The following is a 57,671-nucleotide window of genomic DNA, read 5'->3' on the forward strand; positions in this document are numbered from 1 at the left end:
CGATAGCGGTGGGCCAGTCAAATATCGGTTAACTGACCCACCGCTATCGCAGGCAAGCCAGCTCCCACACAAGCCACCTACATTTGGATTGCGGTGATATTTCGCTTTTCTATAGGCAAAAAAAACGGCGCACCGACCAAGTGCACCGTAAACATGCCGTGAAGCACAGCAACAACGATTCGGTAAATCAGATCAATCCAGCAGCGCCAGCGCCTGGGCGGTGACGTCCTGGATGCGCGCCCAGTCGCCGTTCCTGATCCACTCGGGGTCAAGCATCCAGCTACCGCCCACGCACATCACGTTTTTCAACGCCATGTAGTGTTTGATGTTGGCCGGGCCAACGCCGCCAGTGGGGCAGAATTTCACTTCGCCAAACGGGCCACCCAGGGCCTTGATGGCCGCCACGCCGCCGCTGACTTCCGCCGGGAACAGCTTGAAGCGGCGATAGCCCAGGCCATAGCCTTCCATGATGCCGGAGGCATTGCTGATGCCAGGCAACAGCGGGATCGGGCTGTCGACACTGGCTTGAAGCAGGTCGCGGGTAATGCCCGGGGTGACGATAAACTGCGAACCCGCCGCCTCGGCAGCCGCCAGCATGGTGCGATCGAGCACCGTGCCTGCACCGGTGACCAGCTCCGGGCGCTGCTCGCGCAAGACCTGGATGGCCTTGAGACCGAACGGCGAACGCAGGGTCACCTCCAACGCGGTCAAGCCCCCCGCCGCCAAGGCATCGGCCAGGGGCAGAATGTCCTGTTCGCGGGCAATGGTGATCACCGGCAGGATCCGCGCCTTGGCGCAGAGGCTGTCGATCAGGGCAACTTTATCCGCCATGGACACGGTCGGGTGAGGGCTTTTCATAGCGGCTGATCCTTGGCTCATGGGCACCAGTAAATCTCTAGAGTAGGTTGCAAAAACGCGCGAATCGGCATGCCGGCAACATCGTCGCCAGCCAGCGCTTCGCTCAGGGTGTGGAGTTTTGAATCGCCGGCAATCGACAACACGGTGTAGCGGGCACTGGCCAACAGCGCACGGCTCATAGTCAGGCGTTGATGGGGCACGCTGGGCGCCAGCATCGGCCAGCAACGGCGGGTGCCATCGGGCTGCAGCGCTTGGGCCAGGTTCGGGCTGTTGGGGAACAGCGATGCGGTGTGCCCGTCATCGCCCATGCCCAACACCAGCACATCGATCGCCGGCAGTTCGGCCAACAGGCGATCCGCCTGCTCGGCAGCACCGTCCAGGTTCGCGGCGGCACTGTAGAGGCTCAAGAATCTGGCCTTGGCCGCCGGGCCTTGCAGCAGGTATTTCTTCAACAGGCCGGCGTTGCTGTCGGCATGCTCCACCGGCACCCAGCGCTCGTCGGCCAGGGTGATGGTGACCTTGGACCAGTCCAGGCCCTGCCTGGCCAGGTTCTGGAAAAACGCCACGGGGCTGCGGCCACCGGACACCACCAGGGTCGCCTCGCCACGGGCACTGATGGCCGCGCGCAGTTGTTCGGCCACGTCGTTGGCCAAGCCTTCGGCCAGCAGTACCGGCGTGCGGTACTCATGGGGTGTTACACCCTGGGGCAGTTTCAAATCAGATATCGCCATACCACGACCTCCCATCCCGCGTGATCAGTGCAATGGAGCTCATCGGCCCCCAGGAACCCGCCGCGTACGGCTTGGGTGCATCGCCGGACTTCTTCCACCCGGCAATCAACTGGTCACACCACTTCCACGCGGCTTCGATTTCATCTTTACGGACAAACAGGTTCTGATTGCCGCGCATCACTTCCAGCAACAACCGCTCGTAGGCATCGGGAATCCGCGCGCTACGGTAGGTGTCGGAAAAATTCAATTGCAGTGGCCCGCTACGCAGTTGCATGCCCTTGTCCAGGCCCTGCTCCTTGGTCATCACGCGCAAGGAAATACCTTCGTCCGGTTGCAGGCGGATGATCAGCTTGTTGCTGATCTGCAGGCGCTGCTCGGGGGCGAAGATATAGTGGGACGGTTCCTTGAAATGGATGACGATCTGCGACAGCTTTTGCGGCATGCGCTTGCCGGTGCGCAAATAGAACGGCACCCCGGCCCAACGCCAGTTGCGGATATCGGCCCGCAGGGCGACGAAGGTTTCGGTGTCGCTCTGGGTGTTGGAGTTGTCTTCTTCCAGGTAACCCGGCACCGGCTTGCCGGCGCTGTAGCCAGCAATGTACTGGCCACGCACCACCTGGGTGGTCAGGCCTTCCGGGCTGATCGGCGCCAGGGCCCTGAGCACCTTGACCTTCTCGTCGCGGATGCTGTCGGCGGACAGGTCGGCCGGCGGGTCCATGGCGATCAGGCACAGCAGCTGCAACAGGTGATTCTGGATCATGTCCCGCAGTTGCCCGGCCTTGTCGAAATAACCCCAGCGGCCTTCGATCCCCACCTGCTCGGCCACGGTGATTTCCACGTGGGAGATGTAGTGCTGGTTCCACTGGGTTTCAAACAGGCTGTTGGCAAAGCGCAGGGCGATCAGGTTCTGCACCGTCTCCTTGCCCAGGTAGTGGTCGATGCGGTAGGTGCGGTTTTCCGGGAAAAACCGGGCCACGGCGTCGTTGACCTTGCGCGAGGACTCCAGGTCCGAGCCGATGGGTTTTTCCAGGACCACCCGGGTATTTTCCGCCAGGCCGACCTTGGACAGGTTCTCGCAAATCGCGCCATACACCGCCGCCGGGGTGGCGAAGTAGGCGATCAGGCGTTGTTCGGTGCCGGCCTTGGCGGCCAGGGCCACATAGTCATCGGCCTTCATGAAATCGACATGCACATAGGCCAGGCGCGCCAGGAAGCGCTCCGCCACGGCTTCATCCAGTTCCTGGCCGACGTATTTGCGCAGTTCGTGTTCGATGTGGTCCAGGTGCTGCTGCTCGGAACCGGCTTCGCGGGCCAGGGCCAGGATGCGCGTGTCGGCGTGCAAGAGCCCGGCGCCATCGAGTTGGTAGAGGGCAGGAAATAACTTGCGCAGCGCCAGATCACCCAAGGCGCCAAACAGGGCAAAGGTGCAGGGTTCCACGGTTATCGAAGGCATGATGTTTGTTCTTTTATCAAGTTAAGCTACAAATACCTTTTTTCAAGGCATCACTCAAGGAAAAATGTAGTAATAACCACAACATTTTCCCAAAATACGCATTGCGAGTGGTGGTGTTCAACTACCCTCAGTAGGATAGGCCACCGCCAAGGGCCGCTCGCCGACCTTTTACTGGCTTTTACTTGCATCGTCGCCCGAAGGAAAGACTGAATGGACCGCGTGCGAAATCTTCTGGAACAGATCCGGAACCGCCTCGAAGAATTGAACAAGGCCGAGAAAAAAGTCGCCGAGGTCATCCTGCTCAACCCGCAGCAGGCGACCCGCTTCTCGATCGCCGCCCTCGCCCAGGCCGCCTCGGTCAGTGAACCGACGGTCAACCGTTTCTGCCGTTCGTTCGGCGTCAGCGGTTACCCTGAACTGAAATTGCAACTGGCGCAAAGCCTGGCCAGTGGCGCCGCTTATGTCAGCCGCGCCGTGGAGGCCGATGATAACCCCGAGGCCTACACGCAAAAGATTTTTGGCAGCGCCATCGCCTCCCTGGACAGCGCCTGCCAGGCCCTGGACCCGGCCCTTATCAGCAAGGCCGTGGACCTGTTGATCCAGGCGCGGCAGATCCACTTCTTTGGCCTTGGCGCCTCGGCCCCGGTGGCCATGGATGCCTTGCACAAGTTCTTCCGCTTCAACCTGTCGGTCACGGCCCATGCCGATGTGCTGATGCAGCGCATGATCGCCTCGGTGGCGCATACCGGCGAGCTGTTCGTGATCATTTCCTACACCGGCCGCACCCGCGAACTGGTGGAAGTGGCGCGCATCGCCCGGGAAAACGGCGCCTCTGTGCTGGGTGTGACCGCCGAAAACTCGCCACTGGCCAAGGTCAGCACGGTGAGCCTGAACATCCCGCTGCCGGAAGACACCGACATCTATATGCCGATGACCTCGCGGATCATTCAGTTGACGGTGCTGGATGTGCTGGCGACCGGCATGACCTTGCGCCGTGGTGTGGATTTCCAGCCGCATTTGCGCAAGATCAAGGAGAGCTTGAATGACAGCCGGTATCCGGTGGGGGATGAGTTCAACTAAAGCTGGAATCGCCCCCATCAGGGCCGGCCCTATCGCAGGCAAGCCAGTTCCCACAGGCTGACCGAGTTCTACCTTGTGGGAGCGGGCTTGCCCGCGATGAGGCCCTGGGCAACACCACTAAACCCCCGCCCGGGCCTGCAAACTCAAATACGCCCGCTCCCCCGGCGCCAGGCTGGCCCCGGCCATGGCCGACTCGACACACACAAACCCCGCCGCCTCGTTGAAGCTCACCCCCAGCAACGGCCGGCTCCCCGGGTGCCAGACCACCGTATCGGCACTGTCGCCGGTATCAATGCACAGTTCGCGCTGCCAGGCGTGGTCCTTGAGCTGCAATTCGCCCTCATGCTGGAACACGCGCTGGCAGCCGCCATCGACACGCAGTTCACCTTCCTGCTGGCAAACCTGGCGACTCAATTGGTCGTAACCCTGCGCCCCATCGAGCCCAGACAGCGCTATCTCACCCACGTTGCCAATCCGCCAGTAGGCGTGCAAAGCATGGCTCAATTGGCACGGCAGCTCATCCTGATGCTCGGTGCTCAAGCGCAGTTCGAGGGTTTCGCCCAAGTGTGCGTGCAAGTCCACCTGCCAGTCGCACAGTTGCAATTGCCAGTGCAGGCGCACGCCGTCATCGGCGGTGCTGCTGCCCAGCAGCTTCCAGTCAATCAAGCGCGCCCAACCATGGGATGGCCAGGCGTTTTCGCTGGGATGGCGGCCATACCACGGCCAGCATACGGGCACGCCGCCACGGATCGTCCCGACTTGCGGCCACCTGGCCGCGCACCACAACCAGGGTTTCTGGCCACGGGGCTGAAAATGCAGTAACTGCGCGCCCTGGCGACTGAACACCGCCTGGCACAGCGGGTGGTCGATCACCAATACGTCGCGCATCTGGAAGCGCTCCCAGGCAAACACCGGTCGCTCGCGCAGGGATTTGAAAAAGCGTTGCAGCGGTTGCTCATGCATGTGCCACGGTCCTGAATATCTTTACAGCGCAACCCAAAAAAAAGCGGATAGCCATGGCTACCCGCAAATGCGCACAGAGAGAAGGAGCTTATCGCAACAGCCTTAGAACACCGACTGAATTTTCAGGCCGGCCACCAGCGCGTTATCGACTTTATCCACGCCGCCCGGTTGCACGACGTATTGCAGGTTGGGACGCACGGTCAACCAGTTGGTGACGTGGAAGCCGTAGTTGATTTCAAAGTTGTACTCGGTTTCGCGGATCGGCGAGAACAACGCGTTGTCGTAGTCGCTCACGCCATTGGCAATGTTGCGCAGCTCGGCGTTTTTCTTCACGTCTTCGTTGACGTGCAGGCGAGCGGCACCAATGCCCACGTCATCTTTTGGACGCGCATTGAATGGGCCTTTGTATACCAACATGATCGACTGGTAGTTATCGACGGTGTTGGTTTCTTTGTCGTGGAACGTGGCGTTGGCCGCGATGTTCAGGCCGCGGGAAGCGTCGCCGTTATGGGTGGTGAGTTGCTGCTGGGCAACGAACCAGTAGCCCTTCTTGCTGCTGCGGGTACGGTAGTCGGCGCCAGTGGTGGCCGCGTCATTGCCGTTGACGTCTTCACGCACATCAGGAGCATCGGCTGCGCTCTTGTAGTAGCCCACACGGTATTCGCCCGGCAGGTTATTGACCTTCGGCGACCAGACCAACTCCACCGGGATCACGGTGCCCTTGGTGCCACTGCCGCTGAGCTTGAAGCCGTTGCCGTGCTCCAGCTGCGAGGGGTTCTGGTTGTACGCACCGATCTGCGCATACAGTTCCGGTGTGATGTGGTACTTCACGCGGATCGCGGCCTGGCTGACCGGCCAGTTGTACCAGGTGTTGACGTAGTTACCCACCTGAGAGCCGCAGAACGACAGGTTCTGGAAGTCGCACGGGAAGGTGTTGAAGTCTTCGCCTTCACCGAAGTAACCGAGTTTCACATCCAGCTTGTTGTCGAACATCTGGTGCTGGATCCAGAACTGGGTCAGGCGCACCATATGGCCACGGCCATACACTTCCTGAGACGAACTCAGGGTGCCGGCACGCGGGTCGCCGATACGGTCATTGGAAATGTTGCGGCCATTACGGCTGGTCATCTGGATCTTGGCCTGGGTGTTGTCCCAGCCCCAGAGCTTTTGCAGGTCCAGCGCAACGCCCAGACCGAACTGGTCGGCGTAACGCCCGGTCTTGTCATCGTTGTAGCCGCCACGGGCGTTGTAACCCGCTTCCCCCACGTAGTCGGCCTTGATGTCGATACCCTGCTCGATCAGCTTGGTCCGCTCGCCGCCCCAGTCGCCGGTCATCCACTTGGAATCGGCACTGAAGGCTTCGTCCGCCATCGCATTGGCAGACAAAACCAGCGCTGCCACTGCTGACAACTGGCAGATCAAGCGAGTGTTGTTGTGTTGCTTTTTCATCCCTACATCCTCGTCTTTATTGTTATTAACTGTTTTTATCTAACGCGGTTTACATCTAGTTGCGAAACACCAACATCGAATGTGGGAGCGGGCTTGTTCGCGATAGCCTCACTGCGGTGTGCCTGGTAGACCGCGTCGCCTGTATCGCGGGCAAGCCCGCTCCCACATTTTGATTTTCAGCGGCCCTTGAATTGGGTGACGTTGTCGGCGTGTTGCACTGGCACTGACGCGGCGGTACCCAGGCGTTCGCCGGTCTTGGCGTCGAACAGCAGCACCTTGGCCGGATCGAACTGCAAGGTCAGGCTCTCGCCCACTTGCGGCGCCACGTCCGGGGCCAGGCGGCAGCAGACCTTGGTGTCATTGAGCTGGACAAACACCAGGGTGTCCGGCCCCGTGGGCTCGGTCACCTGGACTTCGGCACGAATGCTCGGCAGGCCATTGCCCTCGGGGCTGGCCAGGACAATCTGCTCCGGGCGCAGGCCAAGGATCACGTCGCGGTCTTCCAGGCCGGCGTCGCTCATGCCCAATGGCAATTCGCAGCGCGCCTGGCCGCTGTCGAGCAGGGCCAGCAGGCGGCCCTCCTTGCGTTGCAGGCGCAAGGGGATGAAGTTCATCGGCGGCGAACCGATAAAGCTCGCCACGAACAGGTTGGCCGGATCGTTGTAGATCTCTTTCGGCGTGCCGAACTGCTGGATGATGCCGTCCTTCATCACTGCCACTTTGTCGCCCAGGGTCATCGCTTCGATCTGGTCGTGGGTCACGTAGACCGTGGTGGTTTTCAGGCGCTGGTGCATCAGTTTCATTTCGGTACGCATCTCGACCCGCAGCTTGGCGTCGAGGTTGGACAGCGGTTCGTCGAACAAGTAGATCTTCGGCCGCCGCGCCAGCGCCCGCCCCATGGCCACGCGCTGTTGCTGGCCACCGGAGAGCTGGCCCGGCTTGCGGTTGAGCAGGTGTTCGATCTGCAACAGCTTGGCCACCCGCGCCACTTCCTCGTCGATGGCCGCCTGGCTCATCTTGCGGATTTTCAGGCCGAATTCGATGTTCTCGCGCACGCTCATGGTTGGGTACAGCGCGTAGGACTGGAACACCATGGCGATGTCCCGGTCCTTGGGGCTCATGCCGCTGACGTCCTGGTCACCGATCATGATCGCGCCGCCGCTGATGTTTTCCAGGCCGGCGATGCAGTTCATCAAGGTCGATTTGCCGCAGCCCGAAGGCCCGACAAGAATCAGGAACTCGCCATCCTGGATCGACAGTTCGATGTTCTTCAGGGTGTCCGGCAGGCCGGCACCATAGGTCTTGTTCACGTTGCGAAGTTCGAGCGTAGCCATGATTACCCCTTGACCGCGCCGGCCGTGAGGCCGCGCACGAAATACTTGCCTGCGACCACATAGACCAGCAGGGTCGGCAGCCCGGCGATCATCGCCGCCGCCATATCCACGTTATATTCCTTGGCCCCGGTGCTGGTGTTGACCAGGTTGTTCAGCGCCACCGTGATGGGCTGCGAATCACCACTGGAGAACACTACGCCAAACAGGAAGTCGTTCCAGATCTGGGTGAACTGCCAGATCAGGCAGACCATGATGATCGGCGTGGACATCGGCAGAATGATCCGACGAAAGATGGTGAAAAACCCTGCACCATCCAGGCGTGCCGCCTTGACCAGCGCATCGGGAATGCTCACGTAGTAGTTACGGAAGAACAGCGTGGTAAACGCCAGGCCGTAGACCACATGCACAAACACCAGGCCAGTGGTGGTGCTGGCCAGGCCCATCTTGCCGAGGGTAAACGAGGCCGGCAGCAAGACGGTCTGGAACGGCAGGAAGCAGCCGAACAGCAACAGGCCGAAGAACAACTGCGAACCGCGAAAACGCCACATCGACAGCACGTAGCCATTCAATGCGCCGATGGTGGTGGAGATCAGCACCGCCGGGATGGTGATCATGAACGAGTTCCAGAAGTACCCGTTGACTGTGGCCCAGGCCTTGACCCAGCCGATCCCGGTGATCACCGTCGGCCAGCTCAGCAGGTTGCCGGTGCTGATATCTTCCGGGGTCTTGAAGCTGGTCAGCAGCATCACCACCAGCGGCACCAGGTACAGCACCACGGCCAGGATCAGCACCCCATGGATCGCCAGGCGGCTAAAGCTGATGGCAGGTTTGGCGAGACTAGTCATGGCGCTTGGTCCTCAGCTCGGAGTACAGGTAAGGCACGATGATTGCGAGGATCGCGCCGAGCATCAGGATCGCACTGGCCGAGCCCATGCCCATCTGGCCGCGACTGAAGGTGAAGGAATACATGAACATCGCCGGCAGGTCGGACGAGTAGCCAGGGCCACCGGCCGTCATTGCCGCCACCAGGTCGAAGCTCTTGATGGCGATGTGCGCGAGGATCATCACTGCGCTGAAGAACACCGGGCGCAGGCTGGGCAGCACCACGCTCCAGTAGATACGCGGCAGGCTCGCGCCGTCGATCTGCGCGGCACGGATGATCGACTGATCAACCCCACGCAGGCCGGCGAGGAACATCGCCATGATAAAACCCGAGGCTTGCCATACCGCCGCGATCACCAGGCAATACACCACGCGGTCCGGGTCGATCAGCCAGTCCAGGCGAAAGCCTTCCCAGCCCCAGTCGCGCAGCAGTTTGTCCAGGCCCATGCCGGGGTTGAGCAGCCATTTCCAGGCGGTACCGGTGACGATCATCGAGAGCGCCATCGGGTACAGGTAGATGGTGCGGATAAAGCCTTCGCGACGGATGCGCTGGTCGAGGAAAACCGCCAGCAGCACGCCAATCACCAGGGTGATGCCAATAAACATGCCGCCGAACAGCGCCAGGTTTTTGCTCGCCACCCACCAGCGATCGTTATCGAACAACCGCGCGTATTGCGCCAGGCCCACCCATTTGTAGGTGGGCAGGAAGGTGGAGTTGGTGAACGACAGCACGAACGTCCACAGGATGTAGCCATAGAAGCCCACCAGGACGATGAACATGCTCGGCGCCAGCACCAGTTTGGGGAGCCAGCGCTGCAATGCATCGAACGGCGAGACCTTGCTGAACACAGCAACAGAACTCATGGGAAAATCCAGGGCAGGGAGTAAGGGGCTAACGGATAACCTTGAGGGGGCCGGCTTCATGTGGGAGCTGGCTTGCCTGCGATGGCATCACCTGGGTGTCATTGATACACCGAGGCGCCTGCATCGCGGGCAAGCCCGCTCCCACACTCAAGCCCAGCCTTCCAAGGGTTACTTGGCAGACTTGACCGCCGCACCCAGTTTCTTGGCGGTGTCGGCCGGGTCGGCTTTCGGGTCGTTGATAAAGTTGGTCACCACATCAAAGAACGCGCCCTGTACCGCCAGCGTGGTCGCCATGTTGTGCGCCATGCTCGGCTGCAGGCCACCGGACTTGGCATCCGCGAGGAAATCCTTGGCCGCCGTCTGGGCACAGGCGTCGAAGCCGTACTTGCCCATGTCGGCCAGCATGTCGTTGCGCACCGGGATCGAGCCTTTGTTGATGCTGAAGACCTTTTGGAAGTTCTCGCCCAACACCACCTTGGCGATGTCCTGCTGACCGGCCGAGGTGCCGGCATTTTTCTGCTTGAACACCGCCAGGGAGTCGATGTTGTAGGTGAAAGCCTTGTCGGTGCCCGGGAAGGCGACGCACTCGTAGTCCTTGCCGGCGACTTTCTTGGCGGCAGTCCACTCGGACTTGGCCCAGTCACCCATGATCTGCATGCCGGCCTTGCCGTTGATGACTTTGGCGGCTTCCAGGTTCCAGTCCTGGCCCTTGCCGTCGACATCCATATAGGTCGCGACCTTTTTCAGCTCGGTCAGCGCCTTGACCATCTGCGGGCCGGTCAGGGCCGCGTTGTCGAGGTCGACCAGGGCTTTTTTGTAACCGTCCACGCCCATGACCGAGAGCACCACGGCTTCAAACACCGTGCTGTCCTGCCAAGGCTGGCCACCGTGGGCGAGCGCAATGAAGCCGGCGGCCTTGAGCTTGTCACCGGCGGCATAGAATTCTTCAAGGGTCGTAGGATTTTTGCTGATGCCGGCTTTCTTGAACACTTGCGGGTTGATCCACAGCCAGTTGACGCGGTGGATGTTCACCGGCACGGCGACGTAATCACCTTCGTACTTCACCGTGTCGGAGACTTTCTTGTCGAGCAGCTCGTCCCACTTTTCAGCCTTGGCCACGTCTTTCAGGACGTCGGTATCGAGCAGCCCGGTGGACGCCCATTCCTGGATGTCGGGGCCCTTGATCTGGGCCACGCCTGGCGGGTTGCCGGCGACCGCGCGGCTTTTCAGCACGGTCATGGCCGTGGCGCCACCGCCACCGGCGACGGCCCCGTCTTTCCAGGTGAAGCCGTCTTGCTCAACTTGGGCCTTCAGGACATCCACCGCCGCCTTCTCACCGCCCGAGGTCCACCAATGCACCACTTCAACCGTCCCTTTGGAGTCGGCGGCAAATGCACTGAGGGGCAACAACGAGGCCATGGAAATAGCGACGGCGAGGCGATTAATCGCGTTCATCTGAGTACCTTTTCTTGTTGTTATGCATGCAAGTCTGGCGCTTGCGCTGCATAGGATTCTAAACAGGGATTTTTGCCAGGCACGTAACAAAGGGATGGGTAAATGTCACCATTTGGTGACATAACAACCGGCCCCCAGCGCACTGGCCATGCTTGGCGATAACGGCAGGCCCGGCAGCAATACCGCCTGCCAGACATGGTACAGGTCCGGCTTGCCACCCCAGATTCTGCTGGCGGGCTCGTTCTGCGGGTCGAGTTCGTGGTGCCAACTGCCCTGGACCCGATCAATGAAGCGGGTTTCGCAGAACTCCCAGAAGCGCCGGTACCAGAGTTCGTAATGCCACTCGCCGGTGCGTTTGAGCAGGGCCTGGGCGGCGGCGCTGGCTTCGGCGTGGGTCCAGTGCAGGCGCTCGCGCACCACCGGGCGGTAGTGCCAGTCCAGGGTGTAGACCAGGCCAGGCGCGCCATCCACCGACCAGCCGTATTCGCAGGCACTGGCGAACAACCCCCGGGCCGCCTCCAGCAGCCACTCGGGGGTGATGAGCCCCGCCTGCTGGCGCGCGGCTTCAAGGTGCAGCACCAGGCGCGCCCATTCAAAACCGTGGCCCGGGGTGATGCCATAGGGGCGAAAGCCATCGGCCGGGTTGTCTTCGTTGTAACGGTGCACGGGCTGCCAGTAGCGGTCGAAATGCTCGATTACCATAAATTCATTGGCGCCGGCGTGCTGATGGATCACCCGCTCGACAATGCGCAGCGCCCGGCCCAGCCAGCGTGTGTCACCGGTGACATCGGCCAGAGCGAGAAAAGCCTCAGTGGCGTGCATGTTGCTGTTGGCACCGCGATAGGCTTCTTCGCCGCTCCAGTCCCGGGCGAAGGATTCAAGCATGGCACCCTCCTCCTCGCTCCAGAAATACTGGTCGATGATCTGGATGGCGTCCGCCAGCAAGGCTTGTGCCCCAGGGGCCCCCGCCACCACCGCCGAACTGGCGGCCAGGGCGACAAAGGCATGCAGGTAGGCGGCCTTGCCCGTGTTGCCGTCACGCGCACCAGGGGCGGCAAACCAACCGCCATGCTCGGCGTCGCGCAGCGGGCCACTGAGGCTGGCCACACCGTGCTCGACGAGCCCGGCATACCCCGGCAGGCCTTGGGCGTGGGCCATGGCGAAGCTGTGGGTCATGCGCGCGGTGTTCATGGTTTCGGCGTGGGTATCGCTGGGCAGGTAGCCCTGGTCGTCGAGGTTGCCGAAGCCTTCAGGCAGCCGGGAGGCCTTGGCAAAGCCCAGCAGGCGCTGGCCTTCGGCGGCGAGCCAGGCATGATGGGCAGGTGCGTTCAGCCAACTGCTGGCAGGCAGTGGTTGCATGGTCATGGGTGGCCCTTTTTGTTTTTGTGGGATGACCGCAGTCTAAACAAGGGCCGGGAACGGGCAGGTAACGAAAGGGCGAGGAAATGTCACCAGGTTGTGACATTTGTCGGCGCCGGTTTGCCGGCGCCGACCATCACAATGGGGTTACTGGCCCAGGGGCGCGACCCTGGCCGGCGCGCTCACTTCCCGTTGCAGGTTCTGCATCTGGGTCTGCAAGGTCGTGATGTTGCGGGTGGTCTGGATGCGGAACACGTCGAACTCTTTATTCGACGGCCCTTCGGTGGCGGTGCGGTTGTCCAGCTCGCTCTTGATCACCAGCAAGTCCTGCTCCAGGCGGGCAATGGCCGTGGCCGGATTGCCCTGCTTCTTCAAGGCGGCTACCTCCGTGCCCAGCTCCTTGACGTCGGCATTCAACTTGGCGGCTTCGGCCTGCGCGGCCTTGAGGGCCGTCAGTTCGGTGGCCAACGTTTGCACTTGGGCCTGCAACCGGGTATTGGCGGTGGTCAGGTCCGTGGTACTGGCACTCATCTGCGCCAGGCGCTTGTCCAGGTCGGTGGCCTGGCCCGCCACGCCCAATTGCTGCTTGCCCTGCTCCAGCAATTGGCTTTCCAGCTGCTTGATCTGCAGCTTCAGCGCTTCACTGCCGGTATTGACGTTGGCCTCACTGGCCACCACCTTGCCGGAAATGTCCTGCAAGCGGCCGGCGGCCTCCTCGCTGATGCGCGCAAAGCTTTCCTGGGTCGCCACCAGTTGCTGCCCCATCAGGGAGATCTGCTGGAAACTCCACCAGGCCAGCCCCACGAAGGCAAACAGCAGCGCGCCGACCAGGGCCCACAACGGCCCGGTACTGGCACTCTTGACCTTGACCACCGGCGCCGGGCGCGAGCGTATGGACGTGGCCGCTGTCGGCACAAAATCATCGTCGTCGCCAACATCGGCCCGCAGGCTCGGTACATTGTCGAAGTCGTCTTTACTGTCGTTACGCATGAATCAACCTTGAAATAGCCACATAAAAAGCCAAGCTGCGGGAGTATAAACCTCTGGCCCGGAGCCTTGGTCGACCTGCAATCTAAAAATCGCGTCCCGGTGTTACCGACGCTACTGGGCACCCGACGCCTGAACTTTCCACCAATGGCAAAACTCATCGAGGGCCGTCCACAGGCTGACCTTGGGCTGGTAGTCGAGGTAGTGCCGTGCGCGACTGATATCCAGGGTGAAGTCCTTGTTCATCACCTGCATCCCCAGGCGTGACAGCGACGGTTCCGGGCGCCCCGGCCACATCGCGCAACAGGCTTCATTGAGTGCCGCGATGCTGTAGGACAAACCGTAGGAACGGTAACGCGTGACCTGGGGCATTTCCATCTGGCGCATCACGTAGTTGACCACGTCCCACACTGGCACCGGCGTGCCGTTACTGATGTTATAGGCCTTGCCCAGCGCCGAGCCGGTGGCCAGCAGGCTGCTGAGCAGGACCTCGTTGAGGTTGTGCACGCTGGTGAAATCGACCTTGTTCAGGCCATCACCGACGATGGCCAGGCGCTTCTTGCGCTGCATGTTCAACAGGCGCGGGAAGATGCTCATATCCCCGGCACCGGTGACAAAGCGCGGGCGCAGGGCCAGCACTTCAAGGCCGAACTCCTGGGCGCCGAAAACTTTTTGCTCAGCCAGGTACTTGGTGGCCGCATAGGGGTGCTTGAAACGCTTGGGCACTTGCTCTTCGGTCAGCCCCAGGTGATCGCGGCCATCGAAATAGATCGACGGTGACGACAAGTGCACCAGGCGCCCGACCCGTTGCTTGAGGCAGGCTTCGACCACGTTTTCGGTGACCTGCACATTGCCCTGGTAGAAGTCCTGGTAACGCCCCCACACCCCTACGGCGCCGGCACAATGGACCACGGCTTCGACGTCGCGGCACAGGTCGCGCACCAGGTCTGGGTCATTCAAGTCACCCTGGATAAATTCAGCGCCACGCCGTACCAGGTGCTCGACGCCCTCGGCCCGCCGCCCGTTGACCCGCACGTCCAGGCCCTGCTCCAGGGCGAAACGCGCAAAGCGCCCGCCAATAAAGCCGCTTGCGCCGGTGACCAGAATTTTCATGTGTTACCCCGTGTTCTTTCATTTTTCATCGCAGTTGCGTTGACGCCGACAGTCACTCCAACGGCACCAGCCATTGGCCGGTTGCCCGTGCCAGATGCTCGGTCAGCAAGCCGAGCAATTGCCCACCACTGCGCCAATGATGCCAGTACAACGGCACATCAATGGGTTTATCTGGCAATAACTCCACCAGCACGCCCCGTTGCAATTGCTCACGCACCTGCAACTCCGGCACCAGCCCCCACCCCAGGCCGGCCTCGGTCAGGCGGATAAAACCTTCGGAAGACGGGCATAAATGGTGCTCGAAACCGCCGTCCACACCCAGGGAGGCGAGGTAGCGATGTTGCAAAAAATCATCCGGGCCAAATACCAGCGCCGGGGTCCGTGCCAGTTGATCGGCACGCACCCCGCCGGGAAAGTGCCGGGCGATAAACGCCGGGCTGGCCAGCGCCCGATAGCGCATGGCCCCCAGCAGCAGGCTGCGGGCACCGGCCACCGGACGCTCGCTGGCGCAGACGCAGGCCGCCACTTCGCCGGCGCGCATGCGCTTGAGGCCGACGGTCTGGTCTTCCACCACCAGGTCCAGCAACAAATGTTGCTCGGCGCAAAAGTCCCCCACCGCCTGCGCCCACCACGTAGCCAGGCTGTCGGCATTGATGGCAATCCGCAGGCGTTCGGGCATGCCCTCTTCGTCCAGGGCTGGCACCTGGCTTTGCAGATCGCGCTCCAGCAGGCGCACCTGTTGCACATGGTTGAGCAGGCGCCGGCCGATTTCCGTGGGGGTCGGCGGCGTCGCGCGTACCAGTACCGGCTGGCCGATGCGCGCTTCAAGCAACTTGATGCGCTGGGAGATGGCCGATTGCGACACCCCCAGCACCTGGGCGCCGCGCTCGAAACCGGCCTGTTCCACCACCGCCGCCAGGGCAGAGAGCAATTTATAGTCGAACATCAGTTTTCCTAATGAGCGATGAGCAATATTGGTTTTTCTTATACAGCGCCAGACCGGAGAATGGCCAGCATCCCGCGCCTCTCTTCTTTCAAGGATCCCCCAATGGCTGGCGAAACCGCCCTGGCAACCCTGCTGCGCAGCATGAGCCCACAGCTCAATACCGGCGACTATGTGTTCTGCACCCTGGCCGACAACCGCCTGCCCGATTGCGAGGTGATCGGCAGTTTTCGCGAACAGGAAGGGCTGACGGTGATTGTCGAGCGCCAACAGGCCGAGCAGGCCGGTCTGGCCTTCGAGTATGTGGCGGCGTGGATCACCTTGAATGTGCATTCGGCCCTGGAAGCCGTCGGCCTGACCGCCGCCTTCGCCAGCGCCCTGGGACGTGCCGGGATCAGTTGCAATGTGGTCGCCGGCTACTACCACGACCACCTGTTTGTCGGCCGTAACGATGCGCAGCGTGCAATGCACGTGTTGCAACAACTGGCAGCGGGCGCGGAGTAAATCCTATGTGGCAGAGTTATGTAAACGGCCTGCTGGTGGCCCTGGGGCTGATCATGGCCATCGGTACGCAAAACGCATTTGTATTGGCACAGAGCTTGCGCCGCGAACATCACCTGCCGGTGGCGGCCCTGTGCGTGGTGTGCGATGCGCTGCTGGTGGCCGCCGGGGTGTTTGGCCTGGCGACGGTGCTGGCGCATAACCCTGTGCTGCTGGCGATTGCACGTTGGGGCGGGGCGGCGTTCCTGCTGTGGTACGGCGCCCTGGCCCTGCGCCGGGCCTGTTCGCGGCAAAGCCTGGGGCAAGGCGCAGGGCAAAAGGTCCGTTCCTTACGCGCGGTGATGCTCAGCGCCCTGGCCGTGACCCTGCTCAACCCCCACGTGTACCTGGACACCGTCTTGCTGATCGGCTCCCTGGGCGCCCAGCAAACCGAACCGGGGGCCTATGTGGCAGGCGCCGCCAGCGCTTCGTTGCTGTGGTTTTCCGCCCTGGCCCTGGGCGCGGCATGGCTGGCCCCGTGGCTGGCACGCCCGGCCACCTGGCGCCTGCTGGACCTGCTGGTGGCGGTGATGATGTTCAGTGTGGCCTATCAATTGATCAGCGCCTGAGGATTATTCCAAAACGCTCTGGAACCTCTATTCCACACAGTTGTTGCGTGGTTTTGCCGCACCCCCGGTGCTATGATCCAGACCCTGCGCCGCAAAGAGTACAAACTCCCCGGCGCTTGTTTGGCCGCCCGTGATCGGCCTTGCGCTCACCGCAACTGACCTGATTAGGAGAATTATCATGGCTTTCGAATTGCCGCCGCTGCCGTATGCACACGATGCCCTGCAGCCGCACATTTCCAAGGAAACCTTGGAATACCACCACGACAAGCACCACAACACCTATGTCGTGAACCTGAACAACCTGGTGCCTGGCACCGAGTTTGAAGGCAAGACCCTGGAAGAGATCGTCAAGTCCTCTTCGGGTGGCATCTTCAACAACGCTGCCCAGGTCTGGAACCACACCTTCTACTGGAACTGCCTGGCGCCAAACGCCGGCGGTCAACCGACCGGCGCACTGGCTGAAGCCATCAATGCCGCGTTCGGTTCGTTCGACAAGTTCAAGGAAGAGTTCACCAAGACGTCGGTCGGCACCTTCGGTTCCGGTTGGGGCTGGCTGGTGAAAAAGGCTGACGGTTCCCTGGCCCTGGCCAGCACCATCGGCGCCGGCAACCCGCTGACCAGCGGCGACACCCCGCTGCTGACCTGCGACGTCTGGGAACACGCCTACTACATCGACTACCGCAACGTGCGTCCAAAGTATGTGGAAGCGTTCTGGAACCTGGTCAACTGGAAGTTCGTTGCCGAGCAGTTTGAAGGCAAGACCTTCACTGCGTAAGTAACCCTTGCAGTAAAAAGAGCCCGGCGATTGCCGGGCTTTTTTGATTGTTTGACAATAAAAACGCCCCAGCAACAACGGAACTCATAGACAAGAGTTGACCACGAAACATAGGAGCGGAAATAACTCCCTCATATTTTTTTCAGGAGTATCAACTATGCTCAGCATGATCACTGGGATGATGGGGATGGCCACAAGCGCCTTGCCAGGGATAGGACAACTTGTGGGCGCGGTAGCGGGAGCAGTGGCGGATAAGATAAAGGGTGATGGATCAGATGAGTCAGACGAGTGCAAGAATCACCAGCACGAAAAAGTAGCCGCACAGGTCCACCAGCAAACAACGACGAGCTTTACTTATAATCACTAGAACAATCGATGCCCCCACCCGGGAGGCTGAAAAGTCATACGGCCGCGCTCCCGCCAACACTGTAAAAGGGCGGCGGAATGATCCGCCTCCCGCCCTATCCGGCTCCATCCGACAGCCTCCAGACGCCACAAGCCGCAATGTTCCTTTGACTGCCACCACGGGATTGCCAATACTCATGGCATATTGAGGCTACCCGCATGGAACAAGGAATGACCCTTTGAAGCTGGAACTCAAAAACAGCTTGTCGGTGAAGTTGCTCCGGGTGGTGCTGCTGTCGGCACTGATAGTGGGCGTGGCACTGAGCGTGGCGCAGATCGTCTTTGATGCCTACAAGACACGCCAGGCGGTGGCCGGCGATGCCCAGCGCATCCTCGATATGTTTCGCGACCCCTCGACCCAGGCCGTCTATAGCCTGGATCGCGAAATGGGCATGCAGGTCATCGAGGGCCTGTTTCAGGATGATGCGGTACGCATGGCCTCCATTGGCCATCCCAACGAGCCGATGCTCGCCGAGAAGAGCCGGGATTTGCAGCACTCCCCCAGCCGCTGGCTGACGGACGTCATCCTGGGCCGGGAACGCACCTTCACCATCCCGCTGGTAGGGCGCGGGCCTTATAGCGAGTATTACGGCGACCTGAGCATCACCCTCGACACCGCCACCTATGGCCAGGGTTTTATCGTCAACTCGGTGATCATCTTTATCTCCGGGGTGCTGCGCGCCCTGGCCATGGGCCTGGTGTTGTACCTGGTCTATCACTGGCTGCTGACCAAGCCGCTGTCGCGGATCATCAGCCACCTGAGCTCGATCAACCCCGACCGTCCCAGCGAGCACAAGATCCCGCAACTCAAGGGCCACGAAAAAAACGAACTGGGGCTGTGGATCAACACCGCCAACCAGCTGCTGGCCTCGATCGAACGCAACACCCACCTGCGCCATGAAGCGGAAAACAGCCTGCTGCGCATGGCCCAGTACGACTTTCTCACCGGCCTGCCCAACCGCCAGAAACTGCAGGAGCAACTGGACAAGATCCTGACCGACGCCGGGCGCCGTCAACGCCGGGTCGCGGTGTTGTGCGTGGGGCTGGATGACTTCAAGAGCGTCAACGAGCAATTCACTTACCAGGCCGGCGACCAATTGCTGCTGGCCCTGGCCGACCGCCTGCGGGCCCACAGTGGCCGGCTCGGGGCCCTGGCGCGCCTGGGCGGCGACCAGTTCGCCCTGGTCCAGGCCGATATCGAGCAACCCTACGAAGCCGCCGAGTTGGCCCAAAGCATCCTCGATGACCTGGAAGCCGAGTTCGCCCTCGACCACGAACAGATCCGCCTGCGCGCCACCATCGGTATCACCTTGTTCCCCGAAGACGGCGACAGCACCGAGAAGCTGCTGCAAAAGGCCGAGCAGACCATGACCCTGGCCAAGAGCCGCTCGCGCAATCGCTACCAGTTCTATATCGCCAGTGTCGACAGCGAGATGCGCCGCCGCCGCGAGCTGGAAAAAGACCTGCGCGACGCCTTGAGCCGCAACCAGTTTCACTTGGTGTACCAACCGCAGATCAGCTATCTCGATCATCGCGTGGTCGGTGTCGAGGCGCTGATCCGCTGGCAACACCCGGAACACGGCCTGGTGCCGCCCGATCTGTTTATCCCCCTGGCAGAACAGAACGGCACCATCATCCCCATTGGCGAATGGGTGCTGGACCAGGCCTGCCGGCAACTGCGCGAATGGCATGACCTGGGGTTTACCGAGCTGCGCATGGCGGTCAACCTGTCCACGGTGCAACTGCACCACGCCGAGCTGCCGCGGGTGGTCAACAACCTGCTGCAGATCTATCGCCTGCCGCCGCGCAGCCTGGAGCTGGAAGTGACCGAGACCGGCCTGATGGAAGACATCAGCACCGCCGCCCAGCACCTGTTGAGCCTGCGCCGCTCCGGCGCGCTGATTGCCATCGATGACTTCGGTACCGGCTACTCCTCCCTGAGCTATCTGAAAAGCCTGCCCCTGGACAAAATCAAGATCGACAAGAGCTTTGTCCAGGACCTACTGGATGACGATGACGATGCCACCATCGTGCGGGCGATCATCCAGCTGGGCAAAAGCCTGGGCATGCAAGTGATCGCCGAAGGCGTGGAGACGCCTGAGCAGGAGGCCTACATCATCAGCGAAGGCTGCCACGAAGGTCAGGGCTACCACTACAGCAAACCCCTGCCGGCGCGCGAGCTGGCGGCCTACCTCAAGCAGGCCGAACGCAATAACGCGGCGATCCTCTAGGCCCATGCTGGCCACCCAGGGCGCGGCCTTGGGCGGCCGGGGCTGGCCTATTAAATTTTTACGGCGTTAACCCTTTACAGAAAATGCAAATCTTTCGCATTATGTTGCAGTTTTGCGCGCCGCATTGCGCCCCGATCCACTACCGAAGCAGGATGTTCGCCATGATTCGTATGCCCCTGGCCACCGCCAGTCTGCTGGCCATTGCCATTTCTCTCGCCGGCTGCGGCGAGGGTAAAGACAAGGCCGCCGCTCCCCAGGCGCCGACGCCAGCTGCCAGCACGGCCGCTCCAGCGGCTGGCGCTACCGCCGGCCAGGTTGACGAGGCGGCCGCCAAGGCGGTCGTCGCGCATTACGCAGACCTCGTGTACGCGGTGTACAGCGACGCCGAGGCCACCGCAAAAACCCTGCAGACCGCGATCGACACCTTCCTCGCCAACCCCAACGACCAGACCCTGAAGGCCGCCCGTACCGCCTGGATCGCCGCGCGCGTACCGTACCTGCAGAGCGAAGTGTTCCGCTTCGGCAACACCATCATTGACGATTGGGAAGGTCAGGTGAACGCCTGGCCACTGGACGAAGGCCTGATCGACTATGTCGACAAATCCTACGAACACGCCCTCGGCAACCCGGGCGCCACCGCCAATATCATCGCCAACACCCAGATCCAGGTCGGCGAAGACAAGATCGACGTCAAGGAAATCACCCCGGAAAAACTCGCCAGCCTCAATGAGCTGGGCGGCTCCGAGGCCAACGTCGCCACCGGCTACCACGCCATCGAATTTTTGCTGTGGGGCCAGGACCTGAACGGCACCGGCCCTGGCGCCGGCAACCGTCCAGCGTCGGACTACCTGCAGGGCGACGGCGCCACCGGCGGGCATAACGAGCGTCGCCGCACCTACCTGCGCGCCGTGACCCAACTGCTGGTCAGCGACCTTGAGGAAATGGTCGGCAACTGGAAACCCAACGTCGAAGACAACTACCGCGCCACCCTGCAAGCAGAACCAGCGACCGACGGCTTGCGCAAGATGCTGTTCGGCATGGGCAGCCTGTCCCTGGGTGAACTGGCGGGCGAGCGCATGAAGGTGTCCCTGGAAGCCAACTCGCCGGAAGACGAGCACGACTGCTTCAGCGACAACACCCACAACTCGCAGTTCTACGACGCCAAGGGCATCCGCAACGTCTACCTGGGCCAATACACCCGCACCGATGGCACCCAGCTGACCGGCGCCAGCTTGTCGTCCCTGGTGGCCAAGGTCGACCCGGCTGCCGATGAAGCCCTCAAGGCTGACCTGGCGGCTACCGAAGCGAAGATCCAGGTCATGGTCGACCACGCCAACAAGGGTGAGCACTACGACCAGTTGATCGCCGCCGGCAACACCGCCGGCAACCAGATCGTGCGCGACGCCATCGCCGCCCTGGTCAAGCAGACCGGCTCCATCGAGCAAGCGGCCGGCAAGCTGGGCATCGGCAACCTGAACCCGGACAGCGCTGATCACGAGTTCTGATCCGCACGGTTTGAATGAGGCGGCCTTCGGGTCGCCTTTTTTGTACTCACCACAAAACCCATGTGGGAGCTGGCTCCCCATTAAGCCAAGTCCTACATCAGATCCGCACGCCCTTTGCAGCCCCCGGTTTACAAGCCCTGCCCCGTAGGTAGAATGGCGCCTCCGACTATCACCCGAGCGCAATACATGGCAATGCCGACCCTGCGGATCATTGGTTTCATCATCGGCATCTTCCTGATTACCCTCGCGGTCGCCATGGTCGTGCCCATGGCCACCCTGGTGTTTTACGAACGCACCAGCGACCTGCCGTCCTTTCTCTGGGCGAGCCTGATCACTTTTATTGCCGGCCTGGCCCTGGTGATTCCCGGGCGCCCGGCACAGGTGCAACTGCGCCCCCGGGACATGTACCTGCTGACCGTCAGCAGTTGGGTGGTGGTGTGTATCTTTGCCGCACTGCCGTTTCTGCTGACCCAGCACATCAGCTATACCGACTCGTTCTTTGAAAGCATGTCCGGCATCACCGCCACTGGCGCCACCGTGCTCAGTGGCCTGGACACCATGTCCCCGGGCATCCTGATGTGGCGCTCAATGCTGCACTGGCTCGGCGGCATCGGTTTTATCGGCATGGCGGTGGCGATCCTGCCGCTGCTGCGCATCGGTGGCATGCGCCTGTTCCAGACCGAATCCTCGGATCGCTCCGAGAAGGTCATGCCGCGCTCGCACATGGTGGCGCGCCTGATCGTGGCGGCCTATGTCGGCATCACCATCCTCGGCAGCCTGGGGTTCTGGTGGGCCGGCATGGGCCTGTTCGATGCGATCAACCACGCGATGTCGGCCATTTCCACCGGGGGGTTCTCCACTTCCGATGAGTCCCTGGCCCACTGGAAACAACCGGCGGTGCACTGGGTAGCCGTGGTGGTGATGATCCTCGGCAGCCTGCCGTTTGCCCTGTATGTCGCCACGATGCGCGGCAACCGCAAGGCGCTGATCAAGGACCAGCAGGTACAAGGCCTGCTCGGAATGCTGCTGGTGACCTGGATCGTACTCGGCACCTGGTACTGGTGGACCACCAACCTGCACTGGCTGGATGCGCTGCGCCATGTGGCGCTGAACGTCACGTCCGTGGTGACCACCACCGGCTTTGCCCTGGGCGACTACAGCCTGTGGGGCAATTTCTCGCTGATGCTGTTCTTCTACCTGGGCTTTGTCGGCGGTTGCTCGGGCTCCACCGCCGGCGGGATCAAGATCTTTCGCTTCCAGGTCGCCTATATCCTGCTCAAGGCCAACTTGAACCAGTTGATTCACCCCAGGGCGGTGATCAAGCAGAAATACAACGGTCATCGCCTGGACGAAGAGATCGTACGCTCGATCCTGACGTTCTCATTCTTCTTTGCCATCACCATCTGCACCATCGCCCTGGCCCTGTCACTGCTGGGCGTGGACTGGATGACCGCCTTGACCGGCGCGGCCAGTACCGTCTCCGGCGTGGGCCCGGGGCTGGGCGAGACCATCGGCCCGGCCGGCAACTTCGCGACCCTGCCGGACGCCGCCAAGTGGATCCTGTCCCTGGGCATGCTGCTGGGCCGGCTGGAGATCATTACGGTGTTTGTGCTGTGCATTCCGGCGTTCTGGCGGCACTGACACTCGCCGACGCCTCCAGCAACCGCGCCCGGTATTCGCCGGGCGTGGCATCGAACCAGCGGCGAAAGGCGCGGAAGAAGTTGCTCGGGTCGGCAAACCCCAACAGGTAGGCAATTTCCAACAGGGTCATGCTCGGCTGCGCCAGGTACTGTTCGGCCAGTTCGCGGCGGGTGTCGTCGAGCAAGGTCTGGAAGCTGGTGCCCTCCTCCTGCAAGCGGCGCTGCAAGGTGCGCTGGGACAAGTGCAACGTCTGCGCCACCACCTCACGCTTGGGCTCGCCCTGGGGCAACAGCCGGCACAGCACCTGGCGGGCCTTGTGGGTCACCCGGCTCTCGGAGAACCTGGCCAGGTATTCCCCGGCAAACCGATCGTGCAGCAGCGCCATCGCTTCATTGGCGGTGGGCAGCGGCGCTTCCATATCGGCGCGCTCGAAGATCAGCGCGTCATACGGCGCATTGAACACCAGCGGCGCATGAAAGGCCTGCTTATAGGGTTCCAGGTCCACCGGCTGATCCCCCTGCACCAACACCTTGCGCGGCTGCAACGTGCGTCCGGTCAGCCAGCCACATAACGCCAGGGCACAGGCCAGCGAGGCCTCGGCGCTTTGCCGGGTCGGCGGCAAGTGGTCGCCGTGGACCGTGAGGATCAGGGCGTAGCCTTCGGGCAGCAGGCAAAAACTCAGGTCGGCACTTTCGGCGATGATCCGCTGGTAGCGCACCAGCCGGGCAAAGCCTTCGGCCAGGGTGCTGCTGGACATCAAGGCATACCCGGCCACATGGAACGACGCCGGGCGCACCACCTTGCCCATGTTCAGGCCGATGGCCGGATTGCCCGACACCTCCACCGCCCGCTGCCAGAGCCGGGTCATGGCGTCCTGGGGGAAACGCGCATCGGGGTCATCCAGGGCGCTGTAATCCAGGCCCAACTGTTTGAACAGGGCGCGGCAATCCAGGCCATCGAGCTCCAGCGCCTTGACTATCCCCATCGCCCAGCTTGCAGAAGTCGTTCGTTCGTTCATGGCGTTTTCTTGCACGCTGTCTATGAAGGGACGGCTGAAACCGCAGCCTGGAACCCAAGGATACTAAAGTGGCGTCTATTGTCACTGGCCCTTGCCAGTGATGACTCTAGACTCAAATAAGCTCCCCGCCGAACACCCGCCGGGCACCACCACCACCAGAGGGCCAGCCGCCATGGAAAATACCAGGCAATTCAATAGCTTCGCCGAGTTCTATCCGTATTACCTGAGCGAGCACGGCAACAGTACCTGCCGACGGTTGCATTTTATCGGCACCAGCCTGGTGATTTTTATTCTCGCGTTCGCCATCGGCAAGGGCGCCTGGTGGCTACTGTGGGTCCTGCCGGTGGCCGGCTACAGCTTTGCCTGGGTCGGGCACTTCTTCTTTGAAAAGAACCGCCCGGCAACATTCCAGCATCCGTTCTACAGCCTGCTGGGGGATTTCGTGATGTACCGCGACATGATTCTGGGCAAGGTGCCGTTCTGACCCCAGCGACAAGCCAGGCCGGCGTGTGACCTCTTGTCACTTGCGCCTTGCCGAGAAAGGTTCAGGCATTTGGCGAGATAAAAGTCTTTTTGTCATTTGCAGTGCTGTATCCTGCCCAGGCTTTGTGAAAAGCGCGGCACACCTGCAATTGCACAACAGACCTTGCGAGGAGCGACGACGATGCACGAGATCCCTAATCTCCCCTTCCCAAGCCTGCACGAGACCGAGCAGCCAACCCCGCAACAGGCCAGCAGCGACAAGCCAGCACCGGCACAGGCAACACCGGTCGAGAGCGATAGCGAAGACTGACCGCAACACCCAGACCGTGTGGAAAGCGTGACATTGCGCGCTTTCCACACCGCCTGAATCACGAGACACGCAACATGCCCGATACCCCCCGCAATCCCCCCGACGAAGCGTTACTCGGCGCCGCCCTGCAAATGGTCGACGTGTGGAGCCGCCTCAGCCCGGAAAAACAGGCGCTGCTGCTCAAGCGCTTCGGCACCCAGGAAAATGCCCTGGCCGCGCTGGTGACCACGCGCATGCTTAACCCAGCCCCACTGTAGAGGCCGGCTCGCCGGCGATGGCGTCAGGTTTTAGGCCCTGCGCGCACCAAAGCACCGGTATCATAAGCAGCCTATCTTTTCCTGCCGCGCCAGTGGACCTTTCCCATGCCAGATACCCAGCGCCCCATGGCGGTCACGCTGCAAGTCGTCTCCATCGTGCTGTTTACCTTTATCGGCTACCTGAATATCGGCATTCCCCTGGCCGTCTTGCCGGGCTATGTCCACAGCGACCTGGGCTTTGGCGCCGTGATCGCGGGCCTGGTGATCAGCGTGCAGTACCTGGCCACCCTGCTGAGCCGGCCCTATGCCGGGCGCATCATCGATAACCGCGGCAGCAAGCGCGCGGTGATGTACGGCCTGGCCGGTTGCGGCTTGAGCGGGGTGTTCATGCTGGCATCCGCCGCCCTGACCCATCTGCCGGCTCTGAGCCTGGCCAGCCTGCTGATTGGCCGGCTGGTGCTGGGCAGTGCCGAAAGCCTGGTGGGATCGGGCTCCATTGGCTGGGGCATTGGCCGGGTCGGCGCGGCGAATACCGCCAAGGTCATCTCCTGGAACGGTATCGCCAGCTACGGTGCCCTGGCGATTGGCGCACCGCTGGGGGTGCTGCTGGTCAGCCGGTTCGGGCTGTGGAGCATGGGTGTAAGCATCATTGCCCTGGCAGTACTGGGCTTGCTGCTGGCCTGGCCCAAAGTCGCGGCGCCCATCGTGGTCGGCGAGCGCCTGCCCTTCATGCATGTGCTCGGCCGCGTGCTGCCCCACGGCTGTGGGCTGGCCCTGGGCTCCATTGGCTTTGGCACCATCGCCACGTTTATCACCCTGTATTACGCGACCCAGCACTGGGATAACGCGGTGCTGTGCCTGAGCCTGTTCGGCGCCAGCTTTATCGGGGCGCGGTTGCTGTTCGGCAACCTGATCAACCGCATCGGCGGGTTTCGCGTGGCGATTGCCTGCCTGTCGGTGGAAACCCTTGGCCTGTTGCTGTTGTGGATGGCGCCAAGTGCCGAGCTGGCCCTGGCGGGCGCGGCCTTGAGCGGCTTCGGGTTTTCCCTGGTGTTTCCGGCGCTGGGGGTTGAAGCGGTCAACCTGGTGCCCGCCTCCAGCCGTGGCGCGGCGGTGGGGGCCTATTCGTTGTTTATCGACTTGTCATTGGGGATCACCGGGCCATTGGCAGGGGCGATTGCGGCGGGTTTCGGCTTTGCCTCGATCTTTCTGTTTGCCGCGCTGGCGGCCTGCGCCGGGCTGCTGCTGAGCCTGTACCTGTACCGCCAGGCGCCCAAGTACCGCGACGCCCGTAACGCCGGCTAGAAATCCACCTTGCCGCGCCCGGCCTTGATGCTGCCGCGCTTGGTCTTGGATTCCAGGCGCCGCTTTTTCGAGCCCAGGGTGGGTTTGGTGGGGCGGCGTTTTTTCTCGACCTTGGTCGCACTGAGGATCAACTCCACCAGGCGCTCCAGGGCATCGGCGCGGTTCTGTTCCTGGGTCCGATATTGCTGGGCCTTGAGGATCAGCACGCCTTCGCTGGTAATGCGGCTGTCACGCAGTGCCAGCAAGCGTTCCTTGTAGAACGGCGGCAACGACGAAGCGCCGATATCAAAGCGCAAGTGCACGGCGCTGGAGACCTTGTTGACGTTCTGCCCGCCTGCGCCCTGGGCGCGGATGGCCGTCAACTCGATTTCGGCATCGGGCAGGTGCACGTTACTGGAGATCACCAACATGGAAAGCGGGTCCGTGGGTTGCAGGGGCCGGCAAGCCGGCTCCTACAGTGTGGGCTAGTTGTTCAGCGAGGATACAGCACTCACGTCGGCCAGCGCCTTGCGCTTGTTCTTGAGCACATAGCACACCCACATAAAGACCACCCAGACCGGAATCGCGTACACCGAGACCTGGATCCCCGGAATCAGCAACATGACCCCCAGGATAAACACCACGAACGCCAGACACACGTAATTGCCGTAGGGGTACCACAGCGCCTTGAACAACGGCACCTGGCCGGTGCGGTTCATGTGCTGGCGGAACTTGAAATGCGAGAAGCTGATCATCGCCCAGTTGATCACCAACGTGGCCACCACCAGGGACATCAGCAGTTCCAGGGCGTGCTGCGGGATCCAGTAGTTCATCAACACCGCCACCAGGGTGACGGCCGCCGAGGCCAGGATCGAGCGCACGGGCACGCCGCGCTTGTCGATCTTCGCCAAGGCCGCCGGCGCGTCGCCCTGCTCGGCCATGCCCAGCAGCATGCGGCTGTTGCAGTAGGTGCCGCTGTTGTACACCGACAGCGCCGCCGTCAGCACCACGAAGTTGAGGATATGCGCGGCAGTGTTGCTGCCCAGCATCGAGAACACCTGCACGAACGGGCTACCGCTGTAGGCATCGCCCGAGGCGTTCAAGGTCACCAGCAGGCTGTCCCATGGCGTCAGCGACAGCAACACCACCAAGGCGCCGATGTAGAAAATCAGGATGCGGTAGATCACCTGATTGATCGCCTTGGGGATCACGGTGCGTGGCTGGTCCGCCTCGGCGGCGGTAAAACCGAGCATTTCCAGGCCGCCAAACGAGAACATGATGATCGCCATGGCCATCACCAGGCCGCCGACGCCATGGGGGAAGAACCCGCCGTGTTCCCACAGGTTGCTCACCGACGCCTGTGGCCCGCCGGTGCCGCTGACCAGCAGGTAGCTGCCCAGGGCGATCATGCCGACAATCGCCACCACCTTGATAATTGCAAACCAGAACTCGGCCTCGCCAAACACTTTGACGTTGGCCAGGTTGATCACATTGATCAGCACAAAAAACGCTGCCGCCGAGACCCAGGTCGGAATCTCCGGCCACCAGTAGTGCACGTACTTGCCGACGGCGGTCAGCTCCGACATGCCCACCAGAATATAGAGGATCCAGCAGTTCCAACCCGACAAAAAGCCCGCGAAACCGCCCCAGTACTTGTGGGCAAAGTGGCTGAAGGAACCGGCCACTGGCTCTTCGACGATCATTTCGCCCAATTGGCGCATGATCATAAAGGCAATGAAACCGCAGATGGCATAGCCGAGGATCATCGACGGGCCAGCTGACTTCAGCACCCCCGCCGAGCCCAGGAACAGGCCGGTACCGATCGCGCCACCGAGGGCGATCAATTGAATATGACGATTTTTCAGGCCGCGCTTCAGTTCGCCTGAATGCGAGTTGGGTCCACTCATGAAAAGGGTCTCACGCAAGGTTTGATGATGTTCACTACACGATGCTGCTTTGAAACCGGCTCAAGCAGCGCCGATCAAACCCCAGCGCAAACACCAGGAGTCCAGCGTCTTTCTAACGGTCATGCGTCACCTGTTTGTTTTTATCTGTGACGAAATCGAACCCGTCCGGCTTATGGCCAGGCGGAATTAACAAGGCAGCGAGCCTTGAAGGCCTTTTGCGTGGATACGCAAGGGGGGTCACAGTAAAACGCGGCGCATTGTACACCGCCCGATCCGTTCGCGAGGGTCGCGGGGGAGATTGTTCGCCAAGTGGAAGATATTCCTTACAGAAAGCTTCCACAGAGAGCATGCCCTGCGTAGGCTCGACTCAATCGTAAAACAATCGTTACACCACGGAAGCCATTCCTGACACTCCACCCCACAGCCTGCAAGCAAAAAAAAACGCCAACCCGAGGGTTGGCGCTTTTTCTTACCGCTTGAAGCTTAAAGCTTGCCGCTGCTCTTAAGGCTTCTTACGCCCAAACCCCGGACGCTGGCCGGAACCCGCCGGTGCGCCACGGCGCTTGCCCGATGGCTCGTCCGCGACCAGCTTCAGCCCTGGGCGCTTTTTCGGCGCGGGCTTGGCTGGGCGCTTGGCGCCTTCGGCTGGACGATCGGTCTGCGGAGCCCCACGGCCCGTCTCGCCACGGTTGCTGCGACCACCGGTGGGTGCCTCGCCACGACCGGCCGGACGCGGGGTGCGCGGTGCACGTTCGCCATCCTGACGGGCCGGCGCCGACGGACGACGATCGCCCTCGATCTGCGGCTGGCGGGAAATGCGACCGCCCGTGGCCGGTGCATCCAGCGCCGGGCGCAAGGTGCGGGCAACGCGTTCGGTGCGTGCCACCGGGCGCGACGATTTACGCTGCATGCGCTCCAGCTTGTCCTTGCTCTTGGCGTTCATCTGCGGCATGGCCACAGGGGTCAGGCCTACTTCAGCACTGAGGATGTCGACTTCGTACTGGCTCATTTCGCGCCAGCGGCCCATCGGCAGGTCGGAGTTGAGGAACACCGGGCCGAAACGCACGCGCTTCAGGCGGCTGACCACCAGGCCCTGGGATTCCCACAGGCGACGCACTTCACGGTTACGCCCTTCCATCACCACACAGTGGTACCAGTGGTTGAACCCTTCGCCACCGGGCGCCTGCTTGATATCGGTGAACTTGGCCGGGCCGTCTTCCAGCACCACGCCGGCCTTGAGGCGTTCGATCATCTCGTCATCGACTTCGCCCCGTACACGCACGGCGTATTCGCGGTCCATCTCGTAGGACGGGTGCATCAGGCGGTTGGCCAGTTCACCGTCGGTGGTGAACATCAGCAGGCCTGTGGTGTTGATGTCCAGGCGGCCGATATTGATCCAACGGCCTTCTTTAGGCTTGGGCATCTTGTCGAACACGGTTGGACGGCCTTCCGGGTCGTCACGGGTGCAGATCTCGCCATCGGGCTTGTTGTACATGATCACGCGGCGCACCGACTCGGCGGCCTCTTCACGCTTGATGACCTTGCCATCAATGGTGATCGCGTCATGCAGGTCGACGCGCTGGCCAAGGGTGGCTTCGACGCCATTGACCTTGATGCGCTTCTGGGTGATCCAGGCTTCTACGTCGCGGCGCGAGCCGACGCCGATACGGGCGAGGACTTTTTGCAGTTTCTCGCCGGCTGGGCCGATTTCCTGGCTGTCGTTCTGGTCTTGGTCTTTCATCTTAAGCACCTCCCGGTGTGTCGCTTCAGGCGTGGCCTGAAGAGTATGCAAATCTGGAGCTTGGGCGAACGCATCGCCAAAGGGTCGCGAATCATACGCGCATGGCGCGCATTGCGCATCAGAGACTAGTCGATATGTGCCGGCTCATTTGCTTTTCCGCCGACCGGTGGCCCCCAGGGCGATCAACCGTAGCTCGGCTTCGGCCAGCACTGCGCGCTTGTCGACCTTGTCGAGCTTCTTCCAGGCCCGGATCTCGCGCTTGCTGCGCCCGCAGCCGACACAGATATCGTCGCTGAATTTACAGATGTTGATGCAGGGGTCTTTAGTGGAGCTCATATACATTCTCCCTGGTGCAGAAGATCCAATGTGGGAGCGGGCTTGCTCGCGATTGCGGTAGGTCAGTCATATATCCAGTGGCTGACACTCCGCAATCGCGAGCAAGCCCGCTCCCACATTTGCTTCTGGGTCAGTCTTCGAATTCGCGGCGTTCGTTTTCGATGGCTTCGGCCAGTGCCCGGGCTTCGGCTTCTTCTTCGCTCAACTCGGGTTGTTCCAGGGCGGCGACGGCGGCCAGCAGTTTTTCGCGGGCCGCGGCCACGCCGAGGATATCCTCCTCGGGGGCCGCTTCCACGTTTACCTCAAGCTCAGGCTCAGACTCAGGCGCCACCGCCCCATCACGCAGCAAATCATCAAAGTCGGTCTTGATCCCCTGCTCCATATCGTCCAGCTCCAGCAGCAAGGTATGGAAACTGGTCTCGTCCTTCGGCTCCTCCGGTTCGGTGCTGGCATCGGCCAGTTCCTGCAAGCCGGCGGGCACCGGGGCATCGTCGAAGTCGAGCACCGGTTCGGCCTCGATCTCGCGCAGCTCGGCCAGTGGCGGCAAGTCGTCGAGGTTTTTCAGGTTGAAGTGGTCGAGAAACACCTTGGTGGTAGCAAACATCGCCGGTTTGCCGGGCACGTCGCGGTAGCCGACGATGCGGATCCACTCGCGCTCCAACAGCGTCTTGACGATATGACTGTTGACCGCCACGCCGCGCACATCCTCGATTTCGCCACGGGTGATGGGCTGGCGATAGGCAATCAGCGCCATGGTCTCCAGCATCGCCCGGGAATAGCGTTGCGGGCGCTCTTCCCACAAGCGCCCGACCCACGGCGAAAACTTCTCGCGGATTTGCAGGCGGTAGCCCGAGGCCACTTCCCGCAGTTCAAAGGCCCGGCCGTCACAGGATTTGCGCAGGATTTCCAGGGCCTTCTTGAAGACCGGCGGTTCCGGGCGTTCGGCCTCTTCAAACAGTTCAAACAGGCGTTCCAGCGATTGCGGCTTGCCCGAGGCCAAGAGGAAGGCTTCCAACAAGGGCGCCAGTTCGCGGGGTTCAGTCAGATTCATCGATTCAGCTCGTTATTCGGCTCGCGCCCGCACGTGGATAGCCGCAAAAGGCTCATTCTGTACCAGCTCGACCAAGGACTCCTTGACCAGTTCGAGGACCGCCATAAAGGTCACCACCACGCCCAGGCGCCCCTCCTCGGCGGTAAACAGCTCGACAAACGGCACAAACCCACCAACCTTGAGGCGCTCCAGCACATCGCTCATGCGCTCGCGGGTGGACAAGGCTTCGCGGCTGACCTGGTGGCTTTCAAACATATCGCCACGGCGCAGCACCTCGGCCATGGACATCAGCAATTCTTCCAGGCTTACATCTGGCAATAATTTGCGCGCCCGGGCTTCCGGCGCATCCAGCCTGGGCACCACCACGTCGCGCCCCACGCGGCTCAGGCCGTCGATACCTTCGGCGGCGGCCTTGAAACGCTCGTACTCCTGCAGGCGGCGGATCAGTTCAGCGCGGGGGTCATCCTCTTCCGCCTCGATCGTCTCCGAGCGTGGCAGCAGCATCCGTGACTTGATCTCCGCCAGCATCGCGGCCATCACCAGGTATTCGGCGGCCAGCTCCAGGCGCACCGACTGCATCAACTCGACATAGCCCATGTACTGGCGGGTGATTTCCGCCACCGGGATGTCGAGGATATTGATGTTCTGCTTGCGGATCAGGTACAGCAGCAAGTCCAGCGGGCCTTCAAAGGCCTCAAGGAACACTTCCAGGGCATCCGGCGGGATATACAGGTCCAGGGGCATTTCCATGACCGCCTGGCCATAGACCATGGCAAAGGGCAGCTCCTGCTGCGCGCCGGCCTGGCTGTCGACGGTTTCCACGGCCGACATTCAGGCCTCGACCCTGAACGGCGCCGGGTCGCCACAGCCCACGCGGATCACTTCAGGCTCGCCGTCGGCCAGGTTGATCACCGTGGACGCCTTGTTGCCGCCGTAGCCGCCGTCGATGATCAGGTCAACGTGCTTTTCCAGGAGTTGGCGCATTTCATAGGGATCTTCCAGTGGCTCAGTGTCGCCGGGCATGATCAGCGATACGCTCATCAGCGGCTCACCCAGCTCGGCCAGCAGCGCCAGGGCGATGGGGTGTTCCGGCACCCGCAGGCCGATCGTGCGCTTCTTGGGGTGCAGCAGCAGGCGCGGCACCTCGCGGGTGGCATTCAGAATAAAGGTGTAGGGCCCCGGCGTATGGGCCTTGAGCAGGCGGAAGGTGCCGGTATCGACCTTGGCGAACAGCCCCAGTTGCGACAAGTCGCTGCAGATCAGCGCGAAGTTGTGGTTCTTGTCCAGTTCGCGCAGGCGTCTTACCCGCTCCACGGCGTTCTTGTCGCCGATCTGGCAACCGATGGCATAGGAAGAGTCCGTGGGGTAGATCACCACCCCGCCGCCACGAATGATCTCCACCGCCTGCTTGATCAGCCGCGCTTGCGGGTTTTCCGGATGAATCTGGAAAAATTGACTCACGTTCTCTACCTGTTCAGACGGTGGCGGTAATGGGGTCATGCTTGAATCGCCCCCACAAAAGCGGCAGATCTTCCGGGACCGGGCGGTATTCGCCGATCTCCGACCAGCCGCCTGGGCCATGGAAATCACTGCCGGCACTGACCAGCAGACCAAATTCACGGGCAAGAATCGCCAGGCTGCCAACCTGTTCGGCGGGTTGATGCCCATTGACCACTTCGATGGCGTGGCCACCGGCTTGAATATAGTCGCCGATCAGCTTGCGACGCTTGCTGCGGGTAAAGTCGTAATGCCAGGGATGCGCCAGGCTGACCCAGGCCCCGGAGGCGCGCAGGGTTGCCACGGTGTCTTCCAGGGTCGGCCAGTGCAGCTTGACATCCCCCAGCTTGCCGGCGCCCAGCCATTTGCGAAAGGCTTCGGCGCGATCCTTGACGAACCCTTCGCGCACCATCCAGTCGGCAAAATGCGGACGGGCCGGCGCATTGCCGCTGTCGCCCAGCGCCTGCTGGATGGCACGGGCGCCCTCCAGGGCACCGGGCATGCCCTTGAGCGCCAGTTTGCGGCTTATTTCTTCGGACCGCAGCCAGCGGCCATCGTGCAAACTGGCAATGGCCGCCACCAACGGCGGGGCGGTGACATCAAAACCGTAGCCCAGTACATGAATGGTTGCGCCGCCCCAGGTGCAGGACAATTCGACGCCATTGACCAGGTGCATGCCCAGCGCCGTGGCGGCAAGCCGCGCCTCATCCAGGCCTTCAAGGGTGTCGTGGTCGGTCAACGACAGGACTCGCACGCCTTTTTCAAACGCACGCGCAACCAGTACCGCGGGCGCCAGGGCGCCGTCGGAGGCCGTGCTGTGGCAGTGCAAATCAACATTCACGGGAGTGTGTAACCTCAAGTCAGCTGGCGCTTACGCTACCAAGGATGTTTGTTATTATGCCGCCACATCCAGCTTCTGGCTCTTACTGTGAAACAATTCATCGACTTCATCCCGCTGTTGCTGTTCTTCATCGTGTTCAAAACCGACCCACGGGTCCTCGAGATGGGTGGCCATGAGCTGTCGTTCGGCGGCATCTACAGTGCCACGGCGGTGCTGATCATCAGCTCCCTGGTGGTCTACGGGGCGATCTTCATCTCCCAGCGCAAGCTGGAAAAAAGCCAATGGCTGACCCTGGTCGCCTGCCTGGTCTTTGGCGGCCTGACCCTGGCCTTCCACAGCGAAACCTTCCTTAAATGGAAAGCCCCGGTGGTCAACTGGCTGTTCGCCCTGGCCTTTCTCGGCAGCCACTTCATAGGTGACCGCCTGTTGATCAAGCGCATCATGGGCCACGCCTTGAACCTGCCGGAGCCGATCTGGACCCGCCTGAACATCGCCTGGATCGGGTTTTTCCTGTTCTGCGGCGCAGCCAACCTGTTCGTGGCCTTTACCTTCCAGAACTACTGGGTCGACTTCAAGGTGTTCGGCAGCCTGGGCCTGACCGTGGTGTTCCTGGTTGCCCAGGGTATCTACCTGTCGCGCCACCTGCATGACACCGACCCCACCACGCCAAAAACCGAGGACTGACATGCTCTACGCCATCATTGCCACCGACGTCGCCAACTCCCTGGAAAAACGCCTGGCCGCGCGTCCGGCCCATGTGGAGCGCCTCAAGGGGCTGCAGGCCGAAGGCCGCATCGTGCTCGCTGGCCCGCACCCGGCGGTCGACAGCAATGATCCGGGAGAGGCCGGCTTCACCGGCAGCCTGATCGTGGCCGAGTTTGCCTCCCTGGCCGACGCCCAGGCCTGGGCCAAGGCCGACCCGTATGTGGCGGCCGGGGTGTATGCCGATGTCGTGATCAAACCCTTCAAGCAAGTCCTGCCTTGATCCGGGTGGCGCTGAACCTATTGGGTTCGGCGTACTCCTAATCGCTCATTATTCTCGGCAACCTGCCGACAACGTTCTGAATATTCGTGTGGAATCAGGAGTTCCGATGCGCTTACGTCAGTTGTGTCTGTTGGCAGTGTTAATGATCGGGGCTACGGCCCAGGCTGAAGAAACCTCGAACACCGGCAGTTCAACGCCCCTGTCCTTGAGTGCCGGCAGCCAGATCACCGAGTTGCAGCAACGCTTGAAAGAAAGCGAACGCCTGCGCGAAGAACTGGGCAAACAATTGCAAACTGCCGATGCCGCCCGCGAGAGTGCGCAACTGAGCCGGCTGCGCCAGGACAATCAGCGCCTGGCCCAGCAACTCAAGGACGCGCAAGGTAGCGCCCTGCCACGCTGGCTGACCGACCAGCAGCAATGGTTCGTGATTGGTGCGGGAGTTGCGTTGGTTTCCCTGCTGTGCGGTATCTTCGCCAGTGGTGGGCATCGACGCCGTCGACAATGGCTAAATTGAGTGAGTCATGAGCGAGCTGTTACTGATAGATGATGACCAGGAGCTCTGTGAGCTGCTGACCAGTTGGTTGAACCAGGAAGGTTTCCAGGTGCGCGCTTGCCATGACGGCGTGAGCGCGCGCAAGGTCCTGGCCGAATCCGCTCCGGCGGCCGTGGTGCTGGACGTGATGCTGCCCGATGGCAGCGGCCTGGAGTTGCTCAAGCAATTGCGCGCCGACCACCCGGAACTGCCGGTACTGATGCTCTCGGCCCGGGGCGAGCCCCTGGACCGGATCCTTGGCCTGGAACTGGGCGCCGATGACTACCTGGCCAAGCCCTGCGACCCCCGCGAACTGACTGCCCGCCTGCGGGCGGTGTTGCGCCGCAGCCACCCGACGGCCGTGTCGACCCAGCTCGAACTGGGCGACCTGTGCTTCAGCCCGGTGCGTGGCGTCGTGATCATCGACCATCAGGAACTGACCCTCACCCTGTCCGAAAGCCGCCTGCTGGAAGCCTTGCTGCGCCAACCGGGCGAGCCCCTGGACAAGCAGGAACTGGCGCAAATCGCCCTGGGCCGCAAGCTGACCCTGTATGACCGCAGCCTGGACATGCACGTCAGCAACCTGCGCAAAAAAATCGGCCCCCATGCCGATGGCCGCCCGCGGATCGTGGCCCTGCGCAGCCGCGGCTACTACTACAGCCTCTGACATCTCCTGTAGGAGCCGGCAAGCCGGCGCCTACAGGTTTTGTAAGCCCCCGCCCAATCTGTCTTTACTCAAGCTTTACCCTCCCCTGACCGCCGCTGACCTTGATCTTCGTAATCTACTCACATCCGGACTCACCGGAACCGAGACAAGGAGAAACACCATGCGCAAGACCCTTATCGCTCTGATGTTCGCCGCTGCCCTGCCTACCGTCGCCATGGCCATGCCAGAAGGCCAAGGCCCGATGGGCGGCCCGCAAGGCCACATGATGGGTGGCCCGGACCACGGCGGTGAACACGGCATGCGCGGCAAAGGCGGCCCCTTCAGCCAACTGGACCTGACCCGCGAACAGCGCCAGCAGATCGGCAAGCTGATGGGCGAACAACGGGAAGGCCGCCAGCAACTAGTCAAGAAGTACCTGGATAAACTCCCGGCCGCTGAGCAAAAAGCCATGAACGACGAAATGGCCGCCGCCAAGCAGAAAACCCAAGCCGATATCCGCGCCCTGCTCAAGCCCGAGCAGCAGAAGAAGTTCGACGACATGGCGAAGAAACGCGCCGAGCGCCAAGCCGAGTGGCAGCAGTTCCAGGCCTGGAAAGCGCAACAACCGCAAAAAGCGCAATAATGCGCTAGCGACCTCCCAGCCCAGCGGCCCGTGCCGCTGGGCTTTTCCTGTTTGAGGGTTTCCTGTGCGTTCACTCTTCTGGCGCATCTTTGCCAGTTTCTGGCTGGCCATCGCCCTGGTTGCCGGGCTGTCGATCCTGCTTGGGCATATGCTCAACCAGGATGCCTGGATTCTCAGCCGCCATCCCGGCCTCAAGAACCTGGCCGAAGAATGGACCCAGCGCTATGAAACCCAGGGCGAGGACGCCGCCCAGGATTTGTTGCAACAGCGCAAACGCCAGTACCACGTCGATGTGCAGGTGCTCAATGAGAGTGGCGACCCGATGGTACGTGGCACCTTCCCGCGCCGCGCCGCCGCCTTTGAAGCCCGCCAGCATGAGAGCCACGAGGGCCGGCTACCGTGGCGCCGCCTGACGGCCGAGTACACCAGCGAAAAAACCGGCGATACCTACCTGCTGATCTACCGCATCGCCCTGCCGGAGTTGGACGCCTGGCATCGCAGCAGCCTGCTCTGGCCGCTGAGCGCCCTAGCGATTGCGTTGGTGGTGCTGACCCTGTTCAGCCTGTTGGTGACCCTATCCATCACCCGTCCCCTCAGCCGCCTGCGCGGTGCGGTCCACGACCTGGGCCAGGCCACGTACCAGCAAAACAGCCTGGCGCGCCTGGCCAACCGGCGTGATGAGTTCGGCGTGCTGGCCACCGACTTCAATCGCATGGGCGCACGCCTGCAAAGCCTGATCGGCAGCCAGCGGCAACTGCTCAGGGATGTGTCCCACGAACTGCGCTCGCCCCTGGCGCGCCTGCGGATCGCCCTGGCCCTGGCGGAACGGGCCACGCCCGAGGCACGGGAAAAACTCTGGCCGCGCCTGACCCTCGAATGTGATCGCCTCGAAGCCCTGATCAGCGAGATCCTGGTACTGGCGCGGGTCGACGCCGACAACGCCAGCGCCGAAGACATCGACCTCAACCCCCTGCTCAAGACCCTGCAAAAAGACGCCCAACTCAGCGCCCCGGACCAGCACGTGCAGTTGCACACCGACCCTGTGCTCAAGCTCAAGGGCTGGCCACATATGGTCGAACGGGCGGTGGACAACCTGCTGCGCAATGCGCTGCGCTTCAACCCACCCGCCCAGCCCATTGAAATGCACGCCCAGCGCGACGGCGAGCGCATCGTCATCAGCGTGCGCGACCATGGCCCGGGCGTCGACACCGAGCACCTGCAGTCATTGGGCGAACCGTTTTACCGCGCTCCCGGGCAAACCGCCCAGGGTCACGGCCTGGGCCTGGCCATCGCCCGCCGGGCCGCCGAACGGCACGGCGGCAGCCTGACCCTGGCCAATCATCCCGAAGGCGGATTTATCGCCACCCTGGACTTGCCCTTGCAGCCGGGGATTGCAGCACACCCCTGAAGATCTTCTATGATGGCCCTTCTCTTATGGAGGGCCTTTGATGACTGATCTGCTCACCTCGATCCAGCGTGCACTCGATCTGCCGCCCACACCGCTGGCGTGCACTGAAGCCGGCGCCCTGCCGTCAACCTTCGCCGTCACTGAGCTGGCCTGCGCCAGCCTGGGGGCTGCAGCTCAGGCCCTGGCCCGCCTGCTGGCACAACAGACCGGGCGCCTGCCCCTGGTCAGTGTTGACCGGCGCCTGGCCTCATTCTGGTTCTCCAGCTCCCTGCGCCCACAGGGCTGGAGCGTGCCGCCGTTGTGGGACCCGATTGCCGGCGACTATGCCTGCGCCGACGGCTGGATCCGCCTGCACACCAATGCCCCCCACCATCGCGCAGCCGCCGAACGGGTGCTGGGGCCGGTCGCGGACCGGGCGGCGATGACGCTCAAGGTCGCCCCGTGGAGCGCTGCCGAACTGGAGCAGGCGATTATCGATGAGGCTGGCTGCGCCGCGCAGATGCGCACCTGGCAGGAGTGGCAGGCCCATCCGCAAGGGTTGGCGGTCAATCAGGAACCGTTGGTTGCGCGCGAGCGCTTCGACACAGCCGGCAACACCCGCTGGCTCGGCAACGTGGCGCGCCCGCTGGCGGGGGTCAAGGTCCTGGACCTGACCCGCGTCCTGGCCGGCCCCGTGGCCAGTCGTTTTCTCGCGGGGCTTGGCGCCGACGTCTTGCGCATCGATGCCCCCGCCTGGAACGAACCTGGGGTCGTACCGGAAATGACCCTGGGCAAGCGCTGCGCACGCCTTGACCTTAAAACCGCCAACGGCCGGCAATTATTCGAAAACTTACTCAAGGATGCCGACATTCTGTTTCACGGTTATCGGGCAGATGCCTTGGAGCAACTGGGTTACAACGCCACTGCACGCCAGCAACTGGCCCCCGGCCTGATCGACGTCAGCCTCAACGCCTACGGCTGGAGCGGCCCGTGGCGCAATCGCCGGGGCTTCGACAGCCTGGTGCAGATGAGCAGCGGCATCGCCCACGCCGGCATGCAGTGCAAGCAGGCAGATAAACCCGTGCCGCTGCCGGTGCAGGCCCTGGACCACGCCACCGGCTACCTGATGGCGGCCGGTGCGATACAGGCCTTGGCCGAGCGCTTAAGCAGCGGGCACGGCGGTTCGGCACGCCTGTCACTGGCGCGTACGGCGAAGCTGTTGGTCGAGGCGGGACAAGGCGTGAAGCAGCCCGCCTTGCGTGAGGAAGAGCCCGGTGATCAGGGGCTGCTGGTGGAGCAGACGGCCTGGGGGCCGGCGCATCGGCTGCTGGCGCCGGTCACTGTTACCGGGACCCCGTTGCAGTGGGATTTGCCGGCGGGGGAATTGGGGGCGCATCGGGCACAGTGGTGACCTTGAAAGGGTCATCGCGGCGATGCGGCGACCCGACAAGCCCGCTCCCACAGTTGACCGTGTACAACTTATGTGGGAGCGGGCTTGCCCGCGATAAGGTCCACCCAGGCACAACAATTTCACAAGGTCAGCACACCACTGTACAACCCATACGCCGCCAGGCTGGCGCCAGCGATCACGCAGCTGAAAATGCCCTTTTCCAACAAGGTAAACAGCGGCTGGCCCTGTTCGCGCTTGGCCTGGGCAAACAGGATCACCCCCGGGGCATACAGCAGTGCCGACAGCAGCAGGTATTTCAAGCCTCCGGCATACAACAGCCACACCGCATAGCCCAGGGCAATCACCCCCACCAGCAGGTCCTTGAGCCGCTGGCCATGGGCCCCCTCGTAGGTTTCCCCCCTCCCGCACAGCAGCACGGCATAGGCCGCCGACCATAAATACGGCACCAGGATCATCGACGACGCCAGGTAGATCAGCGTGGTGTAGGTGCTGGCCGAAAACAGGGTGATCACGAGGAACAGCTGGATCATCACATTGGTCAGCCACAGCGCATTGACCGGCACACGGTTGGCATTTTCCTTTTTCAGGAAGGCCGGCATGGTCTTGTCATGGGCGGTGGCGTAGAGAATCTCGGCGCACAGCAAGGCCCATGACAGCAACGCGCCCAGCAGCGACACCGCCAGGCCGATGCTGATCAACATCGCGCCCCAGGGGCCGACGATATGTTCCAGCACGCCCGCCAGGGACGGGTTCTGCAAGTTGGCCAGGTCGGGCTGGCTCATGATCCCCAAAGACAGCACATTGACCAGCACCAGCAGGGCCAACACCCCGACAAACCCGATCACTGTGGCACGGCCCACGTCTGAGCGTTTTTCCGCGCGGGCCGAGTACACGCTGGCGCCTTCGATGCCGATAAACACAAACACGGTGACCAGCATCATGTTGCGCACCTGGTCCATCACCCCACCGAATTGCGGGTTACCCAGGCCCCAGATATCCCGGGTGAAAATGTCCGCCTTGAACGCCACGGCGGCGATCACGATAAACATCAGCAGCGGCACGATCTTGGCCACGGTGGTGACCTGGTTGATAAACGCGGCCTCCTTGATCCCGCGCATCACCAGAAAATGCACGGCCCACAGCAGCAGCGACGCGCAGCCGATCGCCACCGGCGTGTTGCCTTGGCCGAATACCGGAAAAAAATAACCCAGGGTGCTGAACAGCAATACGAAATAGCCGACGTTGCCCATCCAGGCACTGATCCAGTAGCCCCAGGCCGACGAGAAACCCATGTAGTCGCCAAACCCGGCCTTGGCGTAGGCATACACCCCCGAATCCAGGTTGGGCTTGCGGTTGGCCAGGGTCTGGAACACAAACGCCAGGGTCAGCATGCCAATGGCGGTGATGCCCCAACCGATCAGGATCGCCCCCACCTCGGCCCGCGCCGCCATGTTCTGCGGCAACGAGAAGATCCCGCCGCCAATCATCGAGCCCACTACCAATGCCACGAGGGCGCTGAGGCGCAGCTTTTGTGCCGGTTGCGACATAGGAACTCCTGTTGATCAAACAGTCGTCAAGCTAACAACTGCACACACGGCTAATTTATCGAAAACAGGCAACGTTTATTAGCTATAGCGAATAAAACTGCTCGTCTCATAACTTAATGACATTTCTGTTAGGCGAGTTTAGGCAAATTTAGAATTTAAATACCACTTGTGTTTATCCATGAGAGGTATTCGGCAAAGCCTTTTGAAAAAGTTTGCACATCCGCGAAAACGGGCTAGCTTCAAACATCCACGCCTTGCGTCTATAGGCTGAACCCAAACGGGCCAAAGCTCTGGGACATGCTTATCCGGGCGATTATACGCCTGTGGCATTTATTCATAAGTCTTTAATTCACAATGGAATGTGCCAATGAAGTGATCTGAGTCAGTTGTTTGAATAGCGCACAGTTTTATTCTGTGATCTCTCTTCTCCTGCATTGGAGTCACGCAATGTCTGAATCTCCCGGAAAACTTCGATTAGGCGCCCTTGTTGCTCTTGTTGTGGGCTCAATGATTGGCGGCGGGATCTTCTCGTTGCCGCAAAACATGGCCGCCAGCGCCGATGTCGGTGCGGTACTGATTGGTTGGGTCATCACGGCCGTCGGTATGTTGACCCTGGCGTTTGTGTTCCAGACCCTGGCCAATCGCAAACCTGACCTGGACGGCGGTGTCTATGCCTACGCCAAGGCCGGTTTTGGCGACTACATGGGCTTCTCGTCCGCCTGGGGCTACTGGATCAGTGCCTGGCTGGGCAACGTCGGCTACTTCGTGCTGCTGTTCAGCACCCTCGGTTACTTCTTCCCCATCTTCGGCGAAGGCAATACCCCGGCGGCGGTGATTGGTGCCTCGGTGCTGTTGTGGGCCGTGCATTTTTTGGTGCTGCGCGGGATCAAGGAAGCGGCGTTTATCAACCTGGTGACCACCGTCGCCAAGGTCGTGCCGCTGGTGCTGTTTGTGCTGATTGCGCTGTTCGCCTTCAAACTGGACATCTTCACCGCTGATATCTGGGGCGTGAAAAACCCCGACCTGGGCAGTGTGATGAACCAGGTGCGCAACATGATGCTGGTCACCGTCTGGGTGTTTATCGGCATCGAAGGCGCGAGCATCTTCTCGTCCCGTGCCGAAAAACGCTCGGACGTGGGCAAGGCTACCGTCATCGGCTTTATCACCGTGCTGTTGTTCCTGATGCTGGTGAACGTGCTGTCCCTGGGGATCATGACCCAACCGGAACTGGCCAAGCTGCAGAACCCGTCGATGGCGGCCGTACTGGAGCATGTGGTCGGCCACTGGGGCGCGGTGCTGATCAGCGTCGGCCTGATCATCTCCCTGCTGGGCGCGCTGCTGTCGTGGGTGCTGCTGTGTGCAGAGATCATGTTCGCCGCCGCCAAAGACCACACCATGCCGGAGTTCCTGCGTAAGGAAAACGCCAACCATGTGCCGGTCAACGCCCTGTGGCTGACCAATGCCATGGTGCAGATCTTCCTGGTGATCACGCTGTTTTCCGCCAGTACCTACCTGTCGCTGATCTACCTCGCCACCTCGATGATCCTCGTGCCCTACCTGTGGTCGGCGGCCTACGCGCTGCTGCTGGCGGTACGCGGCGAGACCTACGAGGCGGCCCTGGCCGAACGCAAGAAAGACCTGTTTATCGGCGCCATCGCCCTGATCTACGCGGTCTGGCTGCTGTATGCCGGCGGCACCAAGTACCTGCTGCTCTCCGCCCTGCTCTACGCCCCTGGCGCGATCCTGTTCGCCAAGGCCAAGCGTGAACTGGGCAAACCGATTTTCACCAACGTCGAGAAGCTGATTTTCGCCGCAGTGGTCATTGGCGCCCTGGTGGCGGCCTATGGGCTCTACGACGGCTTCCTGACCCTGTAACACCCTTATTGTTTATGTTCACTGGAGGATCTGTAATGACCACGGAAAAAGTTAAGTACGGCGTACATTCCGAAGCCGGCAAACTGCGCAAAGTCATGGTGTGTTCCCCAGGTCTGGCCCATCAGCGGCTGACCCCCAATAATTGCGACGAGCTGTTGTTCGATGACGTGCTCTGGGTTGCCCAGGCCAAGCGGGACCATTTCGACTTCGTCACCAAGATGCGCGAGCGCGATATCGATGTGCTGGAAATGCACAACCTGCTGACTGACATTGTCGCCATCCCTGAAGCCCTGGACTGGATCCTGGAGCGCAAGATCACCGCTGATACGGTTGGCCTGGGCCTGGCCGATGAAGTCGGCTCCTGGCTGCGCAGCCTGGAGCCGCGCAAGGTCGCCGAGTTCCTGATCGGCGGCGTGTCGGCCGATGACCTGCCGAGCAGCTTCGGTGGCAAGACCATCGAGATGTTCCGCGACTTCCTCGGCCACTCAAGCTTTATCCTGCCGCCGCTGCCCAACACCCAGTTCACCCGCGACACCACGTGCTGGATCTACGGTGGCGTGACGCTCAACCCGATGTACTGGCCGGCGCGACGTCAGGAAACCCTGCTGACCACCGCCATCTACAAGTTCCACCCCGAGTTCACCAACGCCGACTTCCAGATCTGGTACGGCGACCCTGACCTGCAACACGGTGCCGCCACCCTGGAAGGCGGCGACGTGATGCCGATTGGCAACGGCGTGGTGTTGATCGGGATGGGCGAGCGCTCGTCTCACCAGGCCATCGGCCAACTGGCGCGCAACCTGTTCAAGAACAAGGCGGTGGAAAAGGTGATCGTGGCCGGCCTGCCGAAGTCCCGTGCGGCGATGCACCTGGACACCGTGTTCAGCTTCTGCGACCGCGACCTGGTGACCATCTTCCCCGAAGTGGTCAACCAGATCGTCCCATTCACCCTGCGCCCTGACGAGAGCAAGCCCCACGGTATCGATATCCAACGGGAGAAAACCAACTTCCTCGACACCGTGGCCGCCGCCCTTGGCCTCAAGGCCCTGCGCGTGGTGGAAACCGGCGGCAACAGCTTCGCCGCCGAACGCGAACAGTGGGACGACGGCAACAACGTGGTCGCGGTAGAGCCTGGCGTGGTGATCGGTTACGACCGCAACACCTACACCAACACCCTGCTGCGCAAGGCCGGTGTGGAAGTCATCACCATCAGCGCCGGCGAACTGGGCCGGGGCCGTGGCGGCGGCCACTGCATGACCTGCCCGATCATCCGCGACCCTATCGACTACTAAACGACCATCTCCCCGGCGGCATCCACCCGATGCCGCACGGGCCGATTACCGAATCCAAGGAGAATCATCATGGCGTTCAACATCCACAACCGTAACCTGCTGAGCCTGGAACACCACACCCCGCGCGAACTGCGCTACCTGCTGGACCTGTCCCGCGACCTCAAGCGCGCCAAGTACACCGGCACCGAGCAGCAGCACCTCAAGGGCAACAACATCGCGCTGATCTTCGAGAAAACCTCGACCCGCACCCGATGTGCCTTTGAAGTCGCGGCCTATGACCAGGGCGCCAACGTTACCTATATCGACCCGAACTCATCGCAGATCGGCCATAAAGAAAGCATGAAAGACACCGCCCGCGTACTCGGGCGCATGTACGACGCCATTGAATACCGTGGCTTCAAGCAGGAAATCGTCGAAGAACTGGCGAAATTCGCCGGGGTCCCGGTGTTCAACGGCCTGACCGACGAGTACCACCCGACCCAGATGATCGCCGACGTGCTGACCATGCGTGAACACGCAGACAAGCCGATCCACGACATCAGCTACGCCTACCTGGGCGACGCCCGCAACAACATGGGCAACTCGCTGCTGCTGGTCGGCGCCAAGCTGGGCATGGACGTGCGCATCTGCGCGCCCAAGGCCCTGTGGCCTCACGATGACCTGGTGGGCCGCTGCAAAAAATACGCCGAAGAAAGCGGCGCCCGCATCACCCTCACCGAAGACCCGAAAGCGGCAGTCAAGGGCGTGGACTTTATCCACACCGACGTCTGGGTCTCCATGGGCGAGCCAGTGGAAGCCTGGGCCGAGCGTATCGAGCAACTGCTGCCCTACCAGGTCAACAGCCAGCTGATGAAAGCCACCGGCAACCCACGCACCAAGTTCATGCACTGCCTGCCGGCGTTCCATAACAGCGATACCAAGATCGGCAAACAGATTGCCGAGCAGTATCCGCACCTGGCCAATGGCATCGAAGTGACCGACGACGTGTTCGAGTCCCCGGCCTGCATCGCCTTCGAGCAAGCGGAAAACCGCATGCACACCATCAAGGCGATCCTGGTTTCGACGCTGGCTGACCTGTAACCCAACACCGCTCCCACTGATGTAACACGGTCAATGTGGGAGCCGGGCTTACCCGCGATGCCGTCACCTCGGTCTGCCAGACATAGTGAGGTGATGCCATCGCAGGCAAGCCAGCTCCCACAGTTCACAAGCAGAATTCTAGAAGGATTGCATTATGCGTATCGTCGTTGCTCTGGGCGGTAACGCCCTGCTCCGCCGTGGTGAACCCATGACTGCGGACAACCAACGCGCCAATATCCGGGTCGCCACCGAACAGATTGCCAAGATCCATCCCGGCAATGAGCTGGTGATCGCCCACGGCAATGGGCCGCAAGTCGGCCTGCTGTCATTGCAGGCCGCCGCCTACACCCAGGTTTCGCCGTACCCGCTGGACGTGCTGGGCGCGGAAACCGAAGGCATGATCGGCTATATCATCGAACAGGAACTGGGCAACCTGCTGGACTTCGAGGTGCCGTTCGCCACCCTGCTGACCCAGGTTGAAGTGGACGCCAACGACCCGGCCTTCCAGAACCCGACCAAGCCGATCGGCCCGGTCTATTCCAAGGCCGAAGCGGAAAAACTGGCCGCCGAAAAAGGCTGGGCGATTGCCCCCGATGGCGACAAATATCGCCGGGTGGTGGCCAGCCCTCGGCCCAAGCGCATCTTTGAGATCCGCCCGATCAAGTGGCTGCTGGAAAAGAGCAGCATCGTGATCTGCGCCGGCGGCGGCGGCATCCCGACCATGTACGACGAAAACGGCAAGCTCAAGGGCATCGAGGCCGTGATCGACAAAGACCTGTGTTCCTCGCTGCTGGCCCAGCAACTGGAGGCCGACCTGCTGGTGATCGCCACCGACGTCAACGCGGCCTTTATCGACTTCGGCAAGCCAACGCAAAAGGCCATCGGCCAGGCGCACCCCGACGACATGGAAAAACTCGGCTTCGCCGCCGGCTCCATGGGGCCCAAGGTCCAGGCCGCCTGCGAGTTCGCCCGCAACACTGGCAAAACCGCAGTGATCGGTTCACTCTCGGACATCGAAGCCATTGTCCAGGGCACCGCCGGCACCCGTATCAGCACGGCAAAACCTGGCATCACCTACTTATAAATACACCCCGGGCGGCTGTTTGCAGCCGCCCTTCTCCAATGCCTTGTTAAGGAGAAACGCCTATGGCCATTTTTGAACCCGGTCACTTGCATGTTGAACGCCACGCGTTGAATGCCCAGGATCACAGCTACGACCTGTGCATCGACTATGAAATCAGCCAGGATCCAAAGGAAGGCAAGGGAATGCTCTTCAAGATGCACGGTTCGGTGCAGGGCAAAGAGCTCAAGGAAGAATTCTTCCTGCCCAAGGACCAGGCCTTCGACTTTGCCCGCCATGCCATGAACATCGCGCAGAAATACGGCATGCCGAAAACCGCAGTGCTCAACGGGAGCATGCATAAACAGTACGACCTGATGTTCGAGGATGTGCGCCACCAGTTGGATGTAAAGCCGGGCGACCCGATCAAGCCTGAACACCTGGAATAACCAAAACAGCTCAAATGTGGGAGCTGGCTTGTGTGGGAGCTGGCTTGCCTGCGATGCAGGCACCTCGGTGTGTCAGTCACCCCTCGATGATGCTATCGCAGGCAAGCCAACTCCCACATTTTTGATCTCCACCCCCGCTCAGGCATACTGGCCACCCTCCGCATTGCAGAATCAACCGCCACCCCATGCGTATCCACGTCAGCTTCATCGACCGCGTCGGCATCACCCAGGAAGTCCTGGCCCTGCTCGGTGGGCGCAATCTCAACCTGGATGCGGTGGAGATGATCCCGCCCAACGTGTATATCGACGCGCCAACCCTGAGCGTGCAAGTGCTGGAAGAGTTGCGCGATGCGCTGTTCAGCGTGCAGGGCGTACAGGCGGTGACGGTGGTGGATATCCTTCCCGGCCAGCGCCGCCACTTGCAACTCGACGCCCTGTTGGCGGCCATGACCGACCCGGTCCTGGCCCTGGACAGTGCCGGCAAGGTGCTGCTGGCCAACCCGGCGCTGATTGCCCTGTATGGTCGCGAACCGGCGGGCGAAAGCATCGCCGAGCTGTTTGACGACCCGGCACTGCTGGTGGCCTTGCTCGAACATGGCTTTCGCCTGCCCCTGCGCGAAATCAGTGTCAACGGCCAGACCTTGCTGCTGGACGCCACGCCGATTACCGATGCCGGTGCGCTGCTGACTTTGTACCAACCCAACCGCATCGGCGAACGGCTGTCGGCCCTGCACCATGACCATGCCGAAGGTTTCGACGCACTTTTGGGCGAGTCCCCGGCGATACGCACCCTCAAGACCCGTGCGCAACGGGTGGCGGCCCTCGATGCCCCGCTGTTGATCCAGGGCGAGACCGGCACCGGCAAAGAGTTGGTGGCCCGCGCCTGCCATGCCATCAGCGCGCGCCACAGCTCACCGTTCCTGGCGCTGAACTGCGCAGCCCTCCCGGAAAACCTCGCCGAGAGCGAGCTGTTCGGCTACGCCCCCGGCGCCTTCACCGGTGCCCAGCGCGGCGGCAAGCCGGGGCTGATGGAGCTGGCCAACCAGGGCACGGTATTTCTCGATGAGATTGGCGAGATGTCGCCGTACTTGCAGGCCAAGCTGTTGCGTTTTCTCAATGACGGCAGCTTTCGCCGGGTCGGCGGCGACCGCGAGGTCAAGGTCAATGTGCGCATCCTCAGCGCCACCCACCGCGACCTGGAGAAAATGGTCAGCGAAGGCACCTTCCGCGAAGACCTGTTCTACCGCCTCAATGTGCTGAATGTGGAAGTGCCGCCCCTGCGCGAGCGCGGCCAGGACATCCTGCTGCTGGCCCGCTACTTCATGCAGCAGGCCTGCGCGCAGATCCAGCGCCCGGTCTGCCGCCTGGCACCGGGCACCTACCCGGCGCTGCTGGGCAACCGCTGGCCGGGCAATGTGCGCCAGTTGCAGAACGTGATTTTCCGCGCCGCCGCCATTTGCGAAAGCAACCTGGTGGACATTGGCGACCTGGATATCGCCGGCACCTCGGTCGCGCGCCAGAGCGACGGCGAAGTGGCCAGCCTGGAGCAGGCGGTGGAGGACTTTGAACGCAGCCTGCTGGAAAAGCTCTACACCACCTACCCCTCGACACGTCAGTTGGCCAACCGCTTGCAAACGTCTCACACCGCTATCGCCCATCGATTGCGCAAGTACGGTATTCCCGGCAAACCCTGATCACCAGAAAACCCGGCGCCCACGCTGCATCACCGCCCCTGTCGCGCTGAAAAACAGCTGCTGGGCCATGCCGGCGCTGATCCGTGAGTAGTAGATCGCGATCACATCGCTGTCGGTCTTGTCGGCCAGGCTGCGAAAGCTCATGAAGCGTTGTTCCGGTCTTTTCAAATGGCCGGCGCTGTATTCGGCGTTGGGAGCCCCTGGCGTGCGGTAATGGAAATGGGCGTAGGCCAAGACCTTGCCCTGCGTGTCCTTGACCACATACTCCTGGAGGAAGTCATTCTCCCGCTTGAGCGCAATGCGCCCCTCTATCGGCAGGATTTGCACCTCATTCTGGCGCTTGAGGTAGGCAATCCCTTCTTCATCAGGCGCCAGGCGCTTGACCATCTCGATGCGGATCAGACGGCCATGCTCCACCAGGCGGCTGGAGGCCTGCGCCAGCTCCTTGAGCAGGGGCAGCGTGGCGTCGGACGCTTTATCTTGCCCCAGAGCCTTGCGGATCTTGTCAGCCACCGCGTCGATTTTCCCGGCGTGGCGCAACACTCGGGCCTCGACACTGGCGGGTAGGTGGGAGAGGCGTGCTTCGTTGCGGGCTTGCCCAAGGACCGTTGACTGTCGATCCAGCAGCTTGCGCCCATCCTCCTTGAGCTTTTCCAGGGGGCGCACCGGGCGCACGGGCGGCGGACTGGCCTCGGTGATCGCCTCGAACTCATCACTGCCAGGAGCCTGCCGAAAGCTCGCCACCACGCTCTGATCGACCGGGTTGATGACATCGACGATGTCCTCGTTCAATTCCGGCGTACGCGCCCGGACCTGGCCCACCAGATAGCGGTTCTTGCGGTCACGGATCAAGCGTTTGCCAGAGGCCAGCGAGGGTCCGGGTGTACGCACAACCGTGCGCTCACGCTCGCGCAGCAACGCCGCCAGGGAGCCTTGCGCCTCATGCTCCAAGGCGTTGAGCATCCGACTCAAGCGTTCGACGCTGCCCTCATAAAGCAAGTCAGAAGCCATGTCGCCATACTCGCGCAGGGACGCTTGGGTAGTGTCGTAGTCGAGCAGGATGGCGCTATACCCGTCGATGCGCTGTTGCACTGTCAGCGGGCCTGGGTCCTGCAAGTCTTTTTGTGACTGGAGCGACTGAATGGCTTCGTCGATCAGCGACCCGATACGGATGAAATCGTCATACTCCTCAGGCAACGGCGGCCTGCGTACGATCACCCCACCCAATGCCTTCACCTGCAGGGATTTCCAGTCCAGCGGCGTGCCAAGCGTAGAAGGGAGCAGTGCTTGCGCCCGTGACTCATACCCTGGCACTTGGGCCAGCCTGGCATAGTTGTTTCGCTCCAGGATGCTCAATTCGATCAGTTTTTCGTTGTAGCCAATGATCGTCTGCATGGACTGGACCAGCGTGTTGTGGGCCGCCTGGACAACGGCCACGTCTTCATGCCCCAACTGCTCATGCAACTGGTTGCGACGCTCACTGGGAAACACCTCGGTCGAGCGTTTGGTAATCAGCATCGCCATTTGCACCCGCAGGTTTTCGACAAGATCCTCCAATTGCTGGATCTTCTCCTGCTCGAACCGCTCCACGGGTTTGTTGGCATGCTTTGCAATCAACGCATCGAGCTTGTCGAACTGCGCCCGGTTTTGTTGCTCCAGCGCAGTTAAATAACGGTCCCGCAGGCCTTGCAGGGAGGGGTCAAAGAGCTTTTCCGGGTCTGCCCCGTGGGCCTCTTCAAAACGCTCTTCGCTGGCCGCCACCTCACGCTCAGCCGCCATCAGCCGCTGCGTTGCCTCCTGATAATGACGTTCAAACATCTGGTTCTGACGCTGGATATTTGCGCGGCGACTGGCCGCCGACAGCTTGGGGTGCCCACCGCGCAATTGCAGGCCCAGGTCGACTTTCCAGACTCCATGCGCATCCTTCCCGAGCCAGGGGCCCATGTGCAGGGGGTTTCTCAAGTCCACTACCCGCCAACGCCCCTCAACCTGCTTGACCCCGTACAAGTGGCTGTCAATCAACAGGTAATCTTCCTGGCTGACGGCCCCACTGGCGTGCCGCACCATGACCCGGCCGCGTACGGGGCTGTCTGGCGAACTGATCGCCGGGGTTGCCGGCCATTGCTCGCCAGGCCCCGGCGACCAGCGCAAGCTCTCAAGCTGTGCCCGCTGCGCGGGGTCGAGGCGTAACCGTGAGTTGGCCCAGGAAAAGTCCATGCCCGTCACATCCGCCAGTGAGCGCTGCCAGGCAAACGTCGACGGCGTCTGCTGCACATGCCTGAGCGCAGGGGTTGCCAGCGAGCCGGTAAGGCGTGGTTGGGTCTCGCTCAGGCGCAAGCGCTGATCAAGGCTGACGACCGGGCTCAACAACAGGCCCGCCAGACTGCCGAGCAACTCGGCCAGGGCATTGGCCGACGCTTCCTGGCTGGCTCCGGCCGGCAGCGCCAGCACCGCGCGAAAACCGCCATACACCTGGGACAACCACCCGGCCACGGCCACCGGCCCCCGCAGCATGGGCAGCAAGGCATTGAAAATCTGCCAGAGATTATTTTTGAACAGCGTCCAGCGCAGTGCCTCGACGGAGGTGGAGCACTGTTCGGCGGCCTGCCAAAGCCCCCTGGCGTTTTCATCGAATACGGCCTCCAGAAATACCCCCGGCACGGGCTCGTCACTGAGCAATGCCGGGCTGGAAACCGCCTGCTCGCTGTATTCATCCCCCTGTAGAAAACGCTGGACATGGGGGTTTAGAAACCCGCCATTGCCAAACAAGGCCCGACTGCTTTCACTCAGGCGCTCAAGCACCAGCGCCTGTAGCTCGCTGCCCATCCGGGCGATCTCGTCAAGCAGCGCCTGGCGGCTGGAAAACTGTTGGAGCGCCGCCTCGTCCTGATCGGGCCGGTACAGGATATGGGGCAGCTCACTGTGGTCCCTCGGGCCGATGACAAACAGGTTATCAGCCTTATGCACAACCCCACCGGCATGGGCGAGAAACGCCAGGGGCCGGGCCACGATCACATGGTTGCCGACGGTACGCTTGAGGGGGTCGCGCTGCAGCACCGCTTGCACCACCGCGACGCCTGACGGGGTCCACCCATGGCGTTGGCGCAGGCTGTTCTCCAGGGCACGCAAAGGCAGCTGGAGTGCCATTTGCTCGACAAACAATTGCCGTCGGCGCGCCGACTCGGCCGGGTCCGACAGCAACGCCTGCTTGAGCAGCGCCGGGTAATGCCGGCCCACATCGACCGTGTCGATAAGCCGCTTGAGGTATCCCGGCTGAAGCCACCTGGCCGGCAAGTGCCCCGGCGCGGCCTGATGGCTGATCTGCACATTGGCGTAGGGCGTGGCGAAGGGGTTTTCCAGCGCCCAGAGGGTCAGGGTCTTGGTGGTACGCTCCGTCCAGCCCACCGTGGCGCCTTGGGTGCGTTCAAATGTCAGCAGGCAATCATCCGGGTCGATCGGGACGGCTTGCGGGTAATCCAGGCGCATCTGACGTTGCAGCGCCTTGCGGGCATACACGTCAATCGGCTCCAGGCCGTCGAGGAACGACGCACCGCCCGTGCGTTTGTGCAAGTGCGCCAGGCGCTCAAGCCATTGGCCGTAGGTTTGCCGGTCGGCCTCGCTGGCGGCCTGCAACCATACCGGCAGCTGTTCTTCGTGGGGTTGCTGGACATAGTCGGCCTCGAACCAGACCTCTGGCGCAGTGAGTTTGCGCAGCAGGCGCTTGTAGCTGTCGACCTCGGGCAGTGCCGACCAGTCGATTTGCCTGAGCGCCCTTAGCTGTCGCTCCAGCAAGGCCTGGGCCTGGGCATCGAAGACATCGCCCTGGGGCTCCCTGAGCAGCCATTTGACGAGCAGGCCGGGGATATAGTTGCTCATGTAGCGTGGCAGCAGGTTACCCAACTCATCCAGCGTGGTGAGCTTGAGCACGCTCATCGCAGGAACATAGACCAGATTGACCTGTTGCTGCGCCACCTGGCGCTGCAGGACCAGCAGCGGCAGCCATTCGCCCGGTTGTCCCTCGTGGCCGGCATAGACCTGGTAAATCCGCAGCACATGCTCCCCACCCAGCACTTGGCGATCCACCTGGTAGGCCCAGAGTTCCTGTGGCCCGTCCCCCAGGCCCAGCAGTTTTTTGCCTTCTAGCGGCGTCAGCGCCGGGTTCTGCCGGGCGGTGAGCAGGCACTCGCGCAGTTGCCTGCCAACGGCGCCCCAGCGACTCAACGTCGTGTCGTCGGGAACAGGCGCGTTCCAATAAGCCACCAGCCGTGCGGTAAAACCATCGAGCAGCTCGGGCGCCAGGGTGTTGAGCATGAACGCAATATCATGGACCGCAACCGCACCGGTGAACGGTACGAGGCCCAGGGTGAGCGAGTTGACCAACACGCAATGATGACCGGCCACGTAATTGAGCACGTCGCGGCTCATGCAGCGCTTGATCAGGGCGTCACTCAAGGTCGTGAGTTGGGTATAGCCGAGGCCATCCGCCCGAGCGGGCGGGTGCACGCCGATCCAGGTGATGTCGGCCTGCAAACCGGAAGCCGGGAACCACGCAGTGATCCACTCCTGGATCATGGACTCGGCCACCTGCGTCAACGTTGGCCGCTGGGCAAACAGGCGCCTCAGGTAGTCGCGGGATGCATCGACCTGTGAACGGCCCTGAAGTGCCCCGATTGGATTGCTCATGCCACGTGTCCTTAACATTCGATCACGGCAAAATAAGCCGTCACCTGCCACAGCGTGCGCTACATAAATCCACCCTTTCCCGTATCGAAAACGCTACAGCGGAACGTTTTCAATACACACCTGATCCCCCTTCGCTACGCAAGGCTTTGATCCAAATAGGCTTTTTTTGCACCGCCGATCCGTAGCGATTTCGCTACAGCCCCTTGCATTGCACTACCGCCCATTCTTCGCAACCTATTGATCTGTAACAACAAATTTATATTGGCCGCATTTTTGCTATGGACTTCCCCATTCCAATCCCGTCCACCAGACGATTCTGGCCCTGAGGAGTTTCCATGAGCGAATTGCGTTTTACTGAAGATCACGAATGGCTGCGTGTCGAAGCCGACGGCAGCGTCACCGTGGGTATTACCGCGTTCGCACAGAATGCGCTGGGTGATGTGGTGTTTGTGCAACTGCCAGAGTTGCAGGCCTACGACCAGGGCGCAGAAGCCTCCACCGTGGAGTCGGTCAAGGCCGCCAGCGGCGTGTACATGCCCCTGACCGGCAAAGTGCTGGAAGTCAACGACCAGCTCAGCGACAGCCCGGAGCTGGTCAACGAGGACCCGATGGGCGAAGGCTGGTTCTTCCGCTTTGAACCGGCGGATGCCGGGGCGGTAGCTAAGCTGTTGGATCAGGATGCCTACGACCGTCTGATCAAAGCCAACGCCCAAGCCTGAGGAGCGCGCCATGACTGTTAATTTGAGCACCGCCAACGAATTTGTCGCCCGCCACATCGGCCCGCGCTCGGACGACGAGCAACAGATGCTCGCGACCCTGGGCTTTGATTCCCTCGAAGCCCTGAGCGCCAGCGTGATCCCGGAAAGCATCAAGGGCTCCGCCGTGATGGGCCTGAGCGACGGCCTGAGCGAGGCTGATGCCCTGGCCTCGATCAAGGCCATCGCCGCCAAGAACCAACTGTTCAAGACCTATATCGGCCAGGGCTACTACAACTGCCATACGCCATCGCCGATCCTGCGCAACCTCCTGGAAAACCCGGCCTGGTACACCGCCTACACCCCGTACCAGCCCGAGATCTCCCAAGGCCGCCTGGAAGCGCTGCTGAACTTCCAGACCCTGATCAGCGACCTCACCGGCCTGCCGATCGCCAACGCCTCCCTGCTCGACGAGGCCACCGCCGCCGCCGAGGCCATGACGTTCTGCAAACGCCTGGGCAAGAACAAGGCCAGCAACCAGTTCTTTGCCTCCGTGCACAGCCACCCGCAGACCCTCGATGTGTTGCGCACCCGTGCCGAGCCGCTGGGCATCGAGGTGGTAGTGGGCGATGAGCACACACTGACCGACGTCAGCGCCTTCTTCGGCGCCCTGCTGCAATACCCGGCCAGCAACGGTGACGTGTTCGACTACCGCGAACTGACCGAGCGCTTCCATGCCGCCAACGTCCTGGTGGCTGTGTCCGCCGACCTGCTGGCCCTGACCCTGCTGACCCCACCGGGTGAGTTCGGTGCCGACGTGGCCATCGGCAGTGCGCAGCGCTTCGGCGTGCCGCTGGGCTTCGGTGGCCCGCACGCCGCTTACTTCTCCACCAGGGACGCGTTCAAGCGCGATATGCCGGGGCGTCTGGTCGGTGTGTCCGTGGACCGTTTCGGCAAGCCGGCCCTGCGCCTGGCCATGCAGACCCGCGAGCAACATATCCGCCGCGAGAAGGCCACCAGCAACATCTGTACTGCCCAGGTACTGCTGGCCAATATCGCCAGCATGTACGCCGTGTACCACGGTCCCAAAGGCCTGGTGCAGATCGCCACGCGCATTCATCACCTGGCCGCGATCCTCGCCAAAGGCCTGGGCGCCCTGGGCCTCAAGGTTGAACAAGCCACGTTCTTCGACACCCTGACCCTGGCCACTGGCGCCCACACCGCCGCCCTGCACGACCAGGCCCGCGCCCAGCGCATCAACCTGCGCGTCGTGGACGCGGCACGCCTGGGCCTGTCGGTGGACGAAACCACCACCCAGGCCGATATCGAAACCCTGTGGCGCGTATTGGCAGGCGATAAGGCCCTGCCGGACTTCGCCGCCCTGGCCGCCAGCGTCGACAGCACCCTGCCCGCCGCGCTGCTGCGCCAGTCGCCGATCCTCAGCCACCCGGTATTCAACCGTTATCACTCGGAAACCGAGTTGATGCGCTACCTGCGCAAGCTGGCCGACAAGGACCTGGCGCTGGACCGCACCATGATCCCGCTGGGCTCGTGCACCATGAAGCTCAACGCCGCCAGTGAAATGATCCCGGTGACCTGGGCCGAGTTCGGTGCCCTGCACCCGTTCGCCCCGGCCGCACAAAGCGCCGGCTACCTGCAACTGACCCGCGAACTGGAAGCCATGCTCTGCGCGGCCACCGGCTACGACGCCATCTCCCTGCAACCGAACTCCGGCGCCCAGGGCGAGTACGCAGGCCTGCTGGCCATCCGTGCCTATCACCAGAGCCGTGGCGAAGAGCGCCGCGATATCTGCCTGATTCCGTCGTCGGCCCACGGCACCAACCCGGCCACCGCCAACATGGCCGGCATGCGCGTGGTCGTCACCGCGTGCGATGCCCGGGGCAACGTGGACATCGAAGACCTGCGCGCCAAGGCCATCGAGCACCGCGAGCACCTCGCCGCGCTGATGATCACCTACCCGTCGACCCACGGCGTGTTCGAGGAAGGCATCCGCGAAATCTGCGGGATCATCCATGACAACGGCGGCCAGGTGTATATCGACGGCGCCAACATGAACGCCATGGTCGGCCTGTGCGCCCCGGGCAAGTTCGGCGGCGATGTGTCGCACCTGAACCTGCACAAGACCTTCTGCATCCCCCACGGCGGTGGCGGCCCGGGTGTTGGCCCGATTGGCGTCAAGTCGCACCTCACGCCCTTCCTGCCCGGCCATGCAGCCATGGCACGCAAGGAAGGTGCGGTGTGTGCCGCGCCGTTTGGTAGCGCGAGCATCCTGCCGATCACCTGGATGTACATCAGCATGATGGGCGGCGCGGGCCTCAAGCGCGCCTCGCAGCTGGCGATCCTCAATGCCAACTACATTTCCCGGCGCCTGGAAGAGCACTACCCGGTGCTGTACACCGGCAGCAATGGCCTGGTGGCCCATGAGTGCATCCTGGACTTGCGCCCGCTCAAGGACAGCAGCGGCATCAGCGTGGATGACGTGGCCAAGCGCCTGATCGACTTTGGCTTCCACGCACCGACCATGTCGTTCCCGGTGGCGGGCACGCTGATGATCGAGCCGACCGAAAGCGAATCCAAGGTAGAACTGGACCGCTTCTGCGACGCCATGATCGCCATCCGCGAAGAGATCCGCGCGGTGGAAAACGGCACCCTGGACAAGGACGACAACCCACTGAAGAACGCCCCGCATACGGCGGCTGAAATCGTCGGTGAATGGAGCCACCCGTACAGCCGCGAGCAGGCGGTGTACCCGGTAGCCTCGTTGATCGACGGCAAGTACTGGCCGCCGGTGGGCCGGGTCGACAACGTGTTTGGCGATCGCAACCTGGTGTGTGCGTGCCCGTCGATCGAGAGCTACGCGTAACCTGAGCGGTAGAACGCGGTCAATGTGGGAGCTGGCTTTGTGTGGGAGCTGGCTTGCCTGCTCCCACACAAAGCCCGGCTCCCACAGGGATCGGGTACAACCGAAAATCTGCGCCCAATAATAAGAAACCGGAGAACCACTCATGTCTTTAAGCGTGTTCGACCTGTTCAAGATTGGCATCGGCCCCTCCAGTTCCCATACCGTTGGCCCGATGCGTGCCGCCGCCCGCTTCGCCGAGGGCCTCAAGCGTGACCACCTGCTGCACACCACCACCGGCATCAAGGTGGAACTCTATGGCTCACTGGGCGCCACCGGCAAAGGCCACGGCAGCGACAAGGCCGTGTTGCTGGGCCTGGAAGGCGAACACCCGGACACCGTCGACACCGAAACCGTGGCCGCGCGCCTGGCGCAGATGCGCAGCGACGCGCGCTTGAACCTGCTCGGTGAACACAGCATTGCGTTCAACGAAAAAGAACACCTGGCGATGATTCGCAAACCCCTCGCCTATCACCCCAACGGCATGATCTTTCGTGCGTTTGACGCTGCCGGCCTGCAGATTCGCAGCCGCGAGTACTACTCGGTGGGCGGTGGTTTTGTGGTGGATGAAGACGCTGCCGGTGCCGACCGGATCGTCGAAGACACCACGCCCCTGACCTTCCCGTTCAAGCACGCCAAGGATTTGCTTGGCCATTGCACCACCTATGGGCTGCCCATCAGCCAGGTGATGCTGACCAACGAAAGCGCCTGGCGCCCGGAAGCCGAGACCCGCAGCGGCCTGCTGAAAATCTGGCAGGTCATGCAGGACTGCGTGGCCGCCGGCTGTCGCAACGAAGGCATCCTGCCTGGCGGCCTGAAGGTCAAGCGGCGGGCAGCGGCGTTGCATCGCCAGCTGTGCAAGAACCCGGAATCGGCGCTGCGCGACCCGCTGTCGGTACTCGATTGGGTC

52 protein-coding genes (1 of these 52 running past the window's edge) are annotated in these 57,671 nt (G+C 62.1%); 28 read left to right on the top strand and 24 right to left on the bottom strand.

Annotated features, from left to right (window positions below; translation table 11 throughout):
* Positions 1 to 192: 192 nt before the first annotated feature.
* The 3 genes from AC07W7_RS23090 to zwf are packed head-to-tail and all read right to left on the bottom strand — an operon-like array spanning position 193 to position 3,042.
* Positions 193 to 858, bottom strand: coding sequence for a bifunctional 4-hydroxy-2-oxoglutarate aldolase/2-dehydro-3-deoxy-phosphogluconate aldolase (locus tag AC07W7_RS23090; protein ID WP_495040188.1), 666 nt, complete (start codon positions 856 to 858; stop codon positions 193 to 195).
* A 17-nt stretch (positions 859 to 875) separates the two neighbouring features.
* On the bottom strand, positions 876 to 1,589 hold the full coding sequence (pgl, locus tag AC07W7_RS23095; RefSeq protein ID WP_076962951.1) for a 6-phosphogluconolactonase: 714 nt from the start codon (positions 1,587 to 1,589) through the stop codon (positions 876 to 878).
* Positions 1,576 to 3,042 (bottom strand): glucose-6-phosphate dehydrogenase, encoded by a 1,467-nt coding sequence (gene zwf, locus AC07W7_RS23100; protein ID WP_076962952.1) that lies wholly within the window; start codon positions 3,040 to 3,042, stop codon positions 1,576 to 1,578. The genes pgl and zwf overlap by 14 nt, the downstream gene beginning before the upstream one ends.
* Before the next feature lie 219 nt (positions 3,043 to 3,261).
* Between zwf and AC07W7_RS23105 the strand changes: the two genes are divergently transcribed.
* Positions 3,262 to 4,122: a MurR/RpiR family transcriptional regulator gene (locus tag AC07W7_RS23105; protein ID WP_169866643.1), complete on the top strand. Its 861-nt coding sequence runs from the start codon at positions 3,262 to 3,264 to the stop codon at positions 4,120 to 4,122.
* Positions 4,123 to 4,239: 117 nt separating this feature from the next.
* Here the strand turns inward: AC07W7_RS23105 and AC07W7_RS23110 are convergent, their stop codons facing one another.
* From AC07W7_RS23110 to AC07W7_RS23155, 10 genes are all read right to left on the bottom strand, one after another.
* Positions 4,240 to 5,085: a D-hexose-6-phosphate mutarotase gene (locus AC07W7_RS23110; RefSeq protein WP_495040189.1), complete on the bottom strand. Its 846-nt coding sequence runs from the start codon at positions 5,083 to 5,085 to the stop codon at positions 4,240 to 4,242.
* Positions 5,086 to 5,187: 102 nt separating this feature from the next.
* Positions 5,188 to 6,534 carry a carbohydrate porin gene (locus AC07W7_RS23115; protein WP_099168793.1) on the bottom strand — a complete coding sequence of 449 codons (1,347 nt, stop codon included), beginning with the start codon at positions 6,532 to 6,534 and terminating at the stop codon, positions 5,188 to 5,190.
* A 176-nt stretch (positions 6,535 to 6,710) separates the two neighbouring features.
* Positions 6,711 to 7,868 carry an ABC transporter ATP-binding protein gene (locus AC07W7_RS23120; RefSeq protein ID WP_495040190.1) on the bottom strand — a complete coding sequence of 386 codons (1,158 nt, stop codon included), beginning with the start codon at positions 7,866 to 7,868 and terminating at the stop codon, positions 6,711 to 6,713.
* Between the two features lie 2 nt (positions 7,869 to 7,870).
* On the bottom strand, positions 7,871 to 8,713 hold the full coding sequence (locus tag AC07W7_RS23125; RefSeq protein WP_076962956.1) for a carbohydrate ABC transporter permease: 843 nt from the start codon (positions 8,711 to 8,713) through the stop codon (positions 7,871 to 7,873).
* On the bottom strand, positions 8,706 to 9,614 hold the full coding sequence (locus AC07W7_RS23130) for a carbohydrate ABC transporter permease (protein ID WP_099168794.1): 909 nt from the start codon (positions 9,612 to 9,614) through the stop codon (positions 8,706 to 8,708). Before AC07W7_RS23130 ends, AC07W7_RS23125 begins: the two co-directional genes overlap by 8 nt.
* A gap of 168 nt (positions 9,615 to 9,782) precedes the next feature.
* On the bottom strand, positions 9,783 to 11,069 hold the full coding sequence (locus tag AC07W7_RS23135; RefSeq protein WP_495040191.1) for an ABC transporter substrate-binding protein: 1,287 nt from the start codon (positions 11,067 to 11,069) through the stop codon (positions 9,783 to 9,785).
* Between the two features lie 105 nt (positions 11,070 to 11,174).
* The gene (locus tag AC07W7_RS23140) at positions 11,175 to 12,434 is read right to left on the bottom strand and encodes a D-mannose isomerase (RefSeq protein WP_495040192.1); all 1,260 of its coding nucleotides are present in this window, start codon (positions 12,432 to 12,434) and stop codon (positions 11,175 to 11,177) included.
* A gap of 141 nt (positions 12,435 to 12,575) precedes the next feature.
* On the bottom strand, positions 12,576 to 13,418 hold the full coding sequence (locus AC07W7_RS23145; protein WP_099168797.1) for an ATPase: 843 nt from the start codon (positions 13,416 to 13,418) through the stop codon (positions 12,576 to 12,578).
* Between the two features lie 111 nt (positions 13,419 to 13,529).
* Positions 13,530 to 14,528, bottom strand: a complete 999-nt coding sequence (locus tag AC07W7_RS23150; RefSeq protein ID WP_495040193.1) for an NAD-dependent epimerase/dehydratase family protein — start codon at positions 14,526 to 14,528, stop codon at positions 13,530 to 13,532.
* Positions 14,529 to 14,580: 52 nt separating this feature from the next.
* Positions 14,581 to 15,474: a LysR family transcriptional regulator ArgP gene (locus AC07W7_RS23155; RefSeq protein WP_076962962.1), complete on the bottom strand. Its 894-nt coding sequence runs from the start codon at positions 15,472 to 15,474 to the stop codon at positions 14,581 to 14,583.
* A gap of 102 nt (positions 15,475 to 15,576) precedes the next feature.
* Between AC07W7_RS23155 and AC07W7_RS23160 the strand changes: the two genes are divergently transcribed.
* The 7 genes from AC07W7_RS23160 (at position 15,577) to AC07W7_RS23190 (ending at position 23,137) form a co-directional block, all read left to right on the top strand.
* Positions 15,577 to 15,975, top strand: a complete 399-nt coding sequence (locus AC07W7_RS23160) for an ACT domain-containing protein (RefSeq protein WP_076962963.1) — start codon at positions 15,577 to 15,579, stop codon at positions 15,973 to 15,975.
* A gap of 5 nt (positions 15,976 to 15,980) precedes the next feature.
* Positions 15,981 to 16,580 carry a LysE/ArgO family amino acid transporter gene (locus tag AC07W7_RS23165; protein WP_076962964.1) on the top strand — a complete coding sequence of 200 codons (600 nt, stop codon included), beginning with the start codon at positions 15,981 to 15,983 and terminating at the stop codon, positions 16,578 to 16,580.
* A 178-nt stretch (positions 16,581 to 16,758) separates the two neighbouring features.
* Positions 16,759 to 17,355 carry a superoxide dismutase gene (locus AC07W7_RS23170; RefSeq protein WP_003212997.1) on the top strand — a complete coding sequence of 199 codons (597 nt, stop codon included), beginning with the start codon at positions 16,759 to 16,761 and terminating at the stop codon, positions 17,353 to 17,355.
* Positions 17,356 to 17,512: 157 nt separating this feature from the next.
* A complete protein-coding gene (locus tag AC07W7_RS23175) occupies positions 17,513 to 17,722 on the top strand; it encodes a hypothetical protein (RefSeq protein ID WP_495040194.1) in 210 nt (69 codons plus the stop codon).
* Between the two features lie 217 nt (positions 17,723 to 17,939).
* Positions 17,940 to 19,991 carry a putative bifunctional diguanylate cyclase/phosphodiesterase gene (locus AC07W7_RS23180; protein ID WP_495040195.1) on the top strand — a complete coding sequence of 684 codons (2,052 nt, stop codon included), beginning with the start codon at positions 17,940 to 17,942 and terminating at the stop codon, positions 19,989 to 19,991.
* A gap of 161 nt (positions 19,992 to 20,152) precedes the next feature.
* A complete protein-coding gene (locus AC07W7_RS23185) occupies positions 20,153 to 21,496 on the top strand; it encodes an imelysin family protein (protein ID WP_099168801.1) in 1,344 nt (447 codons plus the stop codon).
* 186 nt (positions 21,497 to 21,682) lie between these two features.
* Entirely contained in the window at positions 21,683 to 23,137 is a 1,455-nt protein-coding gene (locus AC07W7_RS23190; RefSeq protein ID WP_076962968.1) for a TrkH family potassium uptake protein, read from the top strand.
* Here the strand turns inward: AC07W7_RS23190 and AC07W7_RS23195 are convergent.
* Positions 23,094 to 24,155, bottom strand: coding sequence for an AraC family transcriptional regulator (locus AC07W7_RS23195; RefSeq protein ID WP_099168802.1), 1,062 nt, complete (start codon positions 24,153 to 24,155; stop codon positions 23,094 to 23,096). The genes AC07W7_RS23190 and AC07W7_RS23195 overlap by 44 nt on opposite strands.
* Positions 24,156 to 24,327: 172 nt before the next feature.
* Between AC07W7_RS23195 and AC07W7_RS23200 the strand changes: the two genes are divergently transcribed.
* The 4 genes from AC07W7_RS23200 (at position 24,328) to AC07W7_RS23215 (ending at position 26,510) form a co-directional block, all read left to right on the top strand.
* Positions 24,328 to 24,639 (top strand): Mpo1-like protein, encoded by a 312-nt coding sequence (locus tag AC07W7_RS23200; protein WP_076962970.1) that lies wholly within the window; start codon positions 24,328 to 24,330, stop codon positions 24,637 to 24,639.
* A 180-nt stretch (positions 24,640 to 24,819) separates the two neighbouring features.
* Positions 24,820 to 24,948: a hypothetical protein gene (locus tag AC07W7_RS23205; RefSeq protein ID WP_257154369.1), complete on the top strand. Its 129-nt coding sequence runs from the start codon at positions 24,820 to 24,822 to the stop codon at positions 24,946 to 24,948.
* Positions 24,949 to 25,022: 74 nt separating this feature from the next.
* On the top strand, positions 25,023 to 25,205 hold the full coding sequence (locus tag AC07W7_RS23210) for a hypothetical protein (RefSeq protein WP_169901900.1): 183 nt from the start codon (positions 25,023 to 25,025) through the stop codon (positions 25,203 to 25,205).
* Positions 25,206 to 25,310: 105 nt separating this feature from the next.
* Positions 25,311 to 26,510 (top strand): MFS transporter, encoded by a 1,200-nt coding sequence (locus tag AC07W7_RS23215; protein ID WP_495040196.1) that lies wholly within the window; start codon positions 25,311 to 25,313, stop codon positions 26,508 to 26,510.
* Here AC07W7_RS23215 and arfB read toward each other — a convergent pair.
* The 8 genes from arfB to AC07W7_RS23255 all read right to left on the bottom strand — a co-directional run bounded on the left by arfB (position 26,507) and on the right by AC07W7_RS23255 (position 33,862).
* A complete protein-coding gene (gene arfB / locus AC07W7_RS23220) occupies positions 26,507 to 26,920 on the bottom strand; it encodes an alternative ribosome rescue aminoacyl-tRNA hydrolase ArfB (protein WP_029296355.1) in 414 nt (137 codons plus the stop codon). The genes AC07W7_RS23215 and arfB overlap by 4 nt on opposite strands.
* A 54-nt stretch (positions 26,921 to 26,974) precedes the next feature.
* Positions 26,975 to 28,396, bottom strand: a complete 1,422-nt coding sequence (locus AC07W7_RS23225) for an amino acid permease (RefSeq protein WP_495040197.1) — start codon at positions 28,394 to 28,396, stop codon at positions 26,975 to 26,977.
* 502 nt (positions 28,397 to 28,898) lie between these two features.
* On the bottom strand, positions 28,899 to 30,137 hold the full coding sequence (gene rluB / locus AC07W7_RS23230) for a 23S rRNA pseudouridine(2605) synthase RluB (RefSeq protein WP_076964731.1): 1,239 nt from the start codon (positions 30,135 to 30,137) through the stop codon (positions 28,899 to 28,901).
* Positions 30,138 to 30,281: 144 nt separating this feature from the next.
* Positions 30,282 to 30,473: a DUF1289 domain-containing protein gene (locus AC07W7_RS23235; RefSeq protein WP_495040198.1), complete on the bottom strand. Its 192-nt coding sequence runs from the start codon at positions 30,471 to 30,473 to the stop codon at positions 30,282 to 30,284.
* A gap of 130 nt (positions 30,474 to 30,603) precedes the next feature.
* A complete protein-coding gene (scpB, locus tag AC07W7_RS23240; protein WP_495040199.1) occupies positions 30,604 to 31,524 on the bottom strand; it encodes an SMC-Scp complex subunit ScpB in 921 nt (306 codons plus the stop codon).
* Positions 31,525 to 31,536: 12 nt separating this feature from the next.
* Positions 31,537 to 32,355 (bottom strand): segregation and condensation protein A, encoded by an 819-nt coding sequence (locus AC07W7_RS23245; protein ID WP_495040200.1) that lies wholly within the window; start codon positions 32,353 to 32,355, stop codon positions 31,537 to 31,539.
* Positions 32,356 to 32,985, bottom strand: coding sequence for an L-threonylcarbamoyladenylate synthase (locus AC07W7_RS23250; protein ID WP_099168806.1), 630 nt, complete (start codon positions 32,983 to 32,985; stop codon positions 32,356 to 32,358).
* Between the two features lie 13 nt (positions 32,986 to 32,998).
* Complete coding sequence (locus AC07W7_RS23255) at positions 32,999 to 33,862, bottom strand: PHP domain-containing protein (protein WP_076964726.1); 864 nt, start codon at positions 33,860 to 33,862, stop codon at positions 32,999 to 33,001.
* An 87-nt stretch (positions 33,863 to 33,949) separates the two neighbouring features.
* Here AC07W7_RS23255 and AC07W7_RS23260 point away from each other — a divergent pair, with 87 nt between their 5' ends.
* From AC07W7_RS23260 to AC07W7_RS23290, 7 genes are all read left to right on the top strand, one after another.
* Positions 33,950 to 34,546, top strand: coding sequence for a septation protein A (locus AC07W7_RS23260; RefSeq protein ID WP_099168808.1), 597 nt, complete (start codon positions 33,950 to 33,952; stop codon positions 34,544 to 34,546).
* 1 nt (position 34,547) lies between these two features.
* Positions 34,548 to 34,847 (top strand): YciI family protein, encoded by a 300-nt coding sequence (locus AC07W7_RS23265; protein ID WP_076964724.1) that lies wholly within the window; start codon positions 34,548 to 34,550, stop codon positions 34,845 to 34,847.
* A gap of 106 nt (positions 34,848 to 34,953) precedes the next feature.
* Entirely contained in the window at positions 34,954 to 35,361 is a 408-nt protein-coding gene (locus AC07W7_RS23270) for an SH3 domain-containing protein (protein ID WP_099168809.1), read from the top strand.
* A 7-nt stretch (positions 35,362 to 35,368) separates the two neighbouring features.
* Positions 35,369 to 36,046 (top strand): response regulator transcription factor, encoded by a 678-nt coding sequence (locus tag AC07W7_RS23275; RefSeq protein WP_099168810.1) that lies wholly within the window; start codon positions 35,369 to 35,371, stop codon positions 36,044 to 36,046.
* Positions 36,047 to 36,206: 160 nt separating this feature from the next.
* Positions 36,207 to 36,668 carry a Spy/CpxP family protein refolding chaperone gene (locus AC07W7_RS23280; protein ID WP_099168811.1) on the top strand — a complete coding sequence of 154 codons (462 nt, stop codon included), beginning with the start codon at positions 36,207 to 36,209 and terminating at the stop codon, positions 36,666 to 36,668.
* Between the two features lie 64 nt (positions 36,669 to 36,732).
* Positions 36,733 to 38,076, top strand: a complete 1,344-nt coding sequence (locus AC07W7_RS23285) for a sensor histidine kinase (protein ID WP_495040201.1) — start codon at positions 36,733 to 36,735, stop codon at positions 38,074 to 38,076.
* A 40-nt stretch (positions 38,077 to 38,116) separates the two neighbouring features.
* Positions 38,117 to 39,466 (top strand): CoA transferase, encoded by a 1,350-nt coding sequence (locus tag AC07W7_RS23290; protein WP_495040202.1) that lies wholly within the window; start codon positions 38,117 to 38,119, stop codon positions 39,464 to 39,466.
* Between the two features lie 119 nt (positions 39,467 to 39,585).
* Here AC07W7_RS23290 and arcD (AC07W7_RS23295) read toward each other — a convergent pair whose 3' ends face one another.
* Positions 39,586 to 41,013, bottom strand: coding sequence for an arginine-ornithine antiporter (gene arcD, locus AC07W7_RS23295; protein ID WP_099168812.1), 1,428 nt, complete (start codon positions 41,011 to 41,013; stop codon positions 39,586 to 39,588).
* 447 nt (positions 41,014 to 41,460) lie between these two features.
* Here arcD (AC07W7_RS23295) and arcD (AC07W7_RS23300) point away from each other — a divergent pair, with 447 nt between their 5' ends.
* The 6 genes from arcD (AC07W7_RS23300) (at position 41,461) to gcsR (ending at position 48,463) form a co-directional block, all read left to right on the top strand.
* On the top strand, positions 41,461 to 42,888 hold the full coding sequence (gene arcD / locus AC07W7_RS23300; RefSeq protein ID WP_029296320.1) for an arginine-ornithine antiporter: 1,428 nt from the start codon (positions 41,461 to 41,463) through the stop codon (positions 42,886 to 42,888).
* Positions 42,889 to 42,923: 35 nt separating this feature from the next.
* Entirely contained in the window at positions 42,924 to 44,180 is a 1,257-nt protein-coding gene (gene arcA / locus AC07W7_RS23305) for an arginine deiminase (RefSeq protein ID WP_076964717.1), read from the top strand.
* A gap of 69 nt (positions 44,181 to 44,249) precedes the next feature.
* Positions 44,250 to 45,260 carry an ornithine carbamoyltransferase gene (locus AC07W7_RS23310; protein WP_032862522.1) on the top strand — a complete coding sequence of 337 codons (1,011 nt, stop codon included), beginning with the start codon at positions 44,250 to 44,252 and terminating at the stop codon, positions 45,258 to 45,260.
* 154 nt (positions 45,261 to 45,414) lie between these two features.
* Positions 45,415 to 46,344, top strand: coding sequence for a carbamate kinase (gene arcC, locus AC07W7_RS23315; protein ID WP_099168814.1), 930 nt, complete (start codon positions 45,415 to 45,417; stop codon positions 46,342 to 46,344).
* A gap of 62 nt (positions 46,345 to 46,406) precedes the next feature.
* Positions 46,407 to 46,769: a DUF5064 family protein gene (locus AC07W7_RS23320; RefSeq protein WP_076964716.1), complete on the top strand. Its 363-nt coding sequence runs from the start codon at positions 46,407 to 46,409 to the stop codon at positions 46,767 to 46,769.
* A 185-nt stretch (positions 46,770 to 46,954) separates the two neighbouring features.
* Positions 46,955 to 48,463 (top strand): transcriptional regulator GcsR, encoded by a 1,509-nt coding sequence (gcsR, locus tag AC07W7_RS23325; RefSeq protein WP_076964715.1) that lies wholly within the window; start codon positions 46,955 to 46,957, stop codon positions 48,461 to 48,463.
* On the opposite strand, the gene AC07W7_RS23330 is transcribed toward gcsR, so the two are convergent.
* Positions 48,464 to 53,146 (bottom strand): hypothetical protein, encoded by a 4,683-nt coding sequence (locus tag AC07W7_RS23330; protein ID WP_495040203.1) that lies wholly within the window; start codon positions 53,144 to 53,146, stop codon positions 48,464 to 48,466.
* A gap of 335 nt (positions 53,147 to 53,481) precedes the next feature.
* Between AC07W7_RS23330 and gcvH the strand changes: the two genes are divergently transcribed.
* The 3 genes from gcvH to AC07W7_RS23345 form a co-directional block, all read left to right on the top strand.
* Positions 53,482 to 53,865, top strand: coding sequence for a glycine cleavage system protein GcvH (gene gcvH, locus AC07W7_RS23335; protein WP_099168816.1), 384 nt, complete (start codon positions 53,482 to 53,484; stop codon positions 53,863 to 53,865).
* 10 nt (positions 53,866 to 53,875) lie between these two features.
* A complete protein-coding gene (gcvP, locus tag AC07W7_RS23340) occupies positions 53,876 to 56,725 on the top strand; it encodes an aminomethyl-transferring glycine dehydrogenase (protein ID WP_495040204.1) in 2,850 nt (949 codons plus the stop codon).
* Between the two features lie 142 nt (positions 56,726 to 56,867).
* Positions 56,868 to 57,671, top strand: the 5' portion of a protein-coding gene (locus AC07W7_RS23345; RefSeq protein WP_495040205.1) for an L-serine ammonia-lyase. The gene runs 573 nt beyond the window's last position; only the first 804 of its 1,377 coding nucleotides appear in the window; it begins with the start codon at positions 56,868 to 56,870; the stop codon falls past the right edge of the window.

Source organism: Pseudomonas sp. GW821-FHT01D09 (genome assembly GCF_059422465.1).

Coding starts and splice junctions, on each gene's coding strand:
- AC07W7_RS23090 (WP_495040188.1), bottom strand. CDS start 858: ATGAAAAGCCCTCACCCGACCGTGTCCATGGCGGATAAAGTTGCCCTG.
- pgl (WP_076962951.1), bottom strand. CDS start 1,589: ATGGCGATATCTGATTTGAAACTGCCCCAGGGTGTAACACCCCATGAG.
- zwf (WP_076962952.1), bottom strand. CDS start 3,042: ATGCCTTCGATAACCGTGGAACCCTGCACCTTTGCCCTGTTTGGCGCC.
- AC07W7_RS23110 (WP_495040189.1), bottom strand. CDS start 5,085: ATGCATGAGCAACCGCTGCAACGCTTTTTCAAATCCCTGCGCGAGCGA.
- AC07W7_RS23115 (WP_099168793.1), bottom strand. CDS start 6,534: ATGAAAAAGCAACACAACAACACTCGCTTGATCTGCCAGTTGTCAGCA.
- AC07W7_RS23120 (WP_495040190.1), bottom strand. CDS start 7,868: ATGGCTACGCTCGAACTTCGCAACGTGAACAAGACCTATGGTGCCGGC.
- AC07W7_RS23125 (WP_076962956.1), bottom strand. CDS start 8,713: ATGACTAGTCTCGCCAAACCTGCCATCAGCTTTAGCCGCCTGGCGATC.
- AC07W7_RS23130 (WP_099168794.1), bottom strand. CDS start 9,614: ATGAGTTCTGTTGCTGTGTTCAGCAAGGTCTCGCCGTTCGATGCATTG.
- AC07W7_RS23135 (WP_495040191.1), bottom strand. CDS start 11,069: ATGAACGCGATTAATCGCCTCGCCGTCGCTATTTCCATGGCCTCGTTG.
- AC07W7_RS23140 (WP_495040192.1), bottom strand. CDS start 12,434: ATGACCATGCAACCACTGCCTGCCAGCAGTTGGCTGAACGCACCTGCC.
- AC07W7_RS23145 (WP_099168797.1), bottom strand. CDS start 13,418: ATGCGTAACGACAGTAAAGACGACTTCGACAATGTACCGAGCCTGCGG.
- AC07W7_RS23150 (WP_495040193.1), bottom strand. CDS start 14,528: ATGAAAATTCTGGTCACCGGCGCAAGCGGCTTTATTGGCGGGCGCTTT.
- AC07W7_RS23155 (WP_076962962.1), bottom strand. CDS start 15,474: ATGTTCGACTATAAATTGCTCTCTGCCCTGGCGGCGGTGGTGGAACAG.
- AC07W7_RS23160 (WP_076962963.1), top strand. CDS start 15,577: ATGGCTGGCGAAACCGCCCTGGCAACCCTGCTGCGCAGCATGAGCCCA.
- AC07W7_RS23165 (WP_076962964.1), top strand. CDS start 15,981: ATGTGGCAGAGTTATGTAAACGGCCTGCTGGTGGCCCTGGGGCTGATC.
- AC07W7_RS23170 (WP_003212997.1), top strand. CDS start 16,759: ATGGCTTTCGAATTGCCGCCGCTGCCGTATGCACACGATGCCCTGCAG.
- AC07W7_RS23175 (WP_495040194.1), top strand. CDS start 17,513: ATGCTCAGCATGATCACTGGGATGATGGGGATGGCCACAAGCGCCTTG.
- AC07W7_RS23185 (WP_099168801.1), top strand. CDS start 20,153: ATGATTCGTATGCCCCTGGCCACCGCCAGTCTGCTGGCCATTGCCATT.
- AC07W7_RS23190 (WP_076962968.1), top strand. CDS start 21,683: ATGGCAATGCCGACCCTGCGGATCATTGGTTTCATCATCGGCATCTTC.
- AC07W7_RS23195 (WP_099168802.1), bottom strand. CDS start 24,155: ATGAACGAACGAACGACTTCTGCAAGCTGGGCGATGGGGATAGTCAAG.
- AC07W7_RS23200 (WP_076962970.1), top strand. CDS start 24,328: ATGGAAAATACCAGGCAATTCAATAGCTTCGCCGAGTTCTATCCGTAT.
- AC07W7_RS23205 (WP_257154369.1), top strand. CDS start 24,820: ATGCACGAGATCCCTAATCTCCCCTTCCCAAGCCTGCACGAGACCGAG.
- AC07W7_RS23210 (WP_169901900.1), top strand. CDS start 25,023: ATGCCCGATACCCCCCGCAATCCCCCCGACGAAGCGTTACTCGGCGCC.
- AC07W7_RS23215 (WP_495040196.1), top strand. CDS start 25,311: ATGCCAGATACCCAGCGCCCCATGGCGGTCACGCTGCAAGTCGTCTCC.
- arfB (WP_029296355.1), bottom strand. CDS start 26,920: ATGTTGGTGATCTCCAGTAACGTGCACCTGCCCGATGCCGAAATCGAG.
- AC07W7_RS23225 (WP_495040197.1), bottom strand. CDS start 28,396: ATGAGTGGACCCAACTCGCATTCAGGCGAACTGAAGCGCGGCCTGAAA.
- rluB (WP_076964731.1), bottom strand. CDS start 30,137: ATGAAAGACCAAGACCAGAACGACAGCCAGGAAATCGGCCCAGCCGGC.
- AC07W7_RS23235 (WP_495040198.1), bottom strand. CDS start 30,473: ATGAGCTCCACTAAAGACCCCTGCATCAACATCTGTAAATTCAGCGAC.
- scpB (WP_495040199.1), bottom strand. CDS start 31,524: ATGAATCTGACTGAACCCCGCGAACTGGCGCCCTTGTTGGAAGCCTTC.
- AC07W7_RS23245 (WP_495040200.1), bottom strand. CDS start 32,355: ATGTCGGCCGTGGAAACCGTCGACAGCCAGGCCGGCGCGCAGCAGGAG.
- AC07W7_RS23265 (WP_076964724.1), top strand. CDS start 34,548: ATGCTCTACGCCATCATTGCCACCGACGTCGCCAACTCCCTGGAAAAA.
- AC07W7_RS23270 (WP_099168809.1), top strand. CDS start 34,954: ATGCGCTTACGTCAGTTGTGTCTGTTGGCAGTGTTAATGATCGGGGCT.
- AC07W7_RS23275 (WP_099168810.1), top strand. CDS start 35,369: ATGAGCGAGCTGTTACTGATAGATGATGACCAGGAGCTCTGTGAGCTG.
- AC07W7_RS23280 (WP_099168811.1), top strand. CDS start 36,207: ATGCGCAAGACCCTTATCGCTCTGATGTTCGCCGCTGCCCTGCCTACC.
- AC07W7_RS23290 (WP_495040202.1), top strand. CDS start 38,117: ATGACTGATCTGCTCACCTCGATCCAGCGTGCACTCGATCTGCCGCCC.
- arcD (WP_099168812.1), bottom strand. CDS start 41,013: ATGTCGCAACCGGCACAAAAGCTGCGCCTCAGCGCCCTCGTGGCATTG.
- arcD (WP_029296320.1), top strand. CDS start 41,461: ATGTCTGAATCTCCCGGAAAACTTCGATTAGGCGCCCTTGTTGCTCTT.
- arcA (WP_076964717.1), top strand. CDS start 42,924: ATGACCACGGAAAAAGTTAAGTACGGCGTACATTCCGAAGCCGGCAAA.
- AC07W7_RS23310 (WP_032862522.1), top strand. CDS start 44,250: ATGGCGTTCAACATCCACAACCGTAACCTGCTGAGCCTGGAACACCAC.
- arcC (WP_099168814.1), top strand. CDS start 45,415: ATGCGTATCGTCGTTGCTCTGGGCGGTAACGCCCTGCTCCGCCGTGGT.
- AC07W7_RS23320 (WP_076964716.1), top strand. CDS start 46,407: ATGGCCATTTTTGAACCCGGTCACTTGCATGTTGAACGCCACGCGTTG.
- gcsR (WP_076964715.1), top strand. CDS start 46,955: ATGCGTATCCACGTCAGCTTCATCGACCGCGTCGGCATCACCCAGGAA.
- AC07W7_RS23330 (WP_495040203.1), bottom strand. CDS start 53,146: ATGAGCAATCCAATCGGGGCACTTCAGGGCCGTTCACAGGTCGATGCA.
- gcvH (WP_099168816.1), top strand. CDS start 53,482: ATGAGCGAATTGCGTTTTACTGAAGATCACGAATGGCTGCGTGTCGAA.
- gcvP (WP_495040204.1), top strand. CDS start 53,876: ATGACTGTTAATTTGAGCACCGCCAACGAATTTGTCGCCCGCCACATC.